Source organism: uncultured Ruminococcus sp., assembly GCF_947301925.1.
Lineage (GTDB): Bacteria > Bacillota > Clostridia > Oscillospirales > Ruminococcaceae > Ruminococcus.
This window is the reverse complement of the sequence record NZ_CAMYUE010000020.1, coordinates 1-43,460: the sequence shown is the minus strand read 5'-3', so window position 1 is coordinate 43,460 and position 43,460 is coordinate 1. Positions and strand designations below refer to the sequence as shown.

The 43,460-nt window shown below is 49.8% G+C and carries 40 protein-coding genes and 2 pseudogenes; 33 read left to right on the top strand and 9 right to left on the bottom strand.

The features are described from left to right. Positions 1-636: alanine:cation symporter family protein (locus tag Q0Y65_RS14385; RefSeq protein WP_297961334.1), on the bottom strand; the 636-nt coding region annotated here is incomplete at its 3' end. Positions 637-802: 166 nt separating this feature from the next. On the opposite strand from Q0Y65_RS14385, the gene Q0Y65_RS14380 reads away from it, so the two are divergent. After that, positions 803-1,759 carry a hypothetical protein gene (locus tag Q0Y65_RS14380; protein WP_297961331.1) on the top strand — a complete coding sequence of 319 codons (957 nt, stop codon included), beginning with the start codon at positions 803-805 and terminating at the stop codon, positions 1,757-1,759. A gap of 21 nt (positions 1,760-1,780) precedes the next feature. Here the strand turns inward: Q0Y65_RS14380 and Q0Y65_RS14375 are convergent, their stop codons facing one another. Further along, positions 1,781-2,248 carry an NUDIX hydrolase gene (locus Q0Y65_RS14375; protein ID WP_297961328.1) on the bottom strand — a complete coding sequence of 156 codons (468 nt, stop codon included), beginning with the start codon at positions 2,246-2,248 and terminating at the stop codon, positions 1,781-1,783. Between the two features lie 346 nt (positions 2,249-2,594). Here Q0Y65_RS14375 and Q0Y65_RS14370 point away from each other — a divergent pair, with 346 nt between their 5' ends. The 5 genes from Q0Y65_RS14370 to Q0Y65_RS14350 all read left to right on the top strand — a co-directional run bounded on the left by Q0Y65_RS14370 (position 2,595) and on the right by Q0Y65_RS14350 (position 5,675). After that, positions 2,595-3,056: a flavodoxin gene (locus Q0Y65_RS14370; protein ID WP_297961325.1), complete on the top strand. Its 462-nt coding sequence runs from the start codon at positions 2,595-2,597 to the stop codon at positions 3,054-3,056. A 14-nt stretch (positions 3,057-3,070) separates the two neighbouring features. Next, positions 3,071-4,231: a sugar MFS transporter gene (locus Q0Y65_RS14365; RefSeq protein WP_297961322.1), complete on the top strand. Its 1,161-nt coding sequence runs from the start codon at positions 3,071-3,073 to the stop codon at positions 4,229-4,231. A gap of 260 nt (positions 4,232-4,491) precedes the next feature. Beyond that, positions 4,492-4,950: a MarR family winged helix-turn-helix transcriptional regulator gene (locus Q0Y65_RS14360; protein ID WP_297961319.1), complete on the top strand. Its 459-nt coding sequence runs from the start codon at positions 4,492-4,494 to the stop codon at positions 4,948-4,950. Beyond that, complete coding sequence (locus tag Q0Y65_RS14355) at positions 4,943-5,158, top strand: hypothetical protein (protein WP_297961316.1); 216 nt, start codon at positions 4,943-4,945, stop codon at positions 5,156-5,158. The genes Q0Y65_RS14360 and Q0Y65_RS14355 overlap by 8 nt, the downstream gene beginning before the upstream one ends. A gap of 1 nt (position 5,159) precedes the next feature. Continuing rightward, positions 5,160-5,675 (top strand): flavodoxin domain-containing protein, encoded by a 516-nt coding sequence (locus Q0Y65_RS14350; RefSeq protein ID WP_297961313.1) that lies wholly within the window; start codon positions 5,160-5,162, stop codon positions 5,673-5,675. Between the two features lie 356 nt (positions 5,676-6,031). Here the strand turns inward: Q0Y65_RS14350 and Q0Y65_RS14345 are convergent. After that, positions 6,032-6,166 (bottom strand): annotated as a pseudogene (locus Q0Y65_RS14345) (MGMT family protein); the annotation flags it as partial. 655 nt (positions 6,167-6,821) lie between these two features. Here Q0Y65_RS14345 and Q0Y65_RS14340 point away from each other — a divergent pair. The 5 genes from Q0Y65_RS14340 to Q0Y65_RS14320 all read left to right on the top strand — a co-directional run bounded on the left by Q0Y65_RS14340 (position 6,822) and on the right by Q0Y65_RS14320 (position 9,973). Continuing rightward, positions 6,822-7,118, top strand: coding sequence for a hypothetical protein (locus Q0Y65_RS14340; protein WP_297961311.1), 297 nt, complete (start codon positions 6,822-6,824; stop codon positions 7,116-7,118). A gap of 16 nt (positions 7,119-7,134) precedes the next feature. Then, a complete protein-coding gene (locus Q0Y65_RS14335) occupies positions 7,135-7,326 on the top strand; it encodes a helix-turn-helix transcriptional regulator (protein WP_297961308.1) in 192 nt (63 codons plus the stop codon). 22 nt (positions 7,327-7,348) lie between these two features. Next, a complete protein-coding gene (locus Q0Y65_RS14330) occupies positions 7,349-8,014 on the top strand; it encodes a CPBP family intramembrane glutamic endopeptidase (protein ID WP_297961306.1) in 666 nt (221 codons plus the stop codon). Between the two features lie 93 nt (positions 8,015-8,107). Next, the gene (locus Q0Y65_RS14325; protein WP_297961303.1) at positions 8,108-8,857 is read left to right on the top strand and encodes a hypothetical protein; all 750 of its coding nucleotides are present in this window, start codon (positions 8,108-8,110) and stop codon (positions 8,855-8,857) included. Positions 8,858-8,917: 60 nt separating this feature from the next. Continuing rightward, a complete protein-coding gene (locus Q0Y65_RS14320; protein ID WP_297961300.1) occupies positions 8,918-9,973 on the top strand; it encodes an alpha/beta fold hydrolase in 1,056 nt (351 codons plus the stop codon). Between the two features lie 241 nt (positions 9,974-10,214). Here Q0Y65_RS14320 and ppdK read toward each other — a convergent pair whose 3' ends face one another. Beyond that, complete coding sequence (gene ppdK, locus Q0Y65_RS14315; RefSeq protein WP_297961297.1) at positions 10,215-12,842, bottom strand: pyruvate, phosphate dikinase; 2,628 nt, start codon at positions 12,840-12,842, stop codon at positions 10,215-10,217. Between the two features lie 269 nt (positions 12,843-13,111). Here ppdK and Q0Y65_RS14310 point away from each other — a divergent pair, with 269 nt between their 5' ends. Genes Q0Y65_RS14310 through glmU form a run of 5 tightly spaced genes read left to right on the top strand, consistent with a single transcriptional unit; the run spans position 13,112 to position 17,620 of the window. Then, positions 13,112-13,675: a hypothetical protein gene (locus Q0Y65_RS14310; protein WP_297961294.1), complete on the top strand. Its 564-nt coding sequence runs from the start codon at positions 13,112-13,114 to the stop codon at positions 13,673-13,675. A 57-nt stretch (positions 13,676-13,732) separates the two neighbouring features. After that, a complete protein-coding gene (locus Q0Y65_RS14305) occupies positions 13,733-14,887 on the top strand; it encodes an alpha/beta hydrolase-fold protein (RefSeq protein WP_297961291.1) in 1,155 nt (384 codons plus the stop codon). An 18-nt stretch (positions 14,888-14,905) separates the two neighbouring features. Then, a complete protein-coding gene (locus tag Q0Y65_RS14300) occupies positions 14,906-15,052 on the top strand; it encodes a hypothetical protein (RefSeq protein ID WP_297961288.1) in 147 nt (48 codons plus the stop codon). A gap of 21 nt (positions 15,053-15,073) precedes the next feature. Further along, on the top strand, positions 15,074-16,219 hold the full coding sequence (locus Q0Y65_RS14295; protein WP_297961285.1) for an alpha/beta hydrolase: 1,146 nt from the start codon (positions 15,074-15,076) through the stop codon (positions 16,217-16,219). A 24-nt stretch (positions 16,220-16,243) separates the two neighbouring features. Continuing rightward, positions 16,244-17,620 (top strand): bifunctional UDP-N-acetylglucosamine diphosphorylase/glucosamine-1-phosphate N-acetyltransferase GlmU, encoded by a 1,377-nt coding sequence (gene glmU, locus Q0Y65_RS14290; RefSeq protein ID WP_297961282.1) that lies wholly within the window; start codon positions 16,244-16,246, stop codon positions 17,618-17,620. Positions 17,621-18,519: 899 nt separating this feature from the next. Here the strand turns inward: glmU and Q0Y65_RS14285 are convergent. After that, complete coding sequence (locus Q0Y65_RS14285; protein WP_297961279.1) at positions 18,520-19,221, bottom strand: hypothetical protein; 702 nt, start codon at positions 19,219-19,221, stop codon at positions 18,520-18,522. A 331-nt stretch (positions 19,222-19,552) separates the two neighbouring features. Between Q0Y65_RS14285 and Q0Y65_RS14280 the strand changes: the two genes are divergently transcribed. The 8 genes from Q0Y65_RS14280 to Q0Y65_RS14245 all read left to right on the top strand — a co-directional run bounded on the left by Q0Y65_RS14280 (position 19,553) and on the right by Q0Y65_RS14245 (position 30,778). Then, on the top strand, positions 19,553-20,221 hold the full coding sequence (locus Q0Y65_RS14280; RefSeq protein ID WP_297961276.1) for a response regulator transcription factor: 669 nt from the start codon (positions 19,553-19,555) through the stop codon (positions 20,219-20,221). Between the two features lie 14 nt (positions 20,222-20,235). Continuing rightward, on the top strand, positions 20,236-22,275 hold the full coding sequence (locus tag Q0Y65_RS14275) for a cell wall metabolism sensor histidine kinase WalK (protein ID WP_297961273.1): 2,040 nt from the start codon (positions 20,236-20,238) through the stop codon (positions 22,273-22,275). Between the two features lie 111 nt (positions 22,276-22,386). Next, positions 22,387-23,829: a hypothetical protein gene (locus tag Q0Y65_RS14270; RefSeq protein WP_297961269.1), complete on the top strand. Its 1,443-nt coding sequence runs from the start codon at positions 22,387-22,389 to the stop codon at positions 23,827-23,829. 18 nt (positions 23,830-23,847) lie between these two features. Continuing rightward, positions 23,848-24,525: a 2-C-methyl-D-erythritol 4-phosphate cytidylyltransferase gene (gene ispD, locus Q0Y65_RS14265; RefSeq protein WP_297961266.1), complete on the top strand. Its 678-nt coding sequence runs from the start codon at positions 23,848-23,850 to the stop codon at positions 24,523-24,525. Between the two features lie 58 nt (positions 24,526-24,583). Further along, positions 24,584-25,348, top strand: coding sequence for a histidinol-phosphatase (locus Q0Y65_RS14260; RefSeq protein WP_297961263.1), 765 nt, complete (start codon positions 24,584-24,586; stop codon positions 25,346-25,348). A 90-nt stretch (positions 25,349-25,438) separates the two neighbouring features. Continuing rightward, positions 25,439-26,065, top strand: a complete 627-nt coding sequence (gene pth / locus Q0Y65_RS14255; protein ID WP_297961260.1) for an aminoacyl-tRNA hydrolase — start codon at positions 25,439-25,441, stop codon at positions 26,063-26,065. A gap of 16 nt (positions 26,066-26,081) precedes the next feature. After that, positions 26,082-29,543 carry a transcription-repair coupling factor gene (gene mfd / locus Q0Y65_RS14250; RefSeq protein ID WP_297961257.1) on the top strand — a complete coding sequence of 1,154 codons (3,462 nt, stop codon included), beginning with the start codon at positions 26,082-26,084 and terminating at the stop codon, positions 29,541-29,543. 176 nt (positions 29,544-29,719) lie between these two features. Further along, positions 29,720-30,778, top strand: a complete 1,059-nt coding sequence (locus Q0Y65_RS14245; RefSeq protein WP_297961254.1) for a hypothetical protein — start codon at positions 29,720-29,722, stop codon at positions 30,776-30,778. 415 nt (positions 30,779-31,193) lie between these two features. On the opposite strand, the gene Q0Y65_RS14240 is transcribed toward Q0Y65_RS14245, so the two are convergent. From Q0Y65_RS14240 to Q0Y65_RS14230, 3 genes are all read right to left on the bottom strand, one after another. Continuing rightward, a complete protein-coding gene (locus Q0Y65_RS14240) occupies positions 31,194-31,403 on the bottom strand; it encodes a helix-turn-helix transcriptional regulator (RefSeq protein ID WP_297961340.1) in 210 nt (69 codons plus the stop codon). 15 nt (positions 31,404-31,418) lie between these two features. Further along, the gene (locus Q0Y65_RS14235; protein ID WP_297961251.1) at positions 31,419-31,748 is read right to left on the bottom strand and encodes a DUF6442 family protein; all 330 of its coding nucleotides are present in this window, start codon (positions 31,746-31,748) and stop codon (positions 31,419-31,421) included. Positions 31,749-32,007: 259 nt separating this feature from the next. Beyond that, positions 32,008-34,425 carry a GH36-type glycosyl hydrolase domain-containing protein gene (locus Q0Y65_RS14230; RefSeq protein WP_297961248.1) on the bottom strand — a complete coding sequence of 806 codons (2,418 nt, stop codon included), beginning with the start codon at positions 34,423-34,425 and terminating at the stop codon, positions 32,008-32,010. 347 nt (positions 34,426-34,772) lie between these two features. On the opposite strand from Q0Y65_RS14230, the gene Q0Y65_RS14225 reads away from it, so the two are divergent. From Q0Y65_RS14225 to Q0Y65_RS14210, 4 genes are all read left to right on the top strand, one after another. After that, complete coding sequence (locus Q0Y65_RS14225) at positions 34,773-35,219, top strand: LytTR family DNA-binding domain-containing protein (RefSeq protein ID WP_297961246.1); 447 nt, start codon at positions 34,773-34,775, stop codon at positions 35,217-35,219. Between the two features lie 12 nt (positions 35,220-35,231). Next, the gene (locus Q0Y65_RS14220) at positions 35,232-35,963 is read left to right on the top strand and encodes a hypothetical protein (protein ID WP_297961243.1); all 732 of its coding nucleotides are present in this window, start codon (positions 35,232-35,234) and stop codon (positions 35,961-35,963) included. Between the two features lie 221 nt (positions 35,964-36,184). Beyond that, entirely contained in the window at positions 36,185-36,604 is a 420-nt protein-coding gene (locus Q0Y65_RS14215; protein WP_297961241.1) for a hypothetical protein, read from the top strand. A gap of 266 nt (positions 36,605-36,870) precedes the next feature. Continuing rightward, the gene (locus Q0Y65_RS14210; RefSeq protein ID WP_297961238.1) at positions 36,871-39,174 is read left to right on the top strand and encodes an AMP-binding protein; all 2,304 of its coding nucleotides are present in this window, start codon (positions 36,871-36,873) and stop codon (positions 39,172-39,174) included. 62 nt (positions 39,175-39,236) lie between these two features. On the opposite strand, the gene Q0Y65_RS14205 is transcribed toward Q0Y65_RS14210, so the two are convergent. Beyond that, a complete protein-coding gene (locus tag Q0Y65_RS14205) occupies positions 39,237-40,301 on the bottom strand; it encodes a C45 family peptidase (RefSeq protein WP_297961235.1) in 1,065 nt (354 codons plus the stop codon). A gap of 334 nt (positions 40,302-40,635) precedes the next feature. Here Q0Y65_RS14205 and rimP point away from each other — a divergent pair, with 334 nt between their 5' ends. From rimP to Q0Y65_RS14180, 5 genes and pseudogenes are all read left to right on the top strand, one after another. After that, positions 40,636-41,109 carry a ribosome maturation factor RimP gene (gene rimP / locus Q0Y65_RS14200; protein WP_297961231.1) on the top strand — a complete coding sequence of 158 codons (474 nt, stop codon included), beginning with the start codon at positions 40,636-40,638 and terminating at the stop codon, positions 41,107-41,109. Positions 41,110-41,153: 44 nt separating this feature from the next. Next, on the top strand, positions 41,154-42,389 hold the full coding sequence (nusA, locus tag Q0Y65_RS14195) for a transcription termination factor NusA (RefSeq protein ID WP_297961228.1): 1,236 nt from the start codon (positions 41,154-41,156) through the stop codon (positions 42,387-42,389). A gap of 2 nt (positions 42,390-42,391) precedes the next feature. Next, a complete protein-coding gene (locus Q0Y65_RS14190; protein ID WP_297961337.1) occupies positions 42,392-42,670 on the top strand; it encodes an RNase P modulator RnpM in 279 nt (92 codons plus the stop codon). Further along, on the top strand, positions 42,639-42,962 hold the full coding sequence (locus Q0Y65_RS14185) for a ribosomal L7Ae/L30e/S12e/Gadd45 family protein (RefSeq protein ID WP_297961225.1): 324 nt from the start codon (positions 42,639-42,641) through the stop codon (positions 42,960-42,962). The genes Q0Y65_RS14190 and Q0Y65_RS14185 overlap by 32 nt, the downstream gene beginning before the upstream one ends. A gap of 82 nt (positions 42,963-43,044) precedes the next feature. Next, positions 43,045-43,460, top strand: a pseudogene (locus Q0Y65_RS14180) (translation initiation factor IF-2 N-terminal domain-containing protein); the annotation flags it as partial.

Sequence of the window (43,460 nt, the reverse complement as noted above, 5' to 3'; positions counted from 1 at the left end):
GAGGGCGGTAAGCAGGGTTATAAGAGCTCCCGCAATGACCGTTGTCCATGTGTATTCCATGCCAAGCACTGTCACTGTGTGCTTCTTCTGAGGATCAAAGAAGGTGTTTGCGGCTGAGGTTATTCCGTTTATCTGGGTTATGGTGCCTATGCCCATAAGTCCCGCAAGCAGGCCGAAGAGAGCAAACATCCTGCCCAGCCATTTCCAGTTCCTGCCGAGGCCGTTTTCGATATAATAGAAAGGACCGCCGAGGATATTGCCGTTTTCGTCTTTGACGCGGTACTTCACGGCAAGAAGTCCCTCTGCATACTTTGTGGCCATGCCGAGGAATGCTGCAAGCTCCATCCAGAAAAGAGCTCCTGCGCCTCCTGCCGAAATAGCGGTGGCAACGCCCACTATATTTCCCGTGCCCACAGTGGCGGAAAGAGCGGTGCACAGAGCTGCAAAGCCCGAGACCTCGCCGCTGCCGTCCTTCTCGTTCTTCACCATGTATTTCAGCGCCTTGCCAAGTTTATGCACCTGCAGCAGCCTGAGCCGTACAGTCAGAAGTATACCGCAGGCCATTATGAGGATTATCAGGGGAAGTCCCCATACATAGCTGTCGATCTGACTGATGATATCGTTTATCTTTTCCATTGCCGCATCTCCTGTCCGAAAGTTCGTTAAAATTATATCATACCTCCGCGTAAAAGTCAACATTTCCTTTGCACGGACAGGGGAGATGTTTTCCTTGGAAGTATTGCTATTTATAAAAATATGTGCTATAATAGCATTTGTGATTTTTAAAGAAAAGGTGACCTTATTGCAGACTTTCAGAAAAGTGCTCCCCGCAGCCCTGGCGCTGCTGCTTGCCGCAGGAATGGCGGCGGCTTCGGAGCTTCTACATGATAAAGAGATAATATTCCCCGAGATAACCGCTGTTGCCGTCGGAGCCCTTGCTGCTCCGCGTATGCCGTGGAACACCTCGCGGACAAGGCTGCTGCTGACCATTACCGCGGCGGCTGTAACGGGAGTAGGTCTGGTACTGCTGGTGCCTGCCGCTCTTGTTTTCAGGATACCACTTGCGATCATCTGCGCAGTTGTATGGGTTGCCCTGTCGGGGACAGAGTTCCTGCCTGCCGTATCCGCCTGCGTGCTGCCTGTGCTTCTGGGGACGCGGAGCCCCGTTTATATAGGCTCGGTGGCAGTGATGACCTCGCTGATACTGCTGGCACAGTACATACTGGAAAGGTGCGGCATACGGGAGAAAAATGTTTTCGTTCCCGTAAAGCCCGATAAACGGCTGTTTGGCCTGCGCATAAGACAGATCGCGGCGGCGTCTCTGATCTGTGTGCTCCCTGCGATTTCAAAGGAGATATTCTTCATTGCTCCCCCTCTTATAGTGGCCTTCTTTGAGATGTCAAAGCCCGGCAGCAGACTGATGGAGCGGGCTCCTCTGGCAGTTGCGCTGATAGTATTTGCTGCTGTGAGCGGAGTGCTCTCACGTTTTGTTCTTACCGAAAGGCTGGGACTGCCTCTTGCGGTTTCGGCTGCGGTGTCCTGCGGAGCTGTTCTTATTGCCGTTTACAGATCGGGACTGTTTTTCCCTCCCTGCGGAGCGATAGCCACTCTGCCGCTTATAATCCCGCGCGGCGCACTGCTGAGATTTCCCTTTGAGATCGCCGCGGGAACGCTGATATTCGTGGCTGCTGCCTTTGCGCTTTCAAAGGAGCGCCGCATAGTTTTACGAGTGAAGAAAGTATTGAGACCGCAGAACTGACTGCGGTCTTTTTGTTTGCGTTTATGAGCTGCTGCGGAGATATTCCCGTACCTTTTCAAATATCCGCTCCTTTATTCTGAGAGGCGGTATGTTTTCGGGGAGACTGTCAACGGGGAAGAAGGCCTGCTCGGAGGCTTCTTCCTTCTGCACCTTCAGCTCTCCCGTGAAATCGCGGCAGATGTAAATTATTCCTGCAAGATATACCTGATCGCCGTTGGGATATTCGTAGAAGGAGTCCTCTCCGGATATGTCCATAAGGTATTCCAGCTTTCCGCAGGTAAGTCCCGTTTCTTCAAGTATCTTGCGGCGGGCGCATTCCTCGAAGCTCTCACCGAGCTCCATTGAGCCTGCGGGATAATCCCAGAAGCCGTTGTCGGTGCGTCTGCCGAGAAGTATCTCGTTTTTATCGTTTACGAGTATCACGCCTGCCCCTGCCATAATAACAGGTCTGCTGCCCAGTGTTCTGCGAAGTTCAAGTATGTAGCCCATTGCCGTAGCTCCTTTGTGTGATTTTTATTAATTATATCAGAGTTTGCAGTGCAGGTCAACAAAAGCGGTCAGAACAGTTGTTATAATGGACGGATACGGACTCTGCTCCTTGTTACGGTATACAAAAAACAGGGATATTGGCCTTTGCCGGTTGACACGGTGCCAATTATGCGGTACACTATTTGCAGTGACACAGTGTCGATCAACGGAGGCGAAAAGCTTTGCGGGTCCGGAAGTGCCTGTAAAGCGTCTCCTGACGCTGCGGACGAAACAGAGCCTACACCATATACCCATCAGTTTACGGATCTTTCAGCAGGATGCTGAAAAAATAAAGGAGGAAATCATCATGAGCAAGAAATTAGTGGCATATTTTTCCGCAAGCGGCAATACCGCTTCACTGGCTAAAAAACTGGCAGACGCAGCGGGTGCTGATATCTATGAGATACGTCCCGTGACTCCCTATACTTCCGACGATCTCAACTGGCATAACAAGCAGTCGCGCAGCAGCATCGAGATGAGCGACCACGGCTCACGCCCTGCTATTGCAGACACAAACGCAGATATAGCTGCCTATGATACGATCTATGTGGGATTCCCCGTATGGTGGTATATCGCTCCCACCATAATCAATACATTCCTTGAAAGCTATGATTTTTCGGGTAAGACTATCATTCTCTTTGCAACATCAGGGGGAAGCGGCTTCGGAAAGACTGTACAGAATCTTCAGTCCAGTGCTCCCGGCGCTGTCATCACTGAAGGCATGGTAAATCCGGGCGGCAGCGATATAAACGCTCTGGCAGAAATGTAACGGAGGAGGATAATATGGGGGCATTGCTTCTTGCAGTGATCTACCTTGCATTTGTAAGCCTCGGACTGCCCGATTCGCTTCTTGGTTCGGGCTGGCCGGCTATGCAGAGCGATTTCGGAGTACCCTCCTCATACGCAGGCTATGTGTCGATGTCCATATCGTTCATGACTATAATATCTGCGCTTATGGCTCCCACAATAATAAAAAAGGTCAGAACGCAGTGGATAGTGGTATTCTCTGTGTTCCTGACCGTTGTGGGACTTATCGGCTTTTCATGTGCAAGCTCCTATCCGATGCTGTTCCTGTTCGTTATACCTTACGGATTCGGCGCAGGCTCGGTAGATTCGGCGCTCAACAACTATGTTGCAAAGCACTGTTCCTCGTCAGTCATGAACTTCCTGCACTGCTTCTACGGCGTGGGAGCTATGATAAGTCCGTATATCATGTCGCTTGCGCTTTCAAAGGCGCACTGGAACGAGGGCTACCGCTGGACTGCGTATATACAGTCGGGCATCATGCTCATATGTCTGCTGTCTGTCCCGCTCTGGAGGAGGAACGCCGCCGTGGAAGACCACAGCGAACACGACAGTGCAGGTATACGGGAGGCTTTGAGGATACCGGGAGTTATCCCCACTCTCGTCGCCTTCTTTGCTTACTGTTCGGGCGAGGCTACCTGCTTTCTGTGGACTTCCAGCTACTTTATAGGTACTAAGGATAATATATCAGCCGAAACTGCCGCCGCATTCGGTTCGCTCATATTCGGCGGACTTATGCTGGGCAGGCTTATCTCTGCGTTCGTTTCCAACAGACTTGGCGACAGACTTCTCATACGGGCGGGAATAGCTGTTGAAGCTGCGGGGATACTGCTGATATTCCTGCCTTTTGAAAGCTATATACCTGCGGCAGTGGGATTTGCGGCAACAGGTACAGGAATGGGACCTGTCTATCCCGCCATACAGCATATGGCGCCGATCAACTTCGGAAAACGAAACAGCGCGGCGGTAATAGGACTGCAAATGGCTTCCGCATATATGGGCAGCACGTTTATGCCCATGGTTTTCGGGCATATACAGCAGGCAGCGGGTATAGGCATTATGCCGCTGTATCTTGCAGTTTTTGCCGTTCTTAGTATTGGTATGCTGGAGTTTGCCTTCAAGCGTATCGGAATTGAATAACTATAATCAAGAGGCTTGCTCCATTGGGACAGGACTCTTTCATGCAGCTGAAAAAAGTCCTCACAGCCGGAAATGTGAGGACTCATTTTTTCATACAGGAGTTTTATACTTGACCGGACTTTTCCTGCGATCTCTCAGGAAAACAACAGTCACACAGCTCGCCGTTTTGAAAAATTAAAAAAAGTTCTTGACAAATCCCGATATATGTAGTATACTGCATATATAGGTAGTATACTACATATATTTGAAAGAGGTTGCTTATGTACGATTTTGAACACATGGATCCGAGGATCATCGCCTTTGTAAACATCTTTATCTGCTCCAACAGACTTCAGGCTATAATGGATAACGGACTTGTTGATATTACCGCAAAACAATGGCTTGCGATTGCTATGATCGAGGCGTTTCCAGAACCGCCGACATTAAAACAGATGTCTGAGCTTTCCGGAGTTACCCATCAGAGTATGAGGCAGATAGTTGACCGCTTAGTAGATAAGGGATTTTTGAAAGTCGTTCCTGACAAAAAAGACAAGCGTGCAATAAGACTTGTCAAGACTGAGGCGGCTAATCATATCAGAACAAAAAAAGATGATCAGAATATAAAGTTCGTGTATAAGCTTTTTGATTGCCTGACAGAAGAGGAGCAGCGGGTTTACTGCACGGCGCTTGAAAAACTCTGCAACAGGCTGAATGAGCTGAAAGAGGAAAATGATGCGTAAATTCAGGACGATACACATTTTAACCATTGCCGCTATAGTTTTTGTTATTATAATGCTGATGGCTTTTCAGACAGCCGTGCAGCTTGTTTCGGGAGCTTGTCTTCCGATACCGGCTATCATTGCAGAATCTGCAATATTCACCCTGCCGGGGATGTACGCGGCAATACTCACCGGAAAGCTTTATAAAACAATCGAAGAAGGAGAATAACATGAAAACGATAGTTGCCTATAAGTCGAAATCGGGTTACACCAGAACATACGCTGAGTGGATCGCACAGGAAATTGGCTGCGACATCAAAGAAAATGCTGAGCTTTCCGATATTATCGGCTATGACACGATAATTTACGGAGGCGGAATGTATGCCGGCGGTTTCAACGGTATTAAGCTCATCACCAAAAATCTCGACAAGCTGTCCGGGAAGAAAATCGCTTTGTTTGCGGTAGGATCAAATCCCGGCAGAGAGCATGAGATGCAGCCGTTCTGGGATAAAGTGCTGACTGCGGAGCAGCAGAAAAATATCGGACATTTCTATCTAAGGGGCGGCTTTGATTTCAGTAAGCTGACTTCCGGGAATAAGATCCTTATGAAAATGCTCAAAGTACGTTTGCAGAAACTTAAAGAACGCACCGAAGATGAACAAGGAATGCTCGATGCATATGTTACGCCTGTTGATTTCAGGAACAAGGAAAATATCAGACCTTTGTTAGACTATGTTTTGAAGTGACATGATCGATGGAATAACAAAAAAAGTCCTCACAGCCGGAACTGTGAGGACTCATTTATTTTTTCAACAAAGGCTTCGATAACTGCCTCGGGAATGTCCTCGTCGGAGTCGAAATTAGTGTACCGTTCAGGAGCATATCTCAGCAGAGTTATACGCTCGTTGTATTCGGGAAACCACTTGTATATGTGACTTTCTCCGTCGGCGAGAGCTCGTTTATCTGCTCCTGTAAAGCAGCTGCTAAAAGTCCGGATTCATTGCACACGAACTATGGATTGAATTTCATTTTCCCCAGTGTAATTTGCACTGGAAAAATGAAAAAAGCACCAAGTTTATAACACTTGATGCTTGAATAGTTTTTATAGAGCTTTTTCCAGTTTCAGCAGCTTGATCTTCTTATCAAGACCACCTGCATACCCGGTCAGACTGCCGTCTGCTCCGACTACTCTGTGACACGGAATAATGATCGAAATGGGATTATGCCCGACAGCACCGACCTCGATATGCAGGGTGACCTCTACGAGTATAATTGAATGCGAAGAATCCATGAGAAAGATATTCGGCGTAGAACAATCAGAAGCATAAAGAGCCTTTGGCTCATCGGGCTCTGCCCGAACCCGAGGTTTAGCGCTCTTGTTTCCAAGTAATGAAAAAGGCGATGCCGCATAACGCTGACATCCCCCATTACTTGTAAACCTCACAGGATGCTCAGGTCGCTCCTCAGCGTTGCCCTATCCTCCCTGTGAGTAAAGCATATTTATTGTATCATACAAGTTTTATGATGTCAATGTACAACTACTGCGACGATGCTGTTCATTTTCAGCGACGGCACTGTTCAACTTCGCCGGCCGTGGGTGTTCAACTGTAGCGCTATATTCAACAGCCCGCAGAAATACGTTTTTTCTGTGTGGCTAACTGTATATACAGAATCCTACAACCGATTGGCTTAGAGTTATTGGCATACAGCTGTAAAGCTTACAAGCACCTTGCCATAGTGCACAAATCAATGCATATCCACAGTGGATCCGATGTACAGAATTCCCAATTATGTCAAACATTCTTGACATTTCAGCTTTTGTTGTATATAATCAAAAATGTAAAGAGTTCTTGACATTTTTGATTATACGATTATGATCGGAGGTTTATTGTATGTTCAAGAAAAGCAAACCCGATGAAATGGAAAAAGAAATTCGCAACAAAAGTATTATATCAGCTTATTACTATACCCAGTTTATGCTTGTTGTGTGGCTTGTTCTGGGAATTTTCAGGCACAAGTTAGAGTTTATGCCCTTGTATATTTTACTGGTTGGATTACTGATGCGCGGCGGAGCTTCGCTGATATACAGACATGATTTCGGAGATGAGCGCTGGAAAAAGGGGCTTGTCATTCTTCTTTCCTCAATAGCAGCAGTAGCACTACTGCTTATGCTGTCTATCGGGAAATAGGTTATGGGAGCATAATATGAATAACAGATTAAAAGAACTGCGAAAGACACAGAAGCTGACGCAAGATGAATTGGCCAATGCTGTCGGAGTTTCAAGGCAGACAATCAATGCTATAGAGAACGACAAGTATAATCCCACGCTTGAGCTTGCGATCAGACTTGCAAGGTACCTTAAAATACCTGTAGAAGAACTTTTTTTACTTGAATAAAGGACAGTGGAGGTATGCAGCAATGAAAATCGCCGAAAAACGTATATCCAAAAACAAAGCACTTATCCTGTATATCATTGCATTTTATACAATATGGGCTTTGTATGAATTTCTCGGGAAATCGCTCATTGAAGACATATGCCCCGGAGAAATTATTGCGGAGATCGTAAAGACGGTTGTGATCAAGAATCTTGTATGGGTTCTTCCGGCAGCACTTCTTGTACATCATTACAAAGATGATGTCTGTATCGGGCTGAAAGAGATGTTCACCGCAAAGGTAAAATGGCTGAAATTTCTTCCTGTATTTCTGTTCTTTGTACTTTATCCCCTTATCTGTGGGTATCTCAGAAAAGGCTCGCTGACATTAGACAGTGATTTAGATGTTAAGCAAGTTATAGCATTTTCCTTTGTCGGCATCACGGAAGAAATGGTATTCCGCGGTTGGCTGCTGAATGCCATGGTCGGCAAAGAGCGAACAAATCAGTGGAAAGCGATATTGCTCAGTTCACTGATGTTTGTGGCGATCCATATCCCTACATGGACTATTCATGGTCAATTGGCCGGAGCTTTTCTTCATTTCGGATTTGTTCAGATCATCATTCTGAGTGTCATATTCAGTATCACATTTCTGAAAAGCAGAAATATCCTTGTACCCGTGGCACTACACATGATATGGGATTTTCTGTGAGCATGTTTTGATGAATATGGCAGAACTGAAAACCATAAACGAGGTCTGCAAAACTCACGGACGATCCTGTAAACAAAAGGAGACGAAATAAATATGAAAATGAAAGCAAAGAAAAAGAAAATCATATTATGCTGTTGCATTTCTTTGATACTTCTGTTGTTAATGGCGGCTGTCTATATTTTTCAATTTACGGGATTAGGATATCGAATGTCAGTTCCGTACCGCAGTTCTTTTGAAAAAGCAGCAGATAATATTTATGTCAACAAAAACTATTCCGGTAATATCAAAGAAGCTATTCAGCTCACGGAAGAAGCATTGGAACGGGACAGAGCATTTTTCGGGAAATTACAATGTACTGATACAACGATAATAATTTTCTGCGATGATGATAAGCTGCTTTCAAAGCTTGGCGGAGATCACGATACGAAAACCTCATATACGAAGAAAAACTACATTTCTGTTTCAGATAAATACCTTAATATCGACATAATAGCACATGAATTCACTCATGCAGAGCTGCACACTCGCCTGAATATGAAAGCCCTGGAAAGTATTCCCACATGGTTTGATGAGGGACTTGCCACGCAAAATGATTATCGTGAGCAATATGGGCTGGATGCGTGGATTGAACAGACCGATAACGGAAAAAACACGGTTCCTCTTGAAGATATGGATACAGGTTCTGAATTTTATGCAGACCCTGTAGAGGACAGGCGTTTCCGTTATCTGAATGCGAAACATGAAGTCAGTGAATGGATGGAGATTCATGGTCAGAACGGATTGTTGGAATTACTGGATAAGCTGAACAACGGTGAGGAGTTTGGCGCTGCCTATTTCAAATAGTTTTAGCCCTGCATAGCCATTGGCTCGAAAATAATCTGATGATACAAAAGGGAGATTACTATGAAAAAAGTAATAAAAAAGTTCTTTAAGGTGATTGGCTGGATATTCCTTGTTCTGCTGATTCTCTTTGTTATTTTAACGATCATCTTCGCCTTTATGAAAAAGTCATTGCGTCAGAAGAATATGGATATTCTTGAAGCGGACGGCTTCGTTAATCTGGTTTCCGCAGGTGATTTCGACATGAACGTAAATATCTTCGGTGACGGGAAGTATAAGATCATTTCAATGCCTGGAAGCTGGGATGCCACCTTACCTATTGAAATGAAGAAACTATCCGGGTATCTCGATGATGATATATCTATTGTTGCTGTGACCCGTCCGGGCTACGGCATATCGGGCGAGACAAAAAAAGATGTCACAACGGAGTATATAGTTGAAAGCACTCGTACCGCATTGAAAAATGCAGGTGTCGAAGCACCGTACATACTTATGGCACATTCAATGAGCGGCCCATATGTGACATACTGGGAGAACAAATATCCCGAAGAAGTATCGGGAGTTATATTCCGTAACAGCATAAGCACAGCTAATGAAGAAATGCCCGAAGAAGGCTTTCCGAAATTAATGCGAAACGTTATAGTCGCATTCGGCTCTTTCGCCAATAAGACAGGATGGACAACAGTGAAGAATGCTTTGCTTGCGGAAGAACACGAAGATTTAGGCGAATACTCAAAAGACGCTTTGGCGTTCGAGAAGGCATCTGTTCCCAATTACGGAGAAGCAAAAAACTACAACGTCAATATGAGAACAGCGTGGGATTCCATACAGGCAAACGATATCCCGAAGGTGTACATAACAAACGATTATGAAACACTTGAAGATGTAAAAGATTACATGATGTTCCTCTACGGCGAGGTCGATGAAAAACTCGCACAGGAGTGGTTTGAAGAAAGCCAAAGTGAAGATCATAAAGAACACGATAAAAAAATAAGCGAATACTGCAAGAGCCTCGGCAACTGCGAAAAAGTGAATATCCCCGCAAGTCATGACATCTCCGACCAGAAACCGGAAGAATTCGTAAAAGAAGTCGAAAAGCTGATAGACAGAATAAAATGATATAGTTATGACCGCCCCTGTCCCGCATCGGGACAGGGCTTATTTCTATGCTACCATAATCACAAGACAAAAAGTCCTCACAGCCGAAACTGTGAGGACTCTGTTATTTTTATTCAGATAAACACATTAACGTGAATATCACGCCAGCTTAGTATCCTACGCTTTGTAGACTTCGCGTAAAGGTATTCTTTAGCATCGTCCAGATTCAGCGTAAAATAGCCAATCTGAGTATATTTCCGAATTACTTCTTGTCAGCGATAGCAGCCTGAGCAGCAGCCAGACGAGCGATCGGAACACGGAAGGGTGAGCAGGATACATAGTCGAGGCCGATCTTGTGGCAGAACTCTACAGAGGAGGGATCGCCGCCGTGCTCGCCGCAGATACCGACGTGGAGCTTGGGATTAACGGGCTTGCCGAGCTTGATAGCCATTTCCATGAGCTTGCCTACGCCTGTCTGATCGAGCTTAGCGAAAGGATCGTTCTCGAAGATCTTCTTGTCGTAGTAAGCACCGAGGAACTTGCCTGCGTCGTCTCTTGAGAAGCCGTAAGTCATCTGTGTGAGGTCGTTTGTACCGAAGCAGAAGAAGTCAGCGTTCTTAGCGATCTCGTCAGCTGTAAGAGCAGCTCTGGGGATCTCGATCATTGTACCAACTTCGTACTCGAGGTTAGCGCCAGCCTCAGCGATAACAGCGTCAGCAGTCTCAACAACAACCTTCTTAACGTACTTGAGCTCCTTAACATCGCCAACGAGGGGGATCATGATCTCGGGCTTAACGTTCCAGTCAGCGTGGTTCTTCTTAACGTTGATAGCAGCCTTGATAACAGCCTTTGTCTGCATAGCAGCGATCTCGGGATATGTTACAGCAAGACGGCATCCACGGTGGCCCATCATGGGGTTGAACTCGTGGAGAGAAGCGATGATATTCTTGATATCCTCAACGGACTTGCCCTGTGAATCAGCGAGAAGCTTGATGTCAGCCTCTTCTGTAGGAACGAATTCGTGGAGAGGAGGATCGAGGAAACGGATAGTAACAGGGCAGCCCTCAAGAGCCTCATAGAGAGCCTCAAAGTCAGCCTGCTGCATGGGCTCGATCTTAGCAAGAGCAGCCTCTCTGCCCTCAACTGTATCAGCACAGATCATCTCACGGAAAGCAGCGATTCTGTCAGCCTCGAAGAACATGTGCTCTGTACGGCAGAGACCGATACCCTCAGCGCCGAGCTCTCTTGCCTTCTTAGCGTCAGCAGGAGTATCAGCGTTTGTACGAACCTTGAGAGTTCTGTACTTATCAGCCCAAGCCATGATGCGGCCGAACTCACCTGCGATCTGAGCATCAACTGTAGGAATGATGCCGTCGTAGATGTTACCTGTTGTACCGTCGATTGAGATGTAGTCGCCCTCAACGAAAGTCTTTCCGCCGAGCTCGAACTTCTTGTTAGCCTCATCCATCTTGATGTCGCCGCAGCCTGAAACGCAGCACTCACCCATACCACGGGCAACAACAGCAGCGTGTGAAGTCATACCGCCGCGAACTGTCAGGATACCCTGAGCAGCCTTCATACCTGTGATATCCTCGGGTGATGTCTCGAGACGAACGAGAACAACCTTCTCGCCCTTAGCAGCCCACTCTACAGCGTCGTCAGCTGTGAATACGATCTTACCGCAAGCAGCTCCGGGTGAAGCACCGAGACCCTTGCCGATAGGAGTAGCAGCCTTGAGAGCTTTTGTATCGAACTGGGGGTGGAGAAGTGTATCGAGGTTTCTGGGGTCGATCATTGCAACAGCTTCCTGCTCTGTCTTCATGCCCTCGTCAACGAGGTCGCAAGCGATCTTGAGAGCAGCCTGTGCAGTTCTCTTACCGTTTCTTGTCTGGAGCATATAGAGCTTCTTGTTCTCAACAGTGAACTCCATATCCTGCATATCGTGATAGTGATTTTCGAGAGTCTGGCAAACTTCCTTGAACTGAGCGAAAGCCTCGGGGAAGGTCTCAGCCATCTGCTGGATAGGCATAGGAGTACGAACGCCTGCAACAACGTCCTCGCCCTGAGCGTTTGTAAGGAACTCGCCCATGAGCTTCTTCTCACCTGTAGCAGGATCTCTTGTGAAGGCAACACCTGTACCGCAGTCGTCGCCCATGTTACCGAATGCCATTGACTGTACGTTAACAGCAGTACCCCATGAGAAGGGGATATCGTTATCTCTTCTGTAAACGTTAGCTCTGGGGTTGTCCCATGAACGGAATACAGCCTTGATAGCGCCCATGAGCTGCTCCTTGGGATCGTCGGGGAAGTCTGTGCCGATCTTAGCCTTGTACTCAGCCTTGAACTGGCCAGCCAGTGTCTTGAGGTCGTCAGCTGTGAGCTCAACGTCCTGTGTAACGCCCTTTTCTTCCTTCATCTTGTCGATAAGCTCTTCAAAGTACTTCTTACCAACTTCCATAACTACGTCAGAATACATCTGGATGAATCTTCTGTAGCAGTCCCAAGCCCATCTGGGGTTGTTTGACTTTTCAGCGATTGTGTTAACAACAGTCTCGTTGAGACCGAGGTTAAGGATTGTATCCATCATACCGGGCATTGAAGCTCTTGCGCCTGAACGAACAGAAACCAGGAGAGGATTCTCCTTGTCGCCGAACTTCTTGCCTGTGATTCCTTCCATTTTAACGATATACTCGTTGATCTCTGCCATGATCTCGTCAGAGATACCGCCGTCCTCATAATACTGAGTACAAGCCTCTGTTGTGATGGTGAAGCCCTGAGGAACAGGGAGACCGATGTTTGTCATCTCAGCCAGGTTTGCGCCCTTACCGCCGAGAAGCTCTCTCATGTTGGCATTACCCTCTGAGAAAAGGTAACAATACTTATTTGCCATTGGTGTATACCTCCATTTTTAACATTACCGGACGACACCCATGAGGGCATTATCCGAGTTATACCTATTATAACACATCTGAGAAAAAATTACCATATATGTGATGACAAAAATTACCCGTTTATTTTGTTGCAGTTTGTACAAAATTTAACAAACCGCTTTCTTTTCTGCGAAAAAGGCTTGCATTTACTGTTAAAGTATGTAAAAATATATACATGAACGCAGGTGTGCGTATCTGCGTAAAAAGCTTGATCTAAGGAGTTTATTTTATGAAAAAGACAGCAGCTGTGATACTTACATTGATACTTGTGGTCTGTGCGGCAGTTTCATGCGGAAGCAAGGGCGGAGCAGGCAAGACTGCAAGCAGCATCGTGCCCAAGGAGGCGCAGGACGTTGTGCGCAAGTTCTCCGAGGGAGTCATGACAGGCGACGGCGACGGAATGATGCTGTGTATGTATCCGCAGGATATATTCGACGCTCTGAAGGCCAGCGGTCTCATGAACGATTTCTACAATGCGCTGGGCACAGGCAGCGGCGGAGAACTGAAAAAGTGCGAGCTTTCCGATGAAGCCAAAATAAGCGCAGACGCCTGCAGGGGAGCGCAGAATTATTTCAACGGCTATGCTCAGATGCTTGAGGTAAAGGGCGTGTCCTACAAGGTGTCCGACGGCTATTCCGCGAAAATGAACATCACCACCTCCGAAAACGGCAAGGAGGATGGGTATTCCGAGGATATCGTCATTGTTATGGTGGACGGTCATGGATGGATGATAATACCTATGACCGCACAGGACCTTGAATCGGCAGCAGCAGGTGCCGACGCACAGGGCTGATAAGCAGAAATAACATAAAGAGACACAGAATACAACGCAATAAGGAGAACAGGATAATTGAAGAATAAAGCACTGGCACTTATAATATGCGGACTTATGGCGGCTTCTGCTGCTTCCTGCGCGGGAAAAGGCGAGACCTCGTCTGTTGCGGAGGAGACTACCGCGGCCGTGACTACCGCTGAGGCTGCTTCGGAAGAAGTAACAGAGCCTGTAACGGAACCCACAACAACAGTGACCGTTGAATACTACGACGGGCTTATCTGCTCGGACAAGATGACCGACAAGGAGAAGGCAAATTCAAGCTTCCGCGAGTTCACGCTGCTTGACCCTGCCAAGTGCTTCAGCCTCGGCAAGCGCGGACGCAATTCGTATTGTCTTGATCCGAAGGAGTTTGAAAGCATAGAAAAAATACAGGACAGTTTTCACGAGTTCACTATGTACGACGAGCAGCTTGATACTAAGTTCCTTGCTCATGTTATCACGCCGCCGAATTACGACGAGAATAAAGAGTATCCCGTATTTCTCATAACCGACGAAGTCTACTGGATGGAATTCATTCCGATACTCTGGAACATCATCAATGACGGTGAGGCCTCTCCCGTGATATTCGCCACCCTCGGCTATGAATATGAAATCGATGGCGGTGCAAACGAGACGCGCATGGACAAATTCATCTTCCGTCAGGATAAATTCCTCGATTTCATCACCAACGACCTGATGGAGACTATCTCACTCAACTATAAGACCGATGCGTCACGCTCGGTTCTGTTCGGACATTCAAGCGGAGGTCCGTTTATTGACTACGCTCTTTGCAATTCCGATAAATATGAGTATCAGCCGTTTAAAAACTATATAATAGGAAGTCCTGCATTCTGCAACTACTATTATGATCCTTTCGAGCCGCCCATTGACTTGAGCGGTATCTCAGATCCCTATGCATTCCAGCGCGAGTTTGACTATTTTGAGCGCAATGAAACTATGGACAAGAACGTTTTTGTTTGCGCAGGTGAAAAGGAAGACTTAGAGATAGATTGCGGCGATGGCGATTCTATGGTCGAGGGCACTGAAAAGCTCTACGAAAGGCTTATATCCCACGGCGTATCGGCGGAACTGAAAATATACGAGGGCTGCTTTCACACGAATTATCTGAGAGAAATGTTTCCGGACTATTTGAAGCAGAATTTCCCGCCCGAAGATAAATCTGAAAATTGATATACAGGAGGAATAATTATGAACAAAGCGGTTATTTTAGCAGGAGGACAGGGCGAGCGCATGAAAGAGGACGTTATCGTCGTTAATGTTGACGGCGAGGGCTGGAAGCTGATCCCCATGGACGAGGCAACTCTTGAGTCCGCAGCTGATAATCAGGCATCATAGGGCTGACAGGGAGGCTGAAACGTGAAAAAGATTTTATCAGTGCTTCTGATATGCGGACTTATGGCGGCTTCTGCTGCTTCCTGCGCGGGAAAAGGCGAGACCTCGTCTGTTGCGGAGGAGACTACCGCGGCCGTGACTACCGCTGAGGCTGCTTCGGAAGAAGTAACAGAGCCTGTAACGGAACCCACAACAACAGTGACCGTTGAATACTACGACGGGCTTATCTGCTCGGACAAGATGACCGATAAGGAGAAAGCAAATTCAAGTTTCCGCGAGTTCACGCTGCTTGACGTTGATAAATGCTTCGAGATAGGCGAAAACGGACGCAATTCTTACTATTTCTATCCCGCTGATATAACGAAGATAACCAAGATCAAGGACTATTTCCGTGAGCTGACCATATACGATGAGCAGCTTGACAAGCAGTTCCTTGTGCATATAACACTGCCGCCAAACTATGACGAAAGCAGGGAATATCCCGTAATGTTCATTACCGATTCGTCCTACAGGCTCAAAATGGTGCCTGATATGTGGAATGTCATCAACGACGGAGATGCGGCTCCTGTGATATTTGTTATCCTCGGCTATGATTACGATAGCCGTGAAGAGGAAGAGCGTTTTGATAAATTTATCCTGCAGGAGGAAAAGCTCCTTGACTTTATCACCGATGACCTTATGAAAACCATTTCTCTCAATTACAAGGTGGACGCTTCACGTTCCGTATTTTTCGGGCATTCATTTGGCGGGGTGTTTTCACATTATGCCCTTTGCAATTCGGATAAGTATGATTATCAGCCCTTCGGGAGCTACATAATAGGAAGTCCCTCCTTCTACGCATATTTCTATCCGGATATGGAGTATTTTGACAACAGTTCCATTAAGGATCCGTATGCTTTTCAGCGGGAGTTCGATTATTTCGACCGCAATGAGACTATGGACAAGAATGTGCTGATATGTGCAGGCGGCAGAGAGAATTACTATGATTTCAAGGCACCTGATGACCTCCCCACTATCCCCGAGGAGGCGAAAATGCTTCAGGAAAGGCTTGCCGCACACGATGTGCCCTCAGAACTGAAGATATATGAAGAATGCTATCATAACAATTATCTTGCGGATATGTTCAAGGATTACCTAAAGCAGAATTTTCCACCCGAAGATAAAAACTAAAATTGATATACAGGAGGAATAATTATGAACAAAGCGGTTATTTTAGCAGGAGGACAGGGCAAGCGCATGAAAGCGGATATGCCCAAGCCCCTTTTCAAGGTGCTCGGAGAGCCTATGCTCCGCTGGGTCATATCAGCCTGCGAGGCTGCCGATCTCAGCGATATATGCGTGGTTAAGGGCTTCAAGGGCGAGATGATAGACGAGTATCTGGGCGGCAAGTACACCACAGTATTGCAGGCAGAGCGCCTCGGCACGGGCCATGCGGTAAAGCAGGCAGTGCCCTTCCTTGAGGAGGATACCGACGGCAACACACTTGTGCTCTGCGGTGACGCTCCCTTCATAGACGCGGATACCATTAAGGAGTCCCTTATCATACACAAGCAGCAGAACAACGCCGTTACCGTTATCACGGCGGAGCTGGAGGATCCCTTCGGCTACGGCAGGATAATACGCTCGGCAGGCGGCATCAGCGGCATCGTTGAGCAGAAGGACGCCACCGAGGAGCAGCGCATGATAAAGGAGGTCAACTCGGGTACATACTGGTTCAGGACCGCCGACCTCATCGAGCTTCTCGGCAAGCTGGAGAACAACAACGTGCAGAACGAGTATTACCTTACCGATACCATATCCATAGCTCTTGCCGAGGGCAAGAACGCAGGCGCCTACAAGTCCGAGAACCCCGATATCATCAGGGGAGCCAACGACAGGAAGGATCTGCTGGAGCTGAATACCTACGCAAGAATGGCTGTTATAGAGAAGCACCTTGCCAACGGAGTCGAGTTCACCTGCACTGACGGCGTTGTCATCGAGCGCGGCGTTGAGATAGGCACAGGCACAGAGATACTCCCCAATACTATAATAAGAAAAAACACCACCATCGGCAGGAACTGCAAGATAGGTCCGAATACCGTGGTGGAGAACTGCAAGATAGGCGATGATGTAAACCTTCACACCGTTCAGGCTTATGAGTCCGAGATAGAGGCGGGAGTAAAGATAGGTCCCTACGTTCATATCCGTCCCGACAGCGTTGTGAAGACAGGCGCGAAGATAGGCGACTTCGTGGAGATCAAGAACTCCACTATCGGCGAAAAGACTGCCATAGCACATCTTGCCTATGTGGGCGACAGTGACGTCGGAAAGCGCGTTAATATCGGCTGCGGAACGGTTACCGTAAACTACGACGGTATTGCCAAGAGCCGCTGCGTCATCGGAGATAACTGCTTCATCGGCTGCAATACCAACCTTATTGCTCCCGTTAAGCTGGGCAAGGCTGTATATACTGCCGCAGGAACCACCGTAACAAGGGACGTTCCTGACTATGCGCTGGCTATCGACAGAGGCGTCATGAAGGTCAACGAGGGTTATACTCTCAGGAAGCTGAAGAGCAAGCTGGGAAAGTGAACATAAGTAAAAAAGGCTGTCCTGAGACAGCCTTTTTTATATAGGTATAGAACCGGAACTGGCAAAATAATAACGACCTTGCATTGACACCCTCTCAAAAGCCAATCAAGGTCGCTATCGAGTTGGCGGCTGCGCACCCTCTATACGCAGATGCCGTACGGCAGGCACAAATTCCGTAGTGCCATATATCCTTTTGCTGTGTTATCACTACTGCTTGGACGTTTCAAGTGACATGAAAACTGCCTTAGGCGATTAAACATATTATAGGCATTAATGTTTAATAACAGTTGTGAAGAGTAAAATGTTTGTCGGAACTGGATGCTGTGATAAGGATACGGCGGAGTTTAATGACCGTATCAGGCAAAAACAGGATATAATTGCCGATTTTGTTACAGGACACATAATATATCTTAATGTAATTATGTGGTGGAGAGAAGCCGATTTATCGACTATTGTCATCCAACAATTGTATTATAATGCAAAGAAGCCGTTAGCGCAATTGATTATATTGCCGATATTTAGCACTATATTGCTAAAATAAATTCAAAGATTTATATTAACTAACTATTAACAAAACAATTTATTTTATCGCGAAACTGATTGTTAATAATATGCTGCGGCGGCTGATTTTTCGCCTGCGCAGATCAAAACTGCATTTTTGGAATCCTTTTGGATACGTTGTTTTCGCAGTATTGCAAAATCTTAGCACAAAAACGACATCTTTTAACGATAGCCTGAAACCCCGCTGAAAATGCCGCCTGAAATAGAATGGTTAAAACAGATACAAAAATGTTTGTGAAAATTTTTCATGGAAAATTTGAATTTTTTTCATTTATTTTTTTGTTTTAACGATTTTTGCGCTATGAAAAAGCTCCGAAGCATACCCTCGGAGCCTTGTATCACAGTATTCCGTTAGCCGCGTCCTCAATGCGCTTGCGGTAGTAGGGACCCTGCCATGAGAAGTCGAACTGCTTGAACAGCTTCAGACAGCTTTCCGCATTGCTGAGAGCGCCGCGGAGCCCTTCCTCGTCGTTTGCCTTTGCAAAGATGTACACAACGGTTATGAATATCTCAAGAAGCGTCAGATCCTTGCCGCCCTTGGGCTTGTAGCCGAACTTCAGCAGCTTCAGCGCCTGCTGATAGTTCTTTGCGGCGCAGTCTGCCAGCGCCAGGGCTATATACAGCTCCGCTTCTTTCTGCTGCGAGACCTTTGCGGTCTGCTTTTGCAGGAAACTGATGTTTCTCGTGCGGAAGTCCTCTGCGTCGCGCCAGTTGCCGATCTTGCTGACGGTCGCCAGCATCTCCACGCAGTATCCGAATCTTTCATCGCCGCTGAGCTTTTTGTCTTCGAGCTTTTCAAGATAGAAGTAGGCAGTCTTGTAATCGTGTATCCTGCCGTACAGGGACGACAGCTGTACTATATCGAATGGTGAGGGCTTCTTGGCATTGTCGATGAAGGCGTCCGCATAGGCTTCGCAAAGGTCCTTGGTATAGCCTCTTTCTACAAACAAAGCGTATACGTCAACGTATTTTTTCATTTCTGCACTGGATGATGTCAGCAGAGAAAAGCCTATCTTTTTTCGTTCTGCCGGTGATAACATATATCTGCCCTCCCGTCCCTGAGGATTATCATTATAATATAATGAGTCAAAACAGTAAATTATTCTTACCTGTTTGCATATTCAATTCTAACACAAATTCAATTCTTAGTCAACATTTGTGGGCAGCTAAAATGCAAAACTGTTGATATGCACAAAAACAAAGCTTAAATTTTTCCTAATCAACATATTGAACTAATAAAACTTTTAAGCTTATTTCAAGATTTTGTGGTATAATAATAGTAAAGTGGAATGGTATACTCATATTGCAGCCGTTCCCGTTCACCGACCATTGCTCTGTCACATGGACAGAGCGGATAAAGGGGGAATTTATATGAGACTTCTTGTCGTTGAGGACGAGATGCAGCTTGCGGATGCTCTTTCGGAGATCCTTAAAAGGAATATGTATAATGTTGATACCGCCTATGATGGCATAGACGGTCTTGATAACGCAATGACAGGCGTGTACGACTGTATAATACTGGATATCATGCTTCCCGGCATGAACGGTCTTGAGGTGCTCAGGAAGCTGAGACAGGAGAGGATAAATACTCCCGTCCTGCTGCTCACTGCAAGGAGTGAGATCGAGGACAAGATAAACGGCCTCGACTGCGGCGCCGACGACTACCTCACCAAGCCCTTCGTTACAGGGGAACTGCTGGCAAGAGTCCGCGCCCTCACACGAAGAAAGGGCGAGATCGTAGACGAGAACAGACTGGATTACAACGGCCTGGAGCTCAATAAGAATACCTGCTCTGTAATGTGGCAGGGCAACGATGTCAAGCTCTCACTGAAGGAGTACCAGATTATGGAGCTGCTTATCTCCAATCCCCACCAGATACTCCCAAAGGAACGCATAATCGAGAAGATATGGGGCTATGAGAGCGATGTGGAATACAACAACATCGAGGTATACATATCATTCCTGAGAAAGAAGCTCTCTGTCATATCTGCTCCCGTGCAGATAAAGACAGCCAGAGGCATCGGTTATTCACTTGAATAAGGAGGGATGCGGCTATGTTGAAGAAAGCTAATGATAAGATGTTCAGAAAAGCGCAGATGAAGCTCTTTACTATGATCGTAAGTATTCTCCTTGCGGTGTTCATCGCGCTTATAGGCTCCATAAACCTCATCACCAAGGCCATTATGAGAGGCCAGTCCAGACAGGTCCTCATGCAGATAGCCTCGGGCATAGAGTATGACGACAAGGAGCTGAAATTCAAGTTCACACCTCCCGACAGCGGAGAGTCCAAAGGCGACAAGGCCAAGACGGACAAGGCCAAGGCGGACAAGGCTTCCGAGCCCTCCAAAAAGTCCACGGAGCCGTCCGTTACCACAGCGGCCTCCACGTCGGCAGCACCTACTACAGTGACTACCTCCACCACAGCCGTAAAGGCTACGGAGCAGGATACTACCAACGGCGACGCAGATCACGAGGAACAGGGCGGCGAGGATCCGTACTACGAGCCCGAGCAGGAGCAGGAGGCTCCTCCCCAGAGCCAGCCCGAGCCCCAGCAGCCTGCCGCACAGCAGCCCGCTACACAGCAGCCTGCAACACAGCAGCCCGCTACACAGCAGCCTCAGCAGGAGGGACAGACTCCCACATGGCCCAACGACTATGGCAAATACTGGGGCGAAAACGGTTTCGACTGGGAAAAGTGGAATGCAGACCACCCGCAGGACGGCCAGCAGGGTCAGTACAACTGGGGCGCATACGATCCCTGGAACCCCTGGAATCCCTGGAACCCCTGGAATCCCTGGAACAATCAGTGGTATCAGGCTCCCAATGTGAACAGCAACGAGTTCGACCGCGAATCCTACCGCAGAGAACACGGCGGCGAGGTCGCAGACAGCAGTGCAGAGGAGAACAGCGGCGAGCCGAGACTGATGAAGACAGTCTACAGCGGCGAGTCCGTGCTGGACGGCTTCACGGTGCTCTCCAACAGAGAGAATGCCGAGGAAACGGTATATGCGGAAAAGGACGACAAGCTTCCCGAGGCACAGAAAAACAGTGGATCACAGTCCAGAGGCGTCTCAAAGGTTGAGCCAATACCGAAGAATCTGGGTTCCATAGACTTCTTCGTGCTCATGTCGGATCCCGACGGCCATTATCTTGCAAAGCTCTACAACGAGGACCTCAATGCGGATAAGGCTCAGGATTACATAAACCGTATCCTTGACAAGAATACCGATACTGGCATGGTGAGCTCATATCAGTTCTATCAGGCCGACAAGTCCAACGGTACCATAGTGGTGCTCACCGACAAGAGCTACGAAATGGATATGCTCAGACAGCTCAAGCGCACAACGGTCATCATCGGCTCCATCGCCATGATAATCCTTTCGGTGCTGGCTTACTTCCTCAGCAAGAAGAGCATACAGCCTATCAAGATCGCCTTCGACAAGCAGAAGCAGTTCGTATCCGACGCAAGCCACGAGCTCAAGACTCCTCTGACGGTAATATCCGCTAATACGGACGTTCTTCAGGGAGAGATCGGCGAGAACAAGTGGCTGGATTACATCAAGTCGCAGACCGACCGTATGAGCATACTGGTAAACGACCTGCTGAACCTGACGAGACTGGAAAACAACACCGTTGAGCTCCAGTACAAGTACTTCAACATGAGCAAGGCCATTGTAAATACGGCTCTGCCCTTTGAGTGTCAGGCCTTTGACAGCAACAAGAAGTTCGAGGTGGACGTGGACGACAATATCATGCTCTGCGGCAGCGAGAAGCACGTCAAGCAGATGGCGGCCATATTCATCGACAACGCTCTGAAGTATTCCAACGACGGCGGTACCGTAAGGGTATCACTGAAGAAGATCGGCGGCAAGAAGGTGCTGTCGGTATTCAATACCGGCGAGGGCATAAAGGTGGAGGATCAGGAGAAGATATTCGAGAGGTTCTTCCGCAGCGACGAGTCCAGGAACCGCGCAACAGGCGGATACGGACTTGGCCTTGCCATTGCGAAATCCATCATAGACAAGCATAAGTTCAAGCTGAATATCATCAATCAGCCCGGACAGAGCGTATGCTTTGCGGTAACAATGCTCTGATGAGCTTCAGGGAGCGCCTTCGGGCGCTCTCTTTTTGTCTGCGGAGGAATTGACATCGGCTGAAAGGTATATTATAATAATAAAGTAATTCACGGGAGGGAAATATAAGCTATGGAAAAAATATACAGGGCTGTTCTCGGAAGAGCAGTATGCGCCGTTGACCTCGGCGACGGCAGCGAAAGAGGCGAGTACGTCTGTCAGGACTATATACTTTCAAGGCTGGGCAGGCCTCACCGCAGTATAAGCCTGATGTACTGCTATTACCCCTTTGACAGGGAGTGGCCTGCGCGTATATCCGAGGCCATGAAGGATAAGGAGGTCTCATTCCAGTGGGACTACCCCTATGACGATTACTTCCCGTATCTCGGCGGTACCGGCGGCAGCCGCCGGGGAGAGCCCTTCAGCTGCATGAGGGATATCCGCCGCCACGGTCAGGACGTTACCCTGACTATAACAATGGATCCTGCCGTTACCGATGAGCAGCTTGCCGCCATAGGCGACGACCTGAAGTCCTTCGGCAGAGTGTTTCTCAGGATAAATCACGAGGCCACGGGCAACTGGTTCTCCTTCAACCGCCGCGCCTCATATCAGGAGGTGGCTGATTTCTACTGCCGCGCCTCCCGTATAATAAAGGAGCAGGCGCCGAATGTGCGGACCGTGCTGTGTATAGGCGGCATAGAGGATATGAACGCCGTTGAAATGGTGAAGGAGCAGGAGTTCGCACAGGCCGTAAGGGAAACCGATATCTGGTCGGTGGATAAGTATATGGCGCTGAACTGGGGATGGCCCTATTCCGTTGCCGAGAGGGGCGGAGACAAGCACCGGAGGAGCTCCGTCCGTGAAGTATTCGAGCTTACAAAGCGCAGCTTTGAGCGCTTCCGTTCCCTTAACGGCGGAGAGGAAAAGCCAATGATAATGTCGGAGATGAACGCCGACGGAGACGTTACGGGTCCCTATGAGCAGGCGGAAATGGTAAGGCTGTTCTGCGATATGCTGGAGGAGGAAAAGGCGGACTGGTTCACGGGCTTCACCTTCTATCAGTTCCGCGACCGCGGCAGGCTGGGACTTGAAAGACAGGATCCCAACTGTCCCGAAGTGGGCATAGAGCAGCCCGTCATGGAGACCTACAGGGAGATAATAAACCGCGAGCGCTTCCTGCCCTCCCTTACCGAGAGCGGGGAGATAACGCTGCCTGCAAAGCTGCGCTGGGGCAGCTCCGAGGACGCCGAGGGCATAGCCGTGCCTCTGCACTTCGACGCGCCGCCCCACTTCTGTGAGCTGTACTTTGAGGACGACTCGAACCTGATGATAGAGCTCAACGGACGGTGGTTCTACAAGTCTCCCGAGGCGAGGGTGATAGACCTTATGCCCGCATTCTTCCATAAGCCCACAGAGGGCGCCGCGGATATGTATATGAGGATATTCGCTCCTCCCGCAAGCGGAGAGAACGACCTTTCCGCTCCCGACGGCATTAACAATTACTTTCACACACTTGAAAAGCTTCCCGTAATAAGGATAAGGACTGCCCCCACCGAGGAGAGCAGGGACAGATAAGATATCGGAGGTAGTACAATGAAAGCATCTGTAGTCATCGTATGCGCAGGTAATTCCACCAGAATGGGCGGCGTGAACAAGATACTGCTCCCACTGGGAGAGAGGAAGGTCATTGGCGTGACCATGCAGGCCTTCCAGTCCTGCGAGAGCGTTTGCGAGATCGTCATAGTAGCCCGCGAGGCTGATATCCCTGCCATACAGGCAGAGGCGGAGGCGGCAGGCATAACCAAGCTGGCGGCCTGTACAGTGGGAGGCGCAACCCGTCAGGAGAGCGTGATAAACGGTATCAGGAAGATATCAAAGGATACCGACCTTGTGGCCGTACACGACGGAGCGCGTCCCCTTGTAAAGCCAGAGCACATAGAAAAGGTCATAAAGGACGCATCTGTATTCGGCGGCGCCACACTGGGAGTCCCGGTGAAGGACACCATAAAGACCGTTGACGGCGGTCTCATTGTGGATACTCCGCCGAGAAGCTCCCTCTATATCACACAGACTCCCCAGATATTCAAAAGGAGCCTTTACTTCGAGGGCATAGATTTCGCTCTGGAGCACGGTCTGGACTTCACCGACGACTGCCAGCTGGTAGAGGCCATAGGCGGCAAGGTGGCCATGACTGTAGGGGACTACACCAACATAAAGATAACCACTCCCGAGGATATAGATATAGCGGAGGTGCTTCTCCGCCGCAGATGATGAGCTTGAATTCTTCATCTGAAAGTGGTATAATCATTCTTTGAAAGGAGTGCGGACCATGTTTGCCAATTACCATACCCATACCAGCCGCTGCGGCCATGCCATGGGCAGCGACAGGGATTTCGTCGAACACGCCATAAAGGCAGGGATAAAGGTGCTGGGCTTTGCGGACCACTGTCCCTGGGTGTTCGGTGACGGGTATGTCTCGGATATTCGCATGACTCCCCATGAGGTGGAGGGCTATTTCAGATCCCTCACCGACCTGAAAAGGGAGTATGCCAACGATATAACCATATACATAGGCTTTGAGGCCGAGTATATACCCCAGCTCATAGAGGCGCAGGACAGGCTCCTTGCTGACTATCCGCTGGACTATATGATAATGGGACAGCATTTCAACGATCCCGAGACCTGCCATGTGTATATGGGGGCTCCCGTTTACGAGGAGAGCATACTGGCACAGTACGTCGACCGCATAATAGAGGGCATGGAGTCGGGAAGATACCGCTATCTCGCTCACCCCGACCTGATACGCTATCTGGGCGGCGACGAGGAGTACGAAAAGCATATGAGACGGCTGTGCGCCTACCTTAAAAGCAGGGATATCCCCGTGGAGATAAACCTCCTCGGTATGAGCGGAGGCAGGCACTATCCCTCGGACAGGTTCTTCCGCATAGCCCGGGAGACAGGGAACAAGGCCATAATCGGCATTGACGCCCATATGCCCGATTCGCTCTGCGATACAGAAGCTATCAGTAAGGGCAGGGAGTTTGCGGACAGATACGGCCTTGAAGTAGTGGAGAAGCTTGCAGGCCTTGAGTGAAGCTCCTGACCTGCCGGTATGAATGAATAGTTTTGCGGACGGCCAATTGCCGTCCATGCAGATATCAAATCAAGAGAGAAGAAGATATATATGAGTATTTTTGATGTGTTCGACAGGATAGCCGCAAATTCTTCCGCGGCAAGAGGTAAAATAGAGTATGTTATAGCAGGTCTCGGCAATCCGGGACTTGAATATGAGAATACCCGTCACAATGCAGGCTTCATGGTGCTTGACCTGCTGGCAGAGCAGCTGGGCGAGAAGATCGACCGCCTGAAGTTCAAGGGCAAGACCGCCGAGGTCACCATAGAGGGCAGACGCTGTCTGCTGCTGAAGCCCACTACCTACATGAACAACAGCGGCGAGGCCATTGTGCAGGCGCTGGAGTTCTACAAGATAGACGCCGCGAACCTTATAGTGGTATGCGACGATATCTCCCTTGACTGCGGAAAGCTCCGCATACGCCGCAAGGGCAGCCACGGCGGCCACAACGGTCTCCGCAGCATATGCGAGCTCACAGGCAGGGACGACTACCCCCGCATAAAGATGGGCGTAGGCAAGAAGCCCCACCCCGATTACGACCTTGCAAAGTGGGTACTGGGCAAGTTCGGCAGGGAGGACTCGGAGAAAATGGCTGAGTCCGCAAAGAACGCCTGCGAGTGTATAAAGCTCATGGTGCAGGGCAGGACCGACGAGGCCATGAACAAGTATAATTCGTGATCTTACGGAGAAGACAATGGATCTGTTTAAAAAGATATTCGGCGAGCTGACAGGCTTCAGGAGCATCAGCGAGGCCATAGAAAAAAAGATATCGCCCGTCTCTGTGACGGGTCTTTCCCATATACACAGGGCGCAGCTCATACACGCCCTCAGCGGTCAGAAGATAAACCTTGTCATCACGGGCACCGAGGCGGAGGCAAAGAAGCTCTGCGACGACATAAACATGATGGCAGGCAGCGAGGAGGCAGTGCTCTTTCCCTCGAAGGAGCTGGTGTTCACTCCCGTTGACAGCACCAATCACGAATACGAGCATATGCGTATAGCCGCCCTTATAAAGGCGGCTAAAAGTCGTTGCGGCGTCATCTGCGCCAGCATAGAGGCTGTAATGCAGCCCGTTATCCCCGTGGGAGTCCTTATCGCTTCGGGCATAGAGTTCTCACATGGACAGGAGATAGACCTGAAGGAGACAGCCCTTACCCTTTCAAGGTGCGGCTATCAGCGCTGCGAAAAGGTAGAGGGCGCGTCGCAGTTCTCCATACGCGGCTCTATCCTCGATATATTCCCCGTACAGTCAGACAAGCCCGTGCGTATAGAGCTGTGGGGTGACGAGATAGACACCATATCCGAATTCGAGACCGATACCCAGCGCCGTACCGATCCCCTTGAAAAGGCGGAGGTGTACCCCTCGGGAGAGGTGCTCTACGACAACGAGGAGCTGGCGGCTAAGATAGAGGAGCTATGCAAGAAGGTGCGCGGCAAGCGCATGGACGCCGTAAGGGAGCATCTGGGGGCAGACGTCAACAGGCTCAGGGCAGGGGAGATACTCGCACACAGCGTGAAATACTATCCCCTTGTGTACGGCGGGGCCTCAACGGTGTTCGATTACATAGACGGAGTGGTTATATTCAGCGATTTCTCCGACATAATGGACAACGCCTCCGGTATCATCACAAGGCACAATGAGGACGTGAAGATCCTCATGGAGGACGGCCAGCTCTGCAAGGGACTGGACGGCTATGTGCTGGAGCTCCCCGAGATACAGCACCGCGCGGAGAAGAAGGTCTGCCTCTATATGAGCAGCTTCATGCAGGGCGGCGAGCGTATCGACTTCCGCAGACTGGTAAGCTTCGAGGCCATGCAGACAGCTCCCTGGAGCGGCGAGATGAAGCAGCTCATGGAGGATCTGGAGGACTACAAACGCCGCGGCTACCGCATGATACTGGCGGCAGGCAGCGAAAAGACCCTTCCCATAATACAGCAGGACATCAGGGACAACGGCATACCCTGCGACCTTGCCTCCGAGAATATCGAGCCCACAGGCGGCCGCGTGCTGCTTATGTCGGGCAGCTTCGGCGGCGGCTTCGAGTACCCCGAAAACAAGACCGTTCTCATCACACAGGGGCGCTCTATGGACTCTGTCCGCAGGAAGCGCCGCAAAAAGAAGAACAAGGCGGAGGAGATACGCTCACTTGCGGACATCACCGAGGGCGACCTTGTAGTACACTCGGGGCACGGTATCGGACGCTTCATCGGCATACGGAAGCTGGAAATGGACGGCGTCACCAAGGACTACATCACCATACAGTACGCAGGCACGGACAAGCTCTATATACCCGTGACCCAGCTGGATATGGTGTCCAAATACATAGGCCCCAGAGATGACAGCGGTGTGAAGCTCAACAAGCTCAGCTCGGGAGAGTGGCAGAAGACCCGCAGCAACGTAAAACGTGCGGTAAAGGACATGGCGCAGGAGCTCATAGCCCTGTACGCCAAACGCGAAAAGAGCGTGGGCTTCGCATTCTACCCCGACGACGAGATACAGCACGATTTCGAGGAGCGCTTCCCCTATGTGGAGACCGACGATCAGCTCCAGTCCATTGCGGAGATAAAGGCTGATATGGAACGTCCCCGCCCCATGGAGAGACTGCTCTGCGGAGACGTGGGCTTCGGCAAGACCGAGGTGGCGCTGAGAGCTGCCATGAAGTGCGTGCTCTCGGGAAAGCAGTGCGCTATCCTTGCCCCCACCACGGTGCTGGCCTATCAGCACTACCAGACCGCCCTGCGCAGGTTTGAGCACTTCCCCGTGAATATAGAGCTGCTCAGCCGCTATCGCTCTCCAAAGCAGCAGGAGGAGATAATAAAGAAGCTGAAACAGGGTCGCATCGACCTGATAATCGGCACCCACAAGATAATCCAGAAGTCAGTGGTGTTCAAGGATCTGGGACTTGCCATAATCGACGAGGAGCAGCGTTTCGGCGTTGCACACAAGGAGAAGTTCAAGGAGAGCTTTACGGGCGTGGACGTGCTGATGCTGTCCGCTACGCCCATACCGCGCACGCTGAATATGGCAATGAGCGGCATAAGGGATATGTCCGTTATCGAGGAGCCTCCCCAGGACAGATACCCCGTCCAGACCTACGTCATCGAGTACAACATGGGCACGGTGATACAGGCCTTAGTCAGGGAGCTCCGCCGCGGAGGTCAGGTGTACTATATCCATAACCGCGTGGAGACCATAAGGGCCTGTGCTTCACGTTTGCAGGAGCTTCTTCCCGAAGCGCGTATAGCCGTTGCGCACGGCCAGATGAGCGAGGACGAGATGTCCGATATCTGGGAGCAGCTTGTGGAGCATGAGGTGGATATACTGGTCTGCACCACCATAATCGAGACGGGAGTTGACGTCCCCAACGTCAATACCCTTATAATAGAGGACTCAGACCGATTCGGCCTGTCGCAGCTCTATCAGCTACGCGGACGTGTGGGACGCTCCAACCGCAGAGGCTACGCCTATTTCACCTATCAGCGCGACAAGGTGCTGACGGAGATAGCCACAAAGCGCCTCAATGCCATGAGGGAGTTCACCCAGTTCGGAAGCGGCTTTCGCATAGCCCTCCGCGACCTTGAGATAAGAGGCGCGGGAAGCATACTGGGCGGCAGGCAGCACGGTCACATGGAAGCCGTGGGATATGATATGTATTTGCAGCTACTCTCCGAGGCTATCGCTGAGGAAAAGGGCATTCAGCCCGAGAAGGTACCCGAGTGCCTTGTGGATATACAGATAGACGCCCATATCCCCGAGAAGTACATATCCAGCCTGAACCAGCGAATAGATATGTACCGCAAGATAATGATAGTAAACGAGGACAGCGACAAGTCCGACCTAATAGACGAGCTCATAGACCGCTACGGCGACCCGCCGAAATCAGTGGTGGGACTCATAGACGTTTCACTGCTGAGAAACAAGGCGGCACACATGGGTATCACAGAAATATCTCAGAAGAATGGCGCTATGTATTTCTATACCGAGTACCTTGTGCCCGGGCAGATAGCGGCGCTCCAGCAGGCCTACAAGGGCAGGATAACCTTCAACGGCGTGGGCAAGTCCTATGTGTCGGTGAAGATATCCCCGAAAATACGTCCCTTTGATATGATGAGGGACACCGTGGAGCTGTTCTATCAGAACAGGGAAAAGAAATAATACCTGCCGCAATATCTGGTCAGAATATGACGGTGACCGCAACTTTTGTATAATATGCTGTAAAAATGTAAGGTTTTTTGGGCGATATGTTACTTTACATACCGACCTTTTTGTGCTACAATGGGGTTGTAAAAATACGGATATCCACCGCTGTTTTTAAAAAAGGAGATACAGATATGGAATACAGAAGAATTATGGCAGGCGCCGCAGCTCTCGTACTGGCTGTATGTGCGGCAGGCTGTGCAGATAAAAAGGACAGCAGTACAAAGTCGGAGGAGACCACCGAGGCCACAACTGCCGCCGAGGTCACTACCGAGGAGGACACCACGGAGGAGGAAAAGCAGCCTCCCACGCCCGTAGATTGCGACGACCCCAACGCGGTCACCTTTGATGACGGAGTTTTCGACTTTGCCTCTGCCAAGTCCGACGACCCCGACTGCGCTTCGGGAGAGCTCTCGGTTGAAGAGCTCATGGGCAATAAGATGCTGAAATTCACAGACGACAATACAGTTCCCCTGTCGGGAAAGGTGCAGAAAATAGATATCAGGGTGCTTCCGCTCATTGGCGCCGAGGGAGCCGCAAAGGTGCGCAGGATAGAATTTGACCTGTACGCTCAGGCTACCGCGGACGGTCTCAAGACCGACGATGCCGAGGGTGTAAGAGCTCCGGGCTGGATAGGCGGAGGCGGCGGAACTGTTACCGCCGATAACGACAAGTGGTACGATTTCCAGGCCTTTGAGGGCGGCGAGTACGACTTCGAGACCTCGGGCCCCGTCCATGCAAAGTTCAAGTTCCTGCTGGCCGACAGCGGACAGTGCTGGACAGAGGATATGGAGGATCCCAACTTCCTCATAATGCGCTGGGGAGTTGCCAACGAGTCGGATATCTATATCGACAACATCGTTTTCTATGACGAGGACGACAATTCTATACCCCTTATTTCGTCAGGCTCTACGGCAGATGAGCTGAAGGAAGAGGCGGAAAAAGCGGCTGACGAACTGAAGGCCGAGGCTGAAAAGGCAAAGGATGAGCTCATGGCAGAGTCCGAGCAGAAATTTGCCGACCTCAAGGCCGACTACGAAAAGGCAAAGAGCGAGCTGGAGAACTCCGCGGAATATGCCGATATCAAGGCCAAGATCGACGAGGCCGAGAAGAAGCTGAAGGAGGACACCGCAAAGGCTCAGGAGGCTATCGAGGAAGCTTCAAAAATGATAGAAGACGCAAGGAATAAGTGATACAAAAAAGCTCCCGCATAACCGTGGTGCTTATATAGCAATTTATGCGTAATTATCGGGGACAAACCTTTCTGAGGAAAGGTTCTTTCCCCGAACCCCTTTTCCAAAGACTTTATAACTGAATTTAGCCCGTGCAGGGCGCTCTTCACAAAATGTGAAATCCGGTAATAACCGGGAAGCGCCCTGCACGGGCTAAATTTAATGCTAAAAGTTTTAGGAAGGGAGTTTGAGGGTGACTCCCCGCAGTGCGGGGAGATGTCACGCAGTGACAGAGGGGACGCGCCTCCGTAAGAGGAACCCTTTTTCAAAAGGGTTTCCCTCAATATCACCCGTAAAACTGTTATATGAGTATAGCGGTTAAGCGGGAGCTTTTCTTTGCAGTGGCGGATAATATCCGCCTCCAAATACATAAATATCAGTCGAAATAGAAAATGTCCTCGAACTTTTTATCAAGGGCTATGCAGAGTATCAGCGCCAGCTTTGCCGTGGGACTGAACTGTCCCGTTTCTATGGAGCTGATAGTATTGCGCGATACACCTACCATACGGGCAAGCTCGTCCTGTGAGAGTCTCTGCTCCTTGCGTATCTCTTTGAGGCGGTTTCGGAGTACAAGTGAATCGTCTATCATACAGTCACCGCCTTACGGTTTGATATTGAATAACTCGCATACGGCCATAAACGTTGATACAGCAAATGTGAATCCCATAGCAGCTGCGCAGAAGATATCCGCAGCGCTTCTGCTCTTTATGGCTCTGTAAAGGTACATTGAGAATGTAATGCTGAACTCCGTTGCGATAACGCCGTAATCCACATGGCCTGTAGCTATAAAGGAAAGTGTTGTGAGCAGCACGATAAAGCACATACTGAAAATGAGAGCAAACCGTGAAGCATTTTTTGATTTATCTATCTCCGCGATATCGCGGTTTTTGTTTTCCTGTCTGCTTTTTGCCAGGATCTCTTCCTTATTCATAATGTTTCCTCCCATATCATGCAAAGTTTTGTTGGCAGTTTTTGACAAGTATACTTGGTATGATCATATTATAGCATTGCCAAGTGTACTTGTCAAGTGTTTGCAAAGTAAACTTGTCATTTTCGTGATTTCAGCTAATCAGACAGCCCAAGAATAGTTGCATATGCACAAAAAAGCCCTTAACTTGTAGGGGCGGCGACTATAAAAATGAAAAGGCACCGTAAAATTACGGTGCCTTAATTCTTAATTCTTAGTTCTGTTAGCCCATAACTACCTTTATCTCATTAACATCAGCAAGCTTATCGGCAGGAACGTAATTGCCCTCCAGCTTTTCGCCGTTGAGGATAAGCTCCTTAACGCCGCTCTGAACGTGTGCGGAGTTGTCGACAGCGATGTTGAGCTTCTTGCCGCGGAAGTTCTTCTCGATCCTGAAGCCGTCCCACTTAGCGGGTATAGAAGGAGCGACAGCAAGTCCGTCAAGGTCGGGACGCATACCGCAGATACCCTCAACGCAGCCTACCATGACTGTTGAAGCCGTACCTGTGAGCCAGTGAACGTGTGAACGTCCCTCATAAGGAGAAGCCTTCGACTCGGTGAACTGACCGTGAACATAGGGCTCCATAACGCGGATCTCAGCCTTGTCGTTCATAGCTGCGGGAGAGCTTTCGAGGAAGTACTCGAATGCGCGGTCGCCGTGGCCGAGGAGAGACTCCGCAAGTATCAGCCAGCCCTGAGACTGCGAGAAGATACCGCCGTTTTCCTTTGTATCAAGGTTGAATACCTGCATGAGAGCGCCCTTGAAGTGGTGGTACTTGTAAGGAGGCTCAAGGAGCTTTGCTCCGTAGGGGGTATTGAGTATATCGTGAACGCTGTTCATAGCCTTTTCAGCCTGCTCGTCGGAAGCAAAGCGTGAGATAACGCTCCAGCTCTGGGGATTGAGCCACATATTTGCCTCGGGATCCTTCTTTGCGCCGACGATAACGCCGTTGTCGCGGATACCGCGGATAAATCTGTCCTCGTCCCAGCACTTTTCGAGAGCGTCGCCCAGCTTCTTCTGAGCGCCGCCGAGGTATGCGATGTAGTCTGTGTCGTTCTTCAGCTCTGCCAGCTCCTTCATAACGTTCATAGCGTAGTAGAGCTGGAATGCAACGAATGTGGACTCGCCCTGTGCTCCCAGACGGAGGCAGTCGTTCCAGTCAGCGTGGAGACCTGCGGGCATATCGTGACTGCCCAGACGCTCCATGGAGAAGCGGATAGCATTTTTCAGGTGGTCGTAAACGGTAGCCTCACCGCCGCCTTCCTCAGCGTAGGTGATGACCTCGTCCAGGAAGCCCTTGTTGCCGCTCTCGCCCAGATACTTTACGATAGTGGGGAAGAGCCAGAGAGCGTCGTCCGCACGGTATGAGGGGTGACCTGTCTCCTTGGCGTAAACGCTGTGCTCGTCGTTCTCGTCGGGGCAGGTCTCGTGGCCTGCGTTGTGGTCGAACTTGACAAGGGGCAGACCGCCGCCGTTGCTGACCTGAGCGGAGAGCATGAAGCGTATCTTCTCAGCTGCCATTTCGGGGTCCAGGTGAATGATACCCTGTATATCCTGTACGGTATCGCGGTAGCCGTAGCCGTTTCTTAGGCCGCAGTACACGAATGAAGCTGCTCTTGACCAGATGAAGGTGATGAAGCACTGGTAAGCGTTCCATACGTTTATCATGTTGTTGAACTCAGGTGAAGGAGTCTCTACCTTGAAGTTTGAGAGCTGGCCGTGCCAGTAGTCCTTCAGCTGCTTTACCTCAACGTCTACTCTGCCTGCCTCCTTGTACTCCTCAAGGATAGCGGCAGCTTCGGGATCCTTGCGCTCGCCGAGCACGAAGATGAACTCCTTTGTCTCGCCGGGAGCAAGAGTGATATCGCTCTGGAGAGCGCCGCAGGAATTGGAGTTATAGTTCATAACGCCGCTGCACTTGCCGTTCTCAACAGCGATAGGGTTTGAGAAAGTCCTGTAGGGGCCGATGAAGTCGCTGAGACTTCCGCAGCAGCCTGTAACGGGCTGACCCACCATGCCGAAGAAGCGCTCCTGACCGTTGTAGCCGTTCTCGTCGAAGCCTGTGTTCTCGTTCATGTGCTGGAGGATACGGTTGCCGCCCTCAAAGCTGGTGCGTGTGATGAAAAGCGTATACTGGAGGTTCACCTGATCCTGCTCGTAGTTGGGCTCGTTGGTGAACTCTATGAGGCCGAATACGGAAAGCTTTCTCTCCTTGTCGGAGGCATTGGTGAGCTTTGCACGCCATACCTCATAGGTCTTTCCGTAGGGAACGTAGTATGTAGTCTCGGACTTTATGCCTGAATACTCGGCAGAAATAACAGTATATGCGGTACCGTGGCGGCATTCGCTCTTATATTTGTCAAGGGGCTTGCCTACGGGCTGCCATGAAGCAGACCAGTAATCCTTTGCCTCGTTGTCTCTTATATAGATGTAACGGCCGGGGAGAGCCATCTCCGAGTTGAAGCGGAAGCGTGAAAGTCTTCCGTTTGCGCCTGATTTGACGAAGCTGTAGCCTGCTGCGTTGTTTGAGATCATAGCGCCGTATTCGGGATCTCCGAGATAGTTGGCCCAGGGGGCGGGAGTTGCGGGGTTAGTTATCACATATTCCTTATTTTCCAGATCAAAATGTCCGTACTGCATAATACCAATCTCCTTCTGAGCTGCCTTTGGACAGTGCTTTCCGCGGGCAGAAAATATCACTATAATTATATCATCTAATGGATTTTTTGACAAGGGGGTAATAATGAACATATCGTAAACATCCGTCCGAAAATGGCGGTTTGATGATACAAATAGTAATATTCAGCAGTGAATGTGCGGATAGTTTATAAAGCCGCGGAAGCCGCAGGAAGCTTCCGCTCCCTGATGTGCAAGCTGTGAAGCGGTATGTGCAAGGTATGCATAAGGGATTGATTTTTGCAGGCCCGTTGTTTATAATATAATCACAGGAAACAGCTGATACTGTAAAAACAAGGGAGGAGGCCGGAATGAAGATCAGATTGCTTGTAAGCGACGAACACTACGACGCCATAGCGGCCGAGCTCATAAAAAAGGGTATAGATATCGACGACGACGCGGAGCTGATACTCTCGGAGAAAAACGTCACGGTCACTCATCTCATAGCGCGGCGCGGCGACGAAATATACAGACTGGAAACCAAGGATATCTCTCATATAGAGAGCTTTGCACATGATATCGCGGCCTACTGCGGCGGCGAGGAGTACAGACTGTCGGAGCCTCTGCGCAGGCTCTGCGAGATACTTGACCCGAAGGAGTTCATAAGGGTAAGCAACTCCGTGATAGTGTCGGTATCACATATAAAGAGCATACGGCCCGCGCTGTCGCAGAAGTTCACGCTGACAATGAAAAACGGCGCAAAGGTGGACGTCACAAGGACGTATTACTACATATTCAAGGAATTTTTAGGCATATAAGGAGGGATAACTATGGGAGCAAGTAAGGCTGGACTTATAGGGGTATTCGTTCTTCTGCTGATCGTTGTACTGACAGTTGCGGCGGCATTTATGATATACAAGGCGGCTTATAAGCGTAAGATAAACAGGCGTCTGGCAGAGGGCAGAGAGGCAGAGATAAAGCCCATGATGTCACCTGTGAAGTTCGTTGTGATAACACTTCTTTCGGCTTTGGGCGCTTTATTTCTGCTGTGGATCATATTATTGGCCGTTTTTGCTGCGGACAAGCAGAAAATGGTGCATTATCCCACTCTGTACACAATTGACGAGTCTCTGGAGAATTCTCCTCTTTCACGGAACGAGTACGGAGAGATAAAGGGATACAGACATTATACAAAGGAATATGAAAAGGTGCTCCTTGATGTATATATCCAGGAGAGCTTCCCGGGGCCTTTCCCGTCTGTTATGATATCCGTGAAAAGCAGGGAGAGCTTTGACTACGGGAAGATGAAAGCGGAAGTGAGCTTCGGCAACAAAAACAGGACCGGTATTCTCTACGGCAGCAGGGAGGAGGAAGGCGGTCTTCTTGTCCTTGACAACGGCGGATATAAAGGCGACATCACCTTCACCTGTGATCTGTTTTATGACAAAAACGCAGTGACAATGGAGCCTGATGTCAGTCCCGATGAGAGCTGCAGGCTCGATCTCAGCATAAAGGAGGCAGGCGTTGTAGCCTGTCCGCAGCTGGGCATAACAGTGGAATAAAAGGAATATAATACCATGCAGGCGGCTGTTTTCAGCCGCCTGTTACATTTGTCAGAAAAAAAGTGACAAATGTCACTCGCAAAATTACAATCCTCATCTTCCATTATTTCCGTATCCGTGTATAATAGAAGCATAGGGTTGCGCAACGCCTGAACAAAGAAAACAAGATAAACCAAAGCAAAGATATGTAATATGATAATGTTTTATAAGGAGAAATTGTTATGAAAGCTAATTTTAAGAAGATCATCACAGCTTTAGCAGCATCAGTAATGTGTGCAGTTCCCATGGCAGGTTCACTTTCCGCAAACGCAGCAAATACAGACGAATTGTGCAGAGGCATCTCCATCGAAAGTGCTTCGGAGATCAAACTGGCTGATACAGGAATGAAGGTTTCGGGAATAAAGGGAGCATCCCTTTCAAATGGCAGCAAGATCCCCGTGGGCTCCCTCACAGCAGTTTATGATCCTGATTGTCCTCCTCTCGGCGGAGGCGGCCCCGACTGCGGACCTGTTCGCCACTGGCCCGAAGACGATGATGATATAATCATTGTCGTAGTTCATGGACCCAGACCCAGACCCTCTGGCCCTGCCGGTCCCTGCTTTTCTCCGGCGCTCAATGATCGCGTTCAGCTCAGAGGCTGATTGAGTTACTTATAAGGATATAAAGGGATTTGATATATATGAAAGCTCCCCTGTGAAGCCGCCGCATGGCTTTACGGGGGCTTTCTCTTTTTACGGCCTCTTATGGGAGGCATGGTGCGGAGGTCCCGATGTTCAGGAAAAAGTTGACAATTCGGCGGTACAGTGATATAATTACAGTTACAAGTGCAGACGGATATATGCAGTAACGCGGCGGATACGGCCGTGTTGCCGTATGCGATTTTTCGGAAAGGAGCAGACTTGCTGCTATGAATATGTTTGATCCCGAGTTCAAGATAAAAGAGGTCGCTGAGCGAATCAGGCTCACCCGTGAATCGGTGGGGCTTACTCCGAAGGAAATGGCCGACAAGATAGGAGTTTCGTCCTATGAGTACCTTGCCTACGAGGGCGGTGCAAAGGATTTCAGCTTCAGCTTCATATATAAGTTCGCAAATGCCTGCGGAGTTGAGATAACGGACCTTATGGAGGGCGAATCTCCCCATATAAAGAGCTTTGATATCACAAGGGCAGGAGAGGGACTTCCCATTGCCAGAAGAAAGGGTCTGAGCTACCTGAGACTGGCTCCCAAGTTCCGCAATAAGATAGCAGAGCCCTTCCTCGTTACCATTCCCTATGTTGACGAGGAGTTCAGAGTTCCTCACCCCCACACCCATGAGGGTCAGGAAATGGATATCGTCATCAGCGGACAGCTCAAGGTGCAGGTGGGCGACAATGTTGAGATACTCAACGAGGGCGACTCTATCTATTACGACAGCTCCGAGCCCCATGACGAGTGGGCAGTGGGCGGCAGGGAGTGCAAGTTCTACGCTATAGTATGCGGCGTAAATCAGCCCCAGCACGCTATCTCAAACCTTGATCCCGTTATACTTCCCGGCGTCACCAATTTCGACCTTGCGCATATACAGGATCCCGTTGCGGACAGATTCGTAAAGCTGGAAACGGATACGATGGGCAATCTTACGGGCATAAGCTTCATAAACGAGGAGAAGTTCAACTTCGGCTTCGATGTGGTTGACGCTCTTGCGGCAAAATGTCCCGACAAGGAGGCTCTTATCTACGTCGGAAACGATATGTCCGAGAGAAGGTTCACCTTCGCGGACATGAAGAAGTATTCCAACATGACTGCCAATTATTTCTTGTCAAAGGGCATAAAGAAGGGCGACAGGGTAATGCTCGTCCTCAAGAGACATTATCAGTTCTGGTTCTCTATCCTTGCCCTTCACAAGATAGGCGCTATAGTTATCCCCGCCACTAATCAGCTGGTGCAGCATGACTTTACATACCGCTTCAAGGCTGCGGGAGTAAAGGCTATCGTATGTACGGGCGACGGCGACGTTGCTCATCAGGTTGATCTTGCCGAGGAGGAGTTGGGCATACATCTCATAAAGATGATGGCTCACGGTGAGCGCGAGGGCTGGGCGGATTTTGACAAGGAGATGTCCGAGTTCAGCGACGTATTCGAGCGTCCCACCGATCCCGAGAAGCTCTCCTGCGGCAGCGAGCCCAACCTTATGTTCTTCACATCGGGCACCACGGGCTACCCAAAGATAGCCACGCACAGCCACAAATACGCTCTCGGCCACTTCATCACCGCACGCTACTGGCATAACGTAGACCCCAACGGCATACACTTCACCATATCCGATACAGGCTGGGGCAAGGCGCTCTGGGGCAAGCTCTACGGACAGTGGCTCAGCGAGACCTGCGTGTTCGTATACGACTTCGACCGCTTTGACGCAAACAAGATACTTCCCATGTTCAGGAAGTACAATATAACCACATTCTGCGCACCTCCCACCATGTACAGGTTCTTCATCAAGGAAGATCTCTCCAAGTTCGACCTGACCTCCATAAAGTACGCTACTGTTGCGGGCGAGGCTCTCAATCCCGAGGTATACAACCAGTTCCTCAAGGCTACGGGAGTAAAGCTCATGGAGGGCTTCGGCCAGACCGAGACCACACTTTCCATCGGCAACTTCGTAGGCATGACCTGCCGTCCCGGCTCTATGGGCAAGCCTAGCGTGCTCTATGACGTGGATATCGTGGATCCCGACGGAAAGCCCGTAAAGACAGGCGAAACAGGCGAGATAGTTATCCGCACTGACAAGAATACTCCCTGCGGACTCTTCCTGGGCTACTACAACGACGAGGAAAAGACCAGGGAGGCCTGGAGCGACGGCATCTACCACACAGGCGATACCGCGTGGAAGGACGAGGACGGCTATTTCTGGTACGTCGGCCGAGTTGACGACGTTATCAAGTCCTCGGGCTACCGTATCGGTCCCTTCGAGATTGAAAGCGTTATCATGGAGCTTCCCTACGTCCTTGAATGCGGCGTAAGCGCCGCTCCCGACCCCGTAAGAGGTCAGGTGGTAAAGGCTTCCATCGTTCTTGTAAAGGGCACAGAGGGCACCGACGAGCTGAAGAAGGAGATACAGGACTATGTCAAGAAGCATACAGCTCCTTACAAGTATCCCCGTATAGTTGAATTCAGGGACGAACTTCCCAAGACTATCAGCGGCAAGATCAGGCGTGTGGCTCTCAAGGGCTGAGTTTAAAAGCTAAGAGCTAAGAATAAAAAAGACGTTCCTGCGGGAACGTCTTTTTGTTTTTGTTATTTCAGGTCAAAATCCCGGGCGGCTTCGCTTTTGCGGTGAGGCCATATCCTGCCGCTCCTGCTGCTGAGATCGTATACCACCGACCACTGGAGCCTGTCGGACTTGTCCCTGTTGTACAGGCCAACTGCATTGAGCAGCTCCTCGCAGGTGTCCATGTCAAGCTTGTTGTCACGCTGGGTTATCACCTGCTCTACTGCCTTCTGCCTTTCAAGGGAGTCGGGAGACTCGAAGATGTTAAGATCCTGATAGGCGATATGGTTGGCGGCTATCTGATGATCGCCGTCAGGTCTTACTACCTGAAGATCGCCGTCGTAATACTCAACGATGACGGAGTCGCCGCTTGCGTCGGCTATAAATATATGCGTTTTTAGTCCGCCGCTGAAATATACGTTGTATTTCCTGAGAAGCTCAACGGCTTCGCCTGTGCTGGCGGCCTTGTCGAGAATGAGCCTTATTGCTGTGGTCTGGTTGATGCTGACCTTGTTATCGTCATGGACTGTGGACACCACGGGTACTACCAGAAGTGCAGCTGACACGCCCTTTTCGTTCATGCCGTCACAGGGAAAATACGGAGCGGTCAGAAGGGCGCAGTTGTTTATGGAAAAGCCGTTGTCGGGAACTCTGTCCTTGTTGTAGCCTATGCCGAAAAGGGTCGCCGTGGAAACGGAGGCGTAGCCGTTTTCGGGATCGGTGTATACCTGTACGAAGGGGGCCTCTTCAAAATCAAAATTGCGGCCGAGTATCACATCGCCGTTTTCATTGCGCGAAACAAAGGCGGTGCAGCCTTCGCCCAGCACCCGAAACGCTGACGCGGCGCCGTGGAGTATCTCCTTATTCAGGAATTGTGCGAACTCCTTGTCGTTCTCTGCGCCTGTTTCGAGGAATTTGTCCAGCTTGTAATCGTTGTAGCAGGTCATGGTATAAGCGCCGCTGCCTTCGTTCTTCAGGCTGCGGACGGTCTTTATGTCCTTGCGCAGATACAGGAACAGCGCCAGTGCGGCGATAACTGCCAGCAGCAGTATTACAAGGACTGTGTTGCGGATTATTTTCAAAGCCTTCATTCTCAGCACCTCTTTCCGGAAAATGTATCTGAATTATAGCATAAAAGGGACGGGGTTGTCAATAAATCGGGGAGAAGCCGGCGGATAGAGCTGCTTTTAACGCCCTTTGAAAAAAACATGGATTTTTTTGAAAAAAATTCCGAAAAACACTTGATTTTTGCGAAAAACCGTGTTATAATACTTTATGATGATAGTAAACCCAAAGACCGGAACCCTTCCGGTCTTTAGTATTTATACAGTCAGCGCGGTTTTTGCAGGCCGTATAAATGCCGATATTACGTTGCTATTACTTTACAGAGAAAGGAGATACCCGATATTTCGGGAAAAACTGCCTATGAAATTCAAGAAATTCGGCGGTACCGAGCAGAAGGTCTACGACCTTATCAAGCCAATAACCGACGAGCTGGGCTACTACCTCTGGGACGTGTGCTATGAGAAGGAAGGCGCCATGTGGTACCTGAGAGTGTTCATCGATCAGGACGAGGGCATCACCATTGCCGACTGTGAACGCGCAAATGCTCCCATAAGCGATATCCTTGACGAAAAGGATCCCATTCCCCAGAGCTATATGCTGGAGGTGGGCTCGGCAGGTCTGGAGCGCGAGCTGGTCAAGGAGGAGCACTTCGAGGTGTGCCGCGGGGATAAGGTGAAGATACGCTTCATCAGGGCTGCGGAAGGCGAAAAAGAAATAGTCGCACAGCTCACCGGCGCAGACAAGGAGGGCGTCACAGCCGTTCTCGACAGCGGAGAGGAAAAGAAATTCCCGTTATCGGATATCGCTTTCGTAAAGCTGTATCTCGATTTCTGAAATGTAAAAAAACAAAATATAATATATTGGAGGAATTTACAGACATGAACATGAATAAGGACTTTTTCAAGGCGCTTGAGGCTCTTGGAGAGGAAAACAGCGTTGAGACCGAGCTTCTCATCGATAAGGTAAAGTCGGCTATGCTCAAGGCGGCAAGAAGAGCCTACCCTCACAGCGAGGAGAGGATCTCCGTGGAGATAGACCCCAAGACAAAGAAGTTTGAAATGTATATCAGACAGGATATCATCGACGACGAGCCTATCGACGTTAACGAGGTCAATATCGACGTTGCAAAGACTATGGATCCCAATGCCGTCGTCGGCGGCACTATCCTCAAGGAGCTGGATATCTCCAAGCTGGGCAGAATGGCTGCCCTCTCCGCAAAGCAGTCCATCAAGGGCGACCTGAGAGAGATCAACCGCGAGCAGATGCTCAGCAAGTTCGAGCAGAAGGAGCACGAGTGCATTACCGCCAAGGTATCACAGGTAGAGCCCGGCAGAGGTACGGTCACTGTGGTATACGACGGAACAGAGCTCTACCTCTTCCGCAATGAGCAGATACCCGGCGAGAACCTGGAGGAAGGAAAGTCCGTAAAGGTATACATCACAGGCATCGTGGGCAAGAACAAGAAGCCTGTTGTAAAGATCTCCCGTACACACAAGGACCTGGTAAAGAGACTCTTCGAGCAGGAGGTCCCTGAGATATACGACGGCACCGTTGAGGTGAAGTCCATATCCCGTGAGGCAGGCTCAAGAACCAAGATCGCCGTATGGTCAAAGGACGAGAACGTTGACGCTGTAGGCGCCTGCATAGGTCCCAAGCGTTCAAGGATCACCGCTGTGGTAAACGAGCTCAGCGGCGAAAAGATAGACATTATCCCCTGGAGCGAGGTCCCCGAGGAATTCATCGCAAGAGCTCTTGCTCCCGCAGAGGTGCTCAAGACAGTCATCACCTCAATGGAGGAGAAGGCCTGCACGGTCATCGTTCCCAATAATCAGCTCTCGCTGGCTATCGGAAACAAGGGACAGAACGCCAAGCTTGCTGCCAAGCTCACAGGCTTCAAGATCGACATCAAGCCCCAGTTCGACAACCTCACGGGCGAGGAGGCTCCCGAGATGAGCCCCAACTTCGTGGCTCCCGTATTCGAGAGCGTTCCTGCCGAGGAAGAGGAGAAAACGGAGGAGGCCGCTGCCGATGAGGAGAACGCCGCTGCCGATGAGGCTGTTGCAGAGACAGCCGAAGAGGAGAGCGCTCCCGCTGAGGAGAAGGCCGAGGAATGACAATGAAGCCCAGAAAGATACCCATGAGAATGTGTCTCGGCTGCAATGAGATGAAGCCAAAGATGGAGCTCATCCGCGTGGTAAAGTCTCCCGAGGGGGAGATAAGCCTTGACTTCAAGGGCAAGGCCGCAGGCAGAGGCGCTTATATCTGCCGCAGCACGGAATGTCTGGAAAAGGCAAGAAAGGCAAGGCGCTTCGAGAGATCCTTCTCATGCAGGATAGACGACAGTGTATACGAGGTGATGATGAGTGAGCTCGGAGAAGAACCGAAGGACAGCTAATCTGCTGGGTATATGCATTAAGGCAGGCAAGACCGTAAAGGGCTTCGACAGCGCTGTCGAGGCAATAAAGAACGGCACGGTCCACTGCGTACTTACCGCTGCGGATTCTTCGGAAAAGACCGTCAAGGAGGCTGATTACTACTGCGGTAAATTCAGCGTGAGACACTTCCGCACTGAGCTGAGCAAATTCGATATCGGAAGGCTCTGCGGCAAGGAGACCGCTGTCATCGCAGTGACAGACAAGGGCTTCGCGGACGGCTTTGAGAGGATAATATCCGACGGATCGCAGTAATGCGTTGACATAGATGGTTATATGAGAACATTTTGATACTGATGCCGCTGTGCGGCAGACACAATTGGAGGTAATAAAGCCTATGGCAAAAAAGATAAAGTTAAGTGACGCTGCAAAAGATCTCGGACTTTCCTCGCAGGAACTCGTTGAGTTCTTCGCAGGAAATGGCGACAATAAGAAAAAGACGGGTTCATCCCTCACAGAGGAGGAGATGAATTCCGTTCTCGAGCACTACACAAAGGAGCGCTATGCGGTAAGCTCCCTCAATGACTACTTCAATTCCAAGAACGATCCCCGTCCCGTGAAGGAGGAGGCTCCCAAGGAGGAGAAGAAGGAGGAGAAGAAGGCTGCTCCCGCAAAGAAGGCTGCCGAGAAGAAGGAGGAGAAGAAGGCTGCTCCCGCGAAGAAGGCCGAGCCCGAGAAGAAGGAGGAGAAAAAGGCTGCTCCCGCGAAGAAGGCCGAGCCCGAGAAGAAGGAGGAGAAAAAGGCTGCTCCCGC

Coding starts and splice junctions, on each gene's coding strand:
- Q0Y65_RS14310 (WP_297961294.1), top strand. CDS start 13,112: ATGAAAAAGACAGCAGCTGTGATACTTACATTGATACTTGTGGTCTGT.
- Q0Y65_RS14210 (WP_297961238.1), top strand. CDS start 36,871: ATGAATATGTTTGATCCCGAGTTCAAGATAAAAGAGGTCGCTGAGCGA.
- Q0Y65_RS14355 (WP_297961316.1), top strand. CDS start 4,943: ATGCGTAAATTCAGGACGATACACATTTTAACCATTGCCGCTATAGTT.
- Q0Y65_RS14375 (WP_297961328.1), bottom strand. CDS start 2,248: ATGGGCTACATACTTGAACTTCGCAGAACACTGGGCAGCAGACCTGTT.
- mfd (WP_297961257.1), top strand. CDS start 26,082: ATGGATCTGTTTAAAAAGATATTCGGCGAGCTGACAGGCTTCAGGAGC.
- pth (WP_297961260.1), top strand. CDS start 25,439: ATGAGTATTTTTGATGTGTTCGACAGGATAGCCGCAAATTCTTCCGCG.
- Q0Y65_RS14330 (WP_297961306.1), top strand. CDS start 7,349: ATGAAAATCGCCGAAAAACGTATATCCAAAAACAAAGCACTTATCCTG.
- Q0Y65_RS14285 (WP_297961279.1), bottom strand. CDS start 19,221: ATGTTATCACCGGCAGAACGAAAAAAGATAGGCTTTTCTCTGCTGACA.
- Q0Y65_RS14325 (WP_297961303.1), top strand. CDS start 8,108: ATGAAAATGAAAGCAAAGAAAAAGAAAATCATATTATGCTGTTGCATT.
- Q0Y65_RS14205 (WP_297961235.1), bottom strand. CDS start 40,301: ATGAAGGCTTTGAAAATAATCCGCAACACAGTCCTTGTAATACTGCTG.
- Q0Y65_RS14230 (WP_297961248.1), bottom strand. CDS start 34,425: ATGCAGTACGGACATTTTGATCTGGAAAATAAGGAATATGTGATAACT.
- glmU (WP_297961282.1), top strand. CDS start 16,244: ATGAACAAAGCGGTTATTTTAGCAGGAGGACAGGGCAAGCGCATGAAA.
- Q0Y65_RS14270 (WP_297961269.1), top strand. CDS start 22,387: ATGGAAAAAATATACAGGGCTGTTCTCGGAAGAGCAGTATGCGCCGTT.
- Q0Y65_RS14350 (WP_297961313.1), top strand. CDS start 5,160: ATGAAAACGATAGTTGCCTATAAGTCGAAATCGGGTTACACCAGAACA.
- Q0Y65_RS14360 (WP_297961319.1), top strand. CDS start 4,492: ATGTACGATTTTGAACACATGGATCCGAGGATCATCGCCTTTGTAAAC.
- Q0Y65_RS14340 (WP_297961311.1), top strand. CDS start 6,822: ATGTTCAAGAAAAGCAAACCCGATGAAATGGAAAAAGAAATTCGCAAC.
- Q0Y65_RS14320 (WP_297961300.1), top strand. CDS start 8,918: ATGAAAAAAGTAATAAAAAAGTTCTTTAAGGTGATTGGCTGGATATTC.
- Q0Y65_RS14215 (WP_297961241.1), top strand. CDS start 36,185: ATGAAAGCTAATTTTAAGAAGATCATCACAGCTTTAGCAGCATCAGTA.
- ispD (WP_297961266.1), top strand. CDS start 23,848: ATGAAAGCATCTGTAGTCATCGTATGCGCAGGTAATTCCACCAGAATG.
- Q0Y65_RS14365 (WP_297961322.1), top strand. CDS start 3,071: ATGGGGGCATTGCTTCTTGCAGTGATCTACCTTGCATTTGTAAGCCTC.
- Q0Y65_RS14190 (WP_297961337.1), top strand. CDS start 42,392: ATGAAGCCCAGAAAGATACCCATGAGAATGTGTCTCGGCTGCAATGAG.
- Q0Y65_RS14275 (WP_297961273.1), top strand. CDS start 20,236: ATGTTGAAGAAAGCTAATGATAAGATGTTCAGAAAAGCGCAGATGAAG.
- Q0Y65_RS14335 (WP_297961308.1), top strand. CDS start 7,135: ATGAATAACAGATTAAAAGAACTGCGAAAGACACAGAAGCTGACGCAA.
- nusA (WP_297961228.1), top strand. CDS start 41,154: ATGAACATGAATAAGGACTTTTTCAAGGCGCTTGAGGCTCTTGGAGAG.
- ppdK (WP_297961297.1), bottom strand. CDS start 12,842: ATGGCAAATAAGTATTGTTACCTTTTCTCAGAGGGTAATGCCAACATG.
- Q0Y65_RS14300 (WP_297961288.1), top strand. CDS start 14,906: ATGAACAAAGCGGTTATTTTAGCAGGAGGACAGGGCGAGCGCATGAAA.
- Q0Y65_RS14220 (WP_297961243.1), top strand. CDS start 35,232: ATGGGAGCAAGTAAGGCTGGACTTATAGGGGTATTCGTTCTTCTGCTG.
- Q0Y65_RS14225 (WP_297961246.1), top strand. CDS start 34,773: ATGAAGATCAGATTGCTTGTAAGCGACGAACACTACGACGCCATAGCG.
- Q0Y65_RS14280 (WP_297961276.1), top strand. CDS start 19,553: ATGAGACTTCTTGTCGTTGAGGACGAGATGCAGCTTGCGGATGCTCTT.
- Q0Y65_RS14370 (WP_297961325.1), top strand. CDS start 2,595: ATGAGCAAGAAATTAGTGGCATATTTTTCCGCAAGCGGCAATACCGCT.
- Q0Y65_RS14245 (WP_297961254.1), top strand. CDS start 29,720: ATGGAATACAGAAGAATTATGGCAGGCGCCGCAGCTCTCGTACTGGCT.
- rimP (WP_297961231.1), top strand. CDS start 40,636: ATGAAATTCAAGAAATTCGGCGGTACCGAGCAGAAGGTCTACGACCTT.
- Q0Y65_RS14260 (WP_297961263.1), top strand. CDS start 24,584: ATGTTTGCCAATTACCATACCCATACCAGCCGCTGCGGCCATGCCATG.
- Q0Y65_RS14235 (WP_297961251.1), bottom strand. CDS start 31,748: ATGAATAAGGAAGAGATCCTGGCAAAAAGCAGACAGGAAAACAAAAAC.